A 54,490-nucleotide genomic window follows, 5' to 3' on the forward strand; every position below is an offset into this window, starting at 1 on the left:
ATTTATTAAATTAGTATACTCCTGAGAAGTTGTTACATAATATCGCTGAGCACCGGTTTTAGTTTCCACTGCACGGAAAAAATGCTTTTTCCCATGAAAATTAGTATATGAATATGGCATTTACTGACAACTAAAATGCACTCCTATTGAAATTGAGTAATTTATAATTCTTCTCAACTTTTAAAGTTGAGAATTTAAAGCAAGTAACCAGATTTTTATAAGCTTAAATCAGGAATTCTATTAACTGCCTCTACTTTCTTTTTGTCAATAATCTTCGCATAAACCTGAGTTGTTTTCAGGTTTTTATGCCCGAGTAATTTAGAAACCGTATAAATGTCTGTATCCATAGTCAATTGAAGAGTAGCAAAAGTATGTCTGGCACAATGAAAAGTTATTTGTTTAGTAATTCCTGCCTGTAACATCCATCGTTGTATTTTGATAGAGGTTCCTCCATTATACTTTAATCCATCAAAAATAGGAGTTTCAGCTTCGCCTTTTGTTCCTAACAATTCTCTGGCTTGATCAGAAATAGGCAGGGTTTCCACTCCTTTAGTTTTCTTTTGTGTAAATTGTAAATACCATCCCTGCTCATTAGAATGTTGAAGTTCTTTCCATTTCATTTTTAAGATATCCGATTTTCGTAAGCCAGTCAGGCAGCTAAAAATAAATGCTTTTTTCAGAATAGGATAGGAACAGGAGGTTTGGGAAGCTTTTTTTAATTCTTCAAGAGTCAGAAATTCTCGCTCTGTTTCTTCCTGTTGGATATGCTCTATATTATCACAGGGATTATGATCGATTAGTTTATCCTTATAGGCTCTTTTTAAAGCAGATCTGAATTTACTAAAATAAATGTGAGCTGTATTTGTTGATAGTGCATTACCATGATCAGAAATTTTTGCAGATTGAAGAAATTCTTTAAAACTTTCTACCCATTCTTTATCAATATCCTTGATTCTGATTTGCTGATTGCCAGTATAGGCTATTAGATATTTTAAGGTGCCGTTCCATACCCCATGAGCTCCTTTTTGGTTAATCTTCTTGTTAGTAAGCTCTCTAAAAAAGCTATAAAACTTCGTTCGGAACTCGTATCTTTATCTTTTATGAGATGAGAAAAATCATGATCTTCGTGCTGGAGTTGTAATAAGCGTTTGGAACGAATGCTTTCGGCCAGCAAAGAAATCTTTTTATTATGCTCTTTTTCTGATTTTGATTTGGGATTAGGGTAAAGGTATAATTTTAAGGCTTCTTTTTTACGCGTCTGTTTGGCTTTAGGTAAGTAATAATCTAAAAATAAACTTTGTCTCCCATCTTTTAATGTCTGCTTTCGTAAGGTTACATTCATAATATTCGTTTTTGTGCTTTTTGATTTCAAGAGTACAATTACGGCACAATAATAAGCAAAAAAGTACAAAAAACGATTAGTTTACTCAAAAATAGAGAAATCTAAAACCTCTGTAAAATACTATAAATACTAATATTTATGAATTTATTTTGTTTTGTTTTGAATTATGAATTTTTTGAAAAAAGAAAATTATATTTTTTTATATTTTAGCGAATAAGAAACATCAAGTATAGCAGAGCTACGGTTTGTTTTCATTCTGAAACTAAGGCGAAAAAAAGGCATTTTATTCCAGTAAATTCAAATGATAACTGGTATTATATAATGAGTACAGCTCGTGCTCTATTATATTTTTGTTTTTACTTTTTGCCAATTTATATCAGCTTTGCTTTTTAGTGTTTCTGCACCTTCTTCTACCCATTTAGTCAATGTGTTTACTCCCCAGGAGTTGTAAAATAAGTATAATTTACCATCTCTTATTTCATAAGTCTTTGGATTAATACTTACTTTTTCTCCATTAACTCCTAGCGCATATGCACAATATCCTCCATATTGCGGGATGAATTTTTCAGGATTGGATTTAAATTTATTCAGATTTTCTTTTGTTGCAAATTTATACTTTACATTGTCATGAGTGGCAACATACATGCTTTTTCCTTTGATAGCTTCATTGTCAAAATAAGAAATCACATCATACCCTTCTGCGATAAAACCTTTATTGGTATTATAGTCTATTTTTTGTGCTGTTAATACACTTGTTAGTCCAAAAAATAATATAATTAACAACTTTTTCATTTATTCTAATCATTTTATTAGTGCTCAATTTCAGTCGTAAAAAAACATAAGATATTACATTCTTGCAAGTTATTACAAAGAAGAAATAGAAGATGGAAATTTAGTAAAAAAAATGTTGGTATCGTGAATACAAGAAGTTCAAAATAATTTACTTAATATGGATCAATTATCTTTTTATGGAGGCTGTTTTGAGAATAAAAGTTGACAAAAAAACAAGACCTGTTGAGAATAAATTCTAACAGGTCTTGCTAACTAACCAATCAATTATTGAAAAAAACTTATCGTTATATGTCTATTTTTTTAAGAGACTTATTTTTATTATTTCTTTGGGTATTAGGTCGTAAAAAAAAGGTAAACATTACAGGATTAACATAATTATATGATTTTAATGATTTGTTATAAATCCTTTCTTTTCTAGATACTGTTTTTGAGCGTAAAAGTTGCATAAAAAACAGGACCTGTTGAGAATAAATTCTAACAGGTCTTGCAACTAACCAATCAATTATTGAAAAAAACTTATCGTTACATGTCTATTTTTAAGAGACTTATTTTTATTATTTCTTTGGGTATTAGGTCGTAAAAAAAGGTAAACATTACAGTATTAACATAATTATATGATTTTAATAATTTGTTATAAATCCTTTCTTTTCTAGATACTGTTTTTGAGCGTAAAAGTTGACAAAAAAACAAGACCTGTTGAGAATAAATTCTAACAGGTCTTGCTAACTAACCAATCAATTATTGAAAAAAACTTATCGTTATATGTCTATTTTTAAAAGACTTATTTTTATTATTTCTTTGAGTATTAGGTCGAAAAAAAAGGTAAGCATTACAGTATTAACATAATTATATGGTTTTAATAATTTGTTATAAATCCTTTCTTTTCTAGATACTGTTTTTGAGCGTAAAAGTTGCATAAAAAACAAGACCTGTTGAGAATAAATTCTAACAGGTCTTGCTAACTAACCAATCAATTATTGAAAAAAACTTATCGTTATATGTCTATTTTTAAAAGACTTATTTTTATTATTTCTTTGAGTATTGGGTCGAAAAAAAAAGGTAAGCATTACAGTATTAACATAATTATATGATTTTAATAATTTGTTATAAATCCTTTCTTTTCTAGATACTGTTTTTGAGTGTAAAAGTTGCATAAAAAACAAGACCTGTTGAGAATAAATTCTAACAGGTCTTGCTAAACTAACCAATCAATTATTGAAAAAAACTTATCGTTATATGTCTATTTTTAAAAGACTTATTTTTATTGTTTCTTTGAGTATTAGGTCATAAAAAAAGGTAAACATTGCAGTATTAACATAATTATATGATTTTAATGATTTGTTATAAAACCTATCTTTTTCTAGATGTTATTTTTGAGCGTAAAAGTTGCATAAAAAACAAGACCTGTTGAGAATAAATTCCAAACAGGTCTTGCTAAACTAACCAATCAATTATTGAAAAAACTTTATATATGCTATCCTTGATGATAGCGAAATTTATTATGCTCTTGAGTATTAGGTCGTAAAAAAAGATAAACATTACAACATTGGTGTAATAAAAAGATGTTTCTAACAAAGGCGATGTGTTAGGTATTAAGCGATAATAACTAATTATTAATTAATGAGTACGTTATTTATTTGGTAGATTACATAGCTTATAATGCCATCAAATTACACCCTCTTATATCACTATGATCAAATCTACCGAGAATTTCAAAACTATCATCCTTGTGTAGTTTGCCTAAATCCTGCGTAGCTATAAAAGAACAAGAATTTATATTAGCAAGATCTATAATATTAATTCCTCCAGTCTTACTTTTTGGTAGTGTTGTTAATGCGTCTTCTGGATCTCGTATAGAAACTTTCATCCAGGGAGGACAGTAGAAAAGGCCATTTCCTTTAGAATATGCTTGTGAGAGTAATTCTGTCATTCCATATTCGCTGTGGATTTGTGAAACTCCAAATCCGTTTTTTAGAATTTGATGTAATTCTGAACGAATCATTTCTTTTCTTCTTCCTTTCATGCCTCCTGTTTCCATAACAATTACGTTATCGTTCAGTTTAATTTTATAGTTTTCTACTATATTTAATAATGCAAAGGAGACTCCGATGAGTAATACTTTCTTGCGTTCTTTGAGTAGCTGTTGTAAGGTATCTATTAATATTTCTATTTCATTGAGATAGAAACCACTTTTGGGTTGTTTACTTTCTTTAATGAGTGTTTCAGTCATATATATTAAAGAAGAACCTTCTCTTTCTAAATAAGAAGGTAATAAAGCTAATATGGTGTATTCGGTTATATTACCATAAAAAAAACGAAATCCATCTCTAAAACTTTTTTCATAGATATGGAGATCAGTTATATAGTGTTTGCTGGGGATACTTCCTGTGGTGCCACTACTGGTAAAAACTTGTTGGATACTGACAGGAGAACTAGTTATTTTGTTTTGTTTAAAAAATGAGATAGGTAAGTATGGAATGCTATCAGTATTTTTTATAGAAGTTTTGGTAACTCCCAGAAGATTACAGAAACGTTGATAGAAAGAATTGTTTATGTATTGATGTTCAAATACCTGTATTGCAAAATTTTCAAAATCCTGTTCATTTTTAATGGTAAAAATAGTTTCTGAAAGCATAGATTTTCGATCCGATCAATTTTATATAAGCAAAGGTATAAAAAACACGTTCTTTTTTAGTAAGTGTAATCTATATTATAATGGCTGGTGATATCGAAAAATATAAATAGCTATATGCTTTCTAATACATTAAATAAAAGGAAAAACGCTGAAGAAAAGTATTTCTAATTAATAATTACTTTTTTTGTGAATGTTTCTTCTCCTATTTTAACACGTAATATATATACCCCAGAGAGTAAGGAGGAAATGTCGAGTTCTGTTGTAGTCATTACTTTAAACATAATTTTTTCTCCTAATACATTAAAAACAGTTACTGTCTTAGATTTTCCAGAAATAGAGGTGATATAAAGTTTCGTTCCTTTTACAGGATTAGGATAAATATCGATTCCTTCGATAGGATCTTTGATGTCTGATTGCCCCTTTACTTCAGAAGGATGCAATAGTCCGAAGACACCTATAAACAATAGTGATAAGTAGATTTTTTTCATAAAGTTATTCATTTGGGATGATAAAAATACAATATTTAATTAATAATTGAGTTAAGGGACACTTGTTTTATATGTTAAATCTCAGTGAAAATTAGTTTTTTGAAAAAAAATATGGTTTTACCATTGCCCTTATCCGTGTAATTGATCGTTTTGTAATTCAAAAAAAAAAGTTGATATTTGTTGCATTATGAAGTTATAAAGAATTATAAAACTTTTCTCAGAAATATCGGAGTCGGTATTTAATGTCTAATAAAGGCTTTTTTTAGACAAACACGGTTATTTCATTTTTTTCAATACATAATTCTTTACAACCATGACACAAAATAACCTTACACTTACCAAACTATTTTCATATTTTAAAATAGCCGTTACTGGCAAAGAACAGGATTTCACTTCTGGTAGTATACGCAAAGCTATTTTTATGCTTTCAATCCCAATGATTCTGGAAATGATGATGGAGTCTATTTTTGCATTGGCAGATGCTTATTTCGTTTCTAGTCTCGGATCCAATGCAATTGCTACAGTAGGCTTAACAGAATCAGTGCTTACCTTAATTTATGCAATTGCAATTGGGCTCAGTATGGGAGTCACAGCAATTGTTGCGCGTAGAGTGGGCGAAAAAGATATTAATGGAGCATCCCAAGCAGCGGTACAAGCTATATTTTTAGGAATTTCTATAGCCATGATTATTAGTGCTCTCGGATTTTTTTTTCCTAAAGAAATTCTTACACTTATGGGAGCGGCGCCTGATTTGATCGCAGATGGATATAGATATACTCAAGTATTACTGGGAGGTAATATGACAATCATGTTATTATTTTTGATTAATGCTATTTTTCGTGGAGCTGGCGATGCTTCTGTCGCAATGAAGGTATTGATTGTCTCAAATGTCCTAAATATTATACTAGACCCTCTATTTATTTTTGGCTTTGGTCCAATTCCCGCCTTTGGAGTACAAGGAGCGGCAATAGCTACTACTATTGGTAGAGGAACTGCCGTTATTTTACAACTGGTCATTCTCTTTTATGGCTGGAGTAAAATAAAAATTGCGTTAAAGGATATTACTTTGCGAGTCGCTGTTATGATCAATTTAATCAAGGTATCTCTGGGAGGAATCGGTCAGTTCATTATAGGTACTTCTAGCTGGGTATTCTTAATGCGTATTATGGCAGAGTTTGGGAGTGAAGTATTAGCAGGATATACAATTGCAATCCGGGTATTGATGTTTACGCTAATGCCTTCCTGGGGCATGAGTAATGCTGCAGCTACATTGGTAGGTCAAAATCTGGGAGCAGGCAAACCCGATCGGGCAGAGCAATCCGTATGGAAAACGGGAAAGTACAATGCTTATTTTATGCTAGTAGTCTCGGTACTTTATCTGATTTTTGCAGAAGTAATTATTAAGGTTTTTAGTGATGAACCAGAAGTTGTAACTTACGGAGCGCTAAGCTTACGGGTAATTGCTGCAGGATATGTGTTTTATGCTTACGGGATGGTAATTATACAATCTTTTAACGGAGCAGGGGATACCAAGACTCCTACAGTTATTAACTTTTTTTGTTTTTGGATTTTCCAGCTTCCTTTTGCGTATTTAGCAGCCATCGTATTTGATTGGGGTGCCATGGGCGTATTTGTGGCAATTACCTTAGCGGAGGTTTTAATTGCTGCGATTGGCATCATCTGGTTTAGAAAAGGAAATTGGAAGGAAGTCAAAGTCTAGAAGAAGTACGGGAGCCCCTTTAAAGATTGCTTTTTCAGTAGTTTATTAAGTTTGGCACGGCAATTGTAATTAGTATATAAGACATACTAAAAATCACAAATATGAAAACTAATAGAAATATATTCGGCTTTAAGTTATTATCTTTTTTACACTTTATAAAAGAGCTTCCAGCTTCTTGTGCTTATGCAATTCATAGATAATATAGCTAGATAAAATAAACACCTATATAAGCGAGATGTTATCCATCTCGCTTTTTTATTGCTCATCCTGAGATACTACTATTTGTATCTTATACGATCTGAGAACTGGTACTATAATTTAAACAACAATTGGATTACTATTACTACTCAAAATTAGTTTACTCCTCTTTGATGTGTTTATAACGATTAAACCGTTATTTTTTTACTTTAAAAGCATACCAGGGGTAGGGTTATACCTATCCTGAAGCGTTATATATAAAAAAAACGTGTTATGATATTTTCAAAGAAATTTTTTAGAATAAGCCTACAATCTATTATTAGTTTTATAAAAGAGTTACCTACAGCTTCATCCAATGCAATACATAGATGATAGTGTAGTTGAGTTTGTTAATCGTAGAAGTAAAAAGCGAGGTGTTATCATCTCGCTTTTTTAGTTTTTGCATTAAAGAATAACAGTGCAAAAACACCCTCAACCGAAGGTGTTTTTTATACTATTTAACTATTCAAATTTAAGTTTGATTATTGTGACTAGTAGTCGAATCAAAGAATTTAGGATAAGATATTATTAATTAGTCAGAATAGCTATAATCTCTACAATTCGTAATGTTAATAGGTGCTGATTTTACGCATCCATTATAATATGCATCTACGGTGCCAATAGTATTATAATGATTTACTTGACCTTCTGGATCCCTGAGCCTAACCTTACAGGAATATTTACTTGTGCTAACTATTTCTATTTCACTAGTAGTAATTTCCCATCTTGTAGCTCCGTTTAGAGAACCAACACCAGTTAACCAAACATTATATTCAATAGGGTCACCGTGGCGATCAAATCCGCACTCTTGAAAAAAACCATTTAGAATTCCTGGGCATGAATCTTTGTCTTGATCTGGATTATGGGTTATCTGCTTTGTTTCTAGTTGTAGATCTGTGGAATCGTCATTTTTAGTACACGATATGGCTAAAATAGTTGCTAATAAAAAAATGATTTTTTTCATCATAAATAAGTTTTAAGTTTACTTATAATAAAATTACTGCTATTACAACCCTGAAAGGAAAAATTATCTTTAATAAATGATTACGAAATACTATGTATTCCTATAACTATTGAACGTTGATTATAATTTTCTCCTTTTTATCCAGTACATTTCTCAAATGAAATTACCTACTAAAATCATGGCTTTTTATTTGAGTATTTTAGGAAGTATACTGGGAATAAGTGAACAATGATCCTTTATTAAGATGCTCTTTGTTATTGTCCTAAGAGAGGAGTAAATTATTTGTTAACTAAAATTAGAAAACCGCCTCAAAAAATGAGACGGTCTTTTTTATTGTTAAGATTTTATATCTGATTAGTTTTTATAGAGAAGTTGCCCAGGAAAAATCAGCTGCTACCGCTGTAGAAGTACTATATGTTGTAGTCTCTAAAGCATCAGCACCATCTATTTGTAAATTAGAAGCAGGAGCACTATCTCTGAAATCAAATTGAGTATTGAAACCTGTTAAAGTAAGCCCATCAATAGTAGCTCCGGAATTATTTTTAATCTGAATTCCAGTCCCTCCAGTAGTTGATACTGCTGTGAAATTTTTTAATGTTGGATTACCATTTACTCCATCTGCTTCGATAGCAGTAGAAAAATCTGATATTGTAATGTTTACATACGCATTAGAAAGTGTTCCATTCCAACCTTCAGTCCAATCTACAGCATCATCCTCAAGATTCTCAGCATAAAAATTAGTTACATTTACAGTCCCTCCAAAAAATTCAACACCATCATCAGAGCCTCCGATAACTGCGACGTTGGTAATCGTTGTTTCATTACCTACAGCATACAGTGTTAAACCGTTAAACTGTGAATCTGCATTAATTTGAGCTCCGGTATTTTTTAGAATTAGGTAGTTGATGGTGCCAGAATTATCTGCATCATTGTTTCCTCCATAAATAAGACCACCTACTTCTGCGATAGCATCAACACCTTCAGTAGTGGTAGCATTACCACAAATAAGTAATCCGCCCCAGGCTTCACCATCGTTTGATTCCATTACAACAGGATTATCCATAGTTCCTTCTATGTTGATAGATGCCCCTTTTAATACGGCTATATAATTTGCGGTTCCTGATTCAGATACAATTTTAGTGCCAGCAGGAATAGTTAAAGTAGCATTATTACTGACTAAAACGGGTCCGCTTACCTCATATTCAATAGAAGCGTCAAGAGTAAGGTCACTAGAAATGTTTGCTGGAAGTTTAGTATCAGAACCACTTCCTGCATTTATTATCCAGGCAAACATACTAGCGTTTGTTGAAGAAGTACTAAATACGGCGTCATCAGCTATGTTCGAATCTGCACCATCAATTTGTAGATTAGAAGCAGGAGCACCATCAGCAAAGTCAATAGATTCAGAAAAACCAGTTAATGTTAAACCATTAATAGTCGTTCCCGAATTATTCTTAATTTGAATAGCTTTACCACCTGTTGATGAGATTGCAGTAAAATTGACAAGAGTTGGATTGTTATTAACACCATCTGCTTCGATAGCAGTAGAGAAATTTGAGATTGTATTGATTACATATCCGTTTGTCAGGGTTCCGCTCCAGCCTTCGGTCCAATCTACGGCATCATCCTCGTTATTTTCGAGATATATATTAGTAACAGACACGGTTCCACCAAAAAACTCAATACCATCGTCTGTACCATTGATGATACCAACATTATCGATCGTAGTTCCAGAGCCTACGGCATACAGCGTAAGACCATTGAATTGCGAGCTTGCAATGATTTGTGCACCAGCATCTCTGATGATTAAATAATCAATATTACCAGAACTGTCAGTGTCATTAGTCCCTCCATAGATAAGACCACCTACTTCTGCGCTTGCATCAGTCCCTTCTGTAGTAGTAGCATCACCACAAATAAGTAATCCACCCCAAGATCCTGCCTGACCGTTGGAACGCATAATTACCGGATTAGTAGCTGTCCCTTGAATATCAATATCACCCCCTTTTAGTACTGCAATATAATTATCTACACCAACTTCTGATACGATTTCGGTACCTGCAGGTATGGTAAGGGTAACTCCTGATGCAACATTTACAGCTCCCGTAATTTTATATTGAATACTAGCGTCTAATGTACGGTCTTCATTAATAATACCAGAAAGCTCCGTTTCATTACCTGTGCCAGGGCCAATTATGATATCGTCATCATCGCCGCAGGATATAAAAAGTAATCCTGTAACAAATACAAAGCTTAATAATTTACTTAAAGTTTTCATCATTGTTTATATTTAATTAAAAAAGTTTTAAAATTTATAATTAATACTCAAAGAGGTTTCTATCCCGGTAGAATACGATAATATGGCGCTATCAAATTGATTTCCACTTACCACTTCTTGAATAAATTGTGTTCTCTCAATAGTTGGATTTAATAAGTTTTTTGCTGTCAGCCCTATGTTCCAGTGGTTGTTTATTTCTTTATTAACAATAAAGTCTAATGCCACAAAACCTCGCTCTATAATTTCACCATTAAAAAAAACATCCGGTTGTTGTTGGTTTCGGGGAGCTCCTAATGCAAAGATTTTATCTGATGCATAATTCCCTGCGAGCGTAAGTTCGTATGGAGACTTATCACCTGAGTTAAAAGTTAATGATAGGTTAGTAATCCAATCAGATGCTCCTTCTAGTCCAATTTCAGTTCTATCGCCATATTTAAAAGTTTGCTCAAGAGTTCCATCGGCTCTAAAAACGTCTTTTAAATCTTGTACATGATCCAGATAAGAAATATTACCACTAAGTCTGAGGTTAGCATGTGATTCCCGTTTTTCTATAAGATATACTCTTCCTTCGAGTTCAAACCCTAGAATACGAGCTCGATCACCTGTATTAAAATATGAGAAAACACCTTCTCCTCCTCTCTGTAGACCACGATTTATAGGATCTTCTATTCTTTTGTAAAAAGTACTAAAGGATAGTAATTCATCATTTTCTGGAAAAAACTCTAACTTAAAATCTATATTGTAATTTTGAGATCTTTCTACGTTAGGGTTCCCTTGAAATACTTGTCCGACCTGAGAAACGTATTGGAAAGGAGCAATCTCTTTGAACTCTGGTAACGTTTGACCTACGCTTCCAGAAAGTCGAAATGCTAACTTGTTATTTACCTCATATTTTAAGTTAACATATGGATATATGTTATCGTACTCCTTGTTTGAGGCACCTATTCTTGCCTGTCCAGTTTGAGTGTTAACAAAATTTCCAACATCGAATTTGACATCAATTTGATCTTTTTGATAACGAAGACCAACCTGAGCCGTAAGTTGGTTAAATTTTCCAGTAAAATTAGCATGACCTGAATAAGAAAGAAGTTCAGCATCATAGACATCTAATGGTTGCGTATTGAGCTGTAGCAATCCATTATTAAAATTTTCTTGTGTGAAGATGTCATCTATTGCATCTATAGAGGTTGGATTGATATCAGCAGTATTTCCTTCTTCGACACCAAAAAATTGAGATAAAAAATCTCTGGTTTTATTTCTGAAATCTCCTCCAATATGTAAGACAAAAATATTTTCTTCGTCTGTATTTTGTTTAAGAATCCATTGGTCAGAAATTCTTGCATTAATTTCTTGATCTGTAATTTCTTGTACGGATTTTCTTTGTTGAAAACCACCTGTAAAACCAAGTTCGACAATACCATCCTCGTTCTCAGGTGTGTTAGGATCATCGTTAAGAATGTTTACCTCATTACGAATTCTATTCGGTTCGTTAGCAATCAGGTAATTAAACCCTGCAGCCCATTCTAATGTGTTCTTTTCAGAAATAGTATGCTCTCCGATAAGCTGTGTGACTGATAAAAGTGTGTTTTTTATATTTTGATCTCTGATGAACTGAGAGCCTTCTTCAATATTGTCTAATTCTTCAAAGATTTCTGTTGTACCTTCTCGTCCAGCTTCCAGAGTCTCTTCAAAAACTTTGTGAATAGCAAAAGTGTTGAAAGATAATTTATTACTACTGTTAATTTTGTACTGGCTATGTAACATCGCAGTTGAATTAACAGTTCGCAACCAGCGTCTTAGATCATTAGAAGGTACAAAATCCCGAAGATTTCCCTGATCATATTCTCTGAATAAACCTGCTCTGTATTCGTGGTCGATAGATTGACCACCACTAAAATAAATTTTGAAATTTCTTTGCTCACCTAATGTCCATCCGATATTAAAACCAAATCCATAATTGATGGGAGTAGAAATTTCTGTTGGATTCCAGGATTGTTCTGTCAAAGCATTGACAAGATTACCAGCATTGAACGCACGACTATAAATTCCTAAAGAAATAGCTTCGTTATTCGCGGTGGTTTTAAAGTTGTTAAAAATATCGTTATCACCAACATTAGAGTTTACACCACTGCTAACACTTACACCAATGTCTTTTGTTTTCGTAACTATTTTAGAGACAATATCAATATTTCCGGAAGCAAGATCAGCCGAATTCGTAGGAGAAAAGGTTTTGCTTATCGAAACATTTCCTATAAACCTTGATGGGAATAGCTCTAAATTAATATTTTTTTTATCTATGTTATCTGATGGTATTGGTAATCCATTAAGAGTTGTACTTAAATAACGATCCCCCAGACCACGTACATAGATATCACCGGATCCTTCTGTTTTAGAAACACCGGATATTTTTGTTGTTGCAGCCGAAGCATTTGAAACTCCAAGCCTTGTTAACTGTTCAGCTCCTATGCTTTCCTTAATTTGAACTGCATTCTTCTGTTCTAATAAAAGCGCTTCTTCTCTTTCTCTATTCGTTTGTACTTTGATTATTACCTCTTCTAATGCGGCAGCAGTAGCACCAAGTGCTGTGTCAATAACTGTTACTTTATCCGGCTCTACAATAATTTCTGCTATACGAAGTGTTTCATAGCCTGTAAAACTAAGTTCTAATGTGTAAGTTCCCGGGGCAACGTTGGGGATTTCATATTTTCCATCAAAGTCTGTTGATGTTCCCGTGGAGGTACCCACGATAAGAATGTTGGCAAAGGGTAATGGTTGGTTGTTGTTTTCCTTGTCTACTACTGTTCCGGCAATGGAGCCAGTTTCTTGTGCAAAATTTAATCCAAGATAAAACAGGGCAATAACTGTAAAAAGTTTTTTCATTTTGTAGTCATAATATCTGATACAAATAAATACGGTTTTACAGTAAAACATCTTACCCCAGCATTATGCTTAGTTTAAGGGATTGTAATTTTACCCATGTATTAAAAAAGTAGAATTTTACTATGTAGTGATCATTTTTCTAAGACGGTTTTTGTAATTGTGATGCTCTGGATACTATGCGGTTACCTTGTAGTTAACGTTTTTTTAACTTATGAAAGAAGGATGTTTTAGTATCAGTAGTACATTAAAATTCGGATTTTGGTAGTTTTAGAAAATATTATCAAAATATTAGGATATGGTTAAATCAGCTAGATTATTATTAATTGTCTTAACAGCTAGATATTCTTATGCTAAGGAAAGAATTAGTTTTTTAGAGTTTTTAGCGTAGTAACCTCAGTTTTATAAACCAATGCCCTTTCTGATGTAAAATTACCTATTAAAACTCACTCTTTTTTTGTTTATAGTTCCAAAATAAAAAGAAGCCGCAGGTATGACGATATCTTAATTTTCTTTTTTGTCTAAACAAGAAATTACTGCTTTTTATTTGAACATTTCTAAGAAGTAAGAAAATTGGATCTCTCTCTTTATGTTTTCATTTTTTAAATACTGGATCTGCTAAACTTTCTTGCATTGCGTATTTTGTGGGCTTATCCTGAAGGTTGTTCTAGTAAATTGAAATGGTATTATTTGCTAAAAAAAGAGAAGGCTGAAGAAAAACATCATTGTTTGTTGGATACAAATGAATTTCCAGCCTTCTACGAACACGTTTTTTTATATCTATTTGCTAACTTGTGTTCGATAAGGAAGCGAATGGATTTGGCTACTCTAATTTTTGATTAAAAACTCGATTACAAATAAATGCAGTTCTATTATATTGTGTTTTAACATAGTATTATACTTAGATTAAGAGAATGTAATTTTTTTCAGAATAAATAATAGTATTTATTCTGAAATACATTTTTTATGGAACGAACTTATTTCTCTAAATTCAAAGAATAAAAATTGTTAGCTAGCTTTCTATAAGCTGCAAGTGCTATGCTTAGAGTATGTTTAAAAAGAATACAAATTGAAAATCAATAGTTTGAGATTCTGAGGACACTTCAAATGATGAAAATATCGAGATGTTTTAATTATTTGAAGTAAGCTCACGGTTCTTAAAATATTTGTTTTCAGGAAGTAAGGTTTTTAAACAAGCTCTTATACGATTTGTGATTAAAAAATTCGTATAAATTCATTGAATTATTTTTTCTTTATGCAAGGCAAAAAAATCAAGCATAGCTATAGCTACGGTTTATTTTTTAAACGAAGTAGAAAGGAAAAAGAAACGATGAATATGCGAAATTTTTAGTTATAAATCGTATTATATAGGAAACTCCTTGATAGTCATTATCAAGGAGTTTTATAAAAAGTAGTAATACACCTGTTTTTCTTACAGACGAGTCCAACCAGCAGTCCAGGTATCGCCCTCCTGTAAAGCTCCTACATAATTAGCAGCGGTGAAGAATGTACCTAATGTAGAAGGATCAAAGTTATCTACTCCATCTTCTGCCACAGTATATCCGTAAGTTCCTGTAAAACCATTAATTCCGAATTCACTTGGGATTGTAGTTCCTATATTATTAAAAGGACTTCCTGAACCATCAAGAGTAAAATTATTAAATAATGAAAAATCTGCTAAATCAACTGTGGCAATATCTTCGTGATCTAAATCAAAAGAATTTACATTATCTATAATAGAATTTCTTACAATTATTTCATTATTGTTCAAGTTCATTAAAGTTTGGTCATCATCAACCTCAATTCCTTTTCCTGGGAAAGCTTTGATAATTGTGTTATATATAGATACCTTGGTACCTGCTCTAAACTCTATTCCTTTATTTTCGCCATCACCATCTTCTGCACCAATTAGAGTAATGTTGGATAAAGTTGGGTTAGAGAAAGGTGTAGCCCCTGGATTATCAGAAAAATTATCTGCTTCGATACCCTTGTCTCCAGCAACAGAAGTTTGTTGAGCTATCCAGAATTGCCCGTTTCCTACCCAGCCATCTGTCCAGTCAAAAGAATCATCTCCAGCACCGGTTACTACTGCATATTTTAGGTTGACAGTTCCTCCAAAAAATTCAATACCATCATCATTCCCATTAAAAGCTTGTATATACTCTATGGTAGTACCATTTCCTACGCCATATAAAGAAAGTCCATTGTATTCGGCATCATCATTAATTTTTCCACCTGTGTATTCTAAACGTACATACCGTAGGATTCCTGAGCTATCAGAAGGATCAGTTCCACCATATGTAAGATTTGCAACTTCTGTAGTGGCAGTAGTTTCTCTGTTAATAGGCGCTCTACCTGCTAATAGCAATCCACCCCAATCTCCTGGATTTGGTGTAGATTTATTAGATGTAAATACGATCGGTTGACTGGCAGTTCCTTCTGCCAGAATCGTTGCTCCCTGCTCTATAGCTAAATAAGAGAATACGCCACCAACATCACCAGCAATAATTCTGGTTCCTGCTTCTATAGTTAGTGTTACACCATCTACAACAGATACTCCTCCTCTTAGTTCATATGTTTCGCTGACAGATAAAGTTCTGTCTTCTGTAATTTTCCCTTCGAGAACAATTGCTCCCGATTCAACACCGGTTCCTCCTTGGTTGATGATTACATCACCAATATTATCTTCCTGGATGGTACACGCACCAAATAAGATTGCTGTACTCAAAACTATCCCTGTTAATAAATTTTTAGTTTTCATTTTTTATATTAATTGTGTTCGTATTTTTTTAAAGTTTAAATGTTACACCAAGACTCAGGTTGATACCATTATCAAAATCGTAGGTGGTGAATTCCTGATTTAAGTTTTCCTGGTCTTGAAATCTCGTTACAGAAGGATTTAATAGGTTTTTAGCTTTAAAACTGATCTCTATATTTTTTCCGATTTCATCTTTAAAATTAAAGTTCAGAGTGCCAAACCCTTTTTCAAAAATATCTCCTCTACCATTACTACCCGCTGCATAAATTCTATTTCCAAAAATATTAAAGTCTAATGCAGAAGTAATTTTATGATTCTTGATTTTCTTTGTATACGCTATATCTGCATTTATTAAAAATGGTGATGCCCCCTGTAATCTGCGTTCTTTATTCGTAGGCGCAATATTTACTCCGTTGATTTGAAGATTCTCATCTATTTCCACTTTAGAATACATTAGAGTAGTATTGATTCCAAAATTAAGATCATTCCAAGTGGTTTCTTCAACTTTGAAAAGGTTACCAAGATTTTTTCTGTACTCCAATTCCAGACCAAATACGGTAGCATTCGAAGTATTACCAAAAGATATAAAGTTTGAAGCAGAAGCTAATCCTATTTTTTCAATAGGCTTATCTATATATTTACCAAATATCGTTGCACTTACTAGCTCACCTGATTGTTCTGGGAAATATTCCCATTTGATATCTACATTATAATTATCAGAATTTTTAAGTTCTGGATTCCCCAGGGTGGATTCTGTTACGTCTTCGTCAAGAAAAGGAGCTACCTCAGTAAACTTTGGTAAAGTAACAGTTTTACTGGCGGCAAATCTTAAATTGGATTTTTCATTCAGTGCATATTTTAGACCAAGGCTTGGTAAAATAAATGTTTCATCCAATACACTGTTTCTAAAAGGACTTGTTTCCAGATCCTGTTGAAGTCTGAAGAATATATTTTGTTCAAATATTTCAGTTCTTAAACCACCATTGAAGATTAACTTTTCTCCTAAAGCATATTGTAAATTAGCATATCCTCCAAAGTTTGTAAAATCAGCTTCATATATTCGAGTAGAATTTAGGTTTTCTAATACAATGTATTGACCAGCAAGGAAGTTTTCTTCATTTAATAATGCGTCCGGATTGTTAAAATCTACAGTAAGGTTATTGAGGTTATTGAGATTATAGTTTAATTGATTTGCTTCAAACTCTCTATCTTTTGCCCTAAAAAAAGTACCGATAGTGACTTTATGTTTGAAACGATCCTCTTCATCTTTTCCAAAATTGATATCAAAATCTATTTTTCCGGAATAATCATTTTCGTTCAATTCTTGGTAGAAACGTTGATTATTTGCAAAATCCGGACTGGTTGCATCACCAAGAATTAGATTGCCATTAGATAATTCGGTAAAAATTAATTGACGTCTATCTGGTATGAGTCCTTGCGCTTTATTATAGGCAGCTCCCCAGTTTAGTTCATATTTGTTTTCTGTAAATCTATGTTCTCCTGTTAGTTGTTGCGTGAATAAGTTATTCTGCTCATACGTCCCTCTTCTGATCCTGATAAATACATCTGTATCTTCACTACTACGACCTCTCAGCTCTCTTAATTCATCTTGGGTGTCATTTACATATAAAGTAGTAGAAAGAATTTTATTATTACTATTCCATCGATACCCTAAACTATTAAGTATAGTCGTGTTTGTTTTATATTTATAGCGATCAACATTTTCAAAGAAACCAATTCCTACGACAGATTCCCCCTGTGAATTATAAGCAGCTTCTAAACCATTTAATGCTGTTTTGTGACCTTGGCTAAATGACCCTGTAAAAAGAACATCTAATTTCTGAGGACTGTCTTCCCCCAAGGTAAATGTTTTTCCGCCTGTAATACTAGCTCCTCCATCCGGAGCATTAAATCTCTTTTGAGGGTTAAAAGAAGTATCAAAAGGGAAGTAATCTATTTCTGTGCTATTATAATTATAGTTTGGGATATCCAGAAAGATAGGAACTCTTCTGGATCCATCGTCTAATCCCCATTGGTCATACTGACCTCCGTTGAGTAAAAAGAAATCGTTGCCAATAGCATTGGTATTTGCCCCAGAGCTAAAACCAACTTCTAAGAAACCTTTTCCAGGACGATCCTTCGTGTCGATATTAACACTTGCTCCTGCAAAATCCCCATAAATATCAGGAGAATATGTTTTGTAGATACCTAAATTTTCCACAATATCAGTTGGGAAGATTCCTAAATCAATCAACTTTAACTTAGGATTGAGCGAAGGAATCGGTAATCCATTAAGATATGCATTGTTATAGCGATCTCCTAAACCACGAACGTATAATTTATCACTTTGTCTGGAAATACCTGTTGCTTTTGTTAATCCTGTGGCAACATCACTTACTCCTTTTTTTGAAAGTTCTTGTGCTCCAATCTTTTGCTGTATTGTAACAGCATTTTTCTGTTCTAATAAAATAGCAGCTTCTGATTCTTTCTTAACCGTAGTTTTGATAACTACTTCATCTAATGCAGCTGCACTTGCGCCAATAGATGCGTTGACGGTTATAGTCTGATTGGCAGTAACTACCACTTCTTTTTCTAGCGTCTCATACCCTACAAAACTAAATTCTATAATATAGGTTCCTGGTTCTAAGTTCTCAATGGTGTATAACCCATCGAAATCCGTAGTGGTTCCTTTTGAAGTTCCTTTGATTAATACATTGGCAAAGGGTAAAGGCTGGTCATTTGCTTCTTTATCAAGCAAGGTACCAGCAATGGTTCCGGTTTCTTGTGCACTAATTATTCCAACAATAAATAGTGTACAGAGAATCACAATTTTTCTCATGTAACGTGTTCTAAATTTGGTGCAAATAACGACAGCTATTATTACCTGTGTGTTACTGATAAATTAAATAAGGGTAATGATAATGTTATATAATTGTTATGTAGCATAGTGAAGTACGATGCTTTAATAAAAGAGAATACATAGTATGTATAGCAAAACATGAAATAATTGAGACTACTTTAGTGTTGAATTAGCTCATAAGAAAAGAAAGTGTTTTTGTCCTGGACAAAAAACAAAAAATCGGTCTAGTCTTAGTCGCACTCAATCTTTTTTTGAAGTAGCAGGTGAAAGTATTCTATTTTATTAAGGGGATTTAGGTTAGAATTGTAGAAGGTTTTAAGGAGCCTTGTTTGATTGTTGTCTAATATTTTTGAAAAGTAACTTTTTTGTATTTCTATTTAGAAAAAACACGATTTGATGAGTTCTCTTCTATCAATGCTTATATAAAAGTAGTTTGCATTTTTTTCAATTCGCTATAAGAATCAAAAAAGTGTAAACTTCTTCATAAAAAAAAGCGTTTAGAATTTTCTAAACGCCTTATTATTTTTTCTTAGTAAATTCTAATTATCATCATAATTAACCACGACATCACTTTTATTAGACCACGTAGTTACAGAAGCAATAGTATTGTTAGTATAATTTACTTCGGATAATTCTTCGCCTTTCCAGAAAAACCATTTGCCGATTTTAACTCCGTATTCATATTGTCCCATGGCAATTTTCTTTCCGGTAGTATCATAAGATTTCCATTCACCGTGTAATTTACCATCTTTATAAAAACCTTGCTGACGAATTTCTCCATTATCATGAAAGTAAGTACCTTTTATCTCATCTCCTTGTTTCTCAAAAGTAGGCTTTACTTCCTGTGCCAGTGCTACACCCGAAAAAAGGAACACTGCTATTAATAATAAATTTCTCATAAATATATTTTTTATTTGGGGTGTTCTTAATAATTATATTACAAATGTAACATTAATTTTACTTTTAAACAACATTTAAGTAACATTAAATTAACATTGAAATTATAATTAATTGATTTTTAAGTAATTAAATTTATTATAAATATATTTTTGATGCATATTGTTGTGCCAGATATAATTACTCAAACGGTTATTTTATAAAATTTTATGCATTAGAAGTATCTTCTGCTATAAGCGTGTTTTAATAAAAACTGTTGTTTTATTCACTGCATTTCGCGTCACACCTTTTGTATAAAACAAGATTCACAAGGGTTTAAAAGATTAAGATAGGAGTAGCCAAACGATTTAGTTATCAATATTGTTTGTATGAGACTGTGCTGGCTTGTATTTATGAGAATACATACTTTGATTTTTTTATTGTTCATTAAAAGAGTAATTCTACTTGCTTTTTTGAGGAGGATCAACCAATAATTTGATGAAAAAGATAACATTTCAATAACATTTGAGAGGAATTTTAGTAACATTTTTGTGGCTTATTAAGATTGTAAAGAGAACATGGACGATATTTATATTTGGATGATTGCTGCGCTGGCACTTCTGGCTATTGCGGATTTAATAGTTGGTGTGAGTAATGATGCTGTTAATTTTCTTAATTCTGCTATAGGTTCTAAGGCGATATCATTTAGAACAATTATGATTGTGGCTAGTTTGGGGATTGCTGGAGGAGCTATTTTTTCTAGTGGATTGATGGAGGTAGCCAGAAAAGGTATTTTTGTTCCCGGAGAATTTTATTTTGATGAGATCATGATCATTTTTATGGCGGTAATGATCACCGATATCTTGCTGCTCGATTTCTTTAATACTCTAGGGATGCCCACATCTACTACTGTATCTATTGTTTTTGAGTTATTAGGAGCAGCAGTTTGTGTCGCTATAATTAAAATACAAGGAGATACGTCACTTTCTATAACAGATTTGGGTGATTATATTAATACTAAAAAAGCTGGAGAAATAATCGTTGGAATTCTTCTTTCTGTGGTCGTCGCTTTTTCTATAGGAGCTTTTGTGCAATTTGTTTCTCGATTAGTGTTATCATTTAATTTTAAGAAAAAAGCAAAATGGACGGGAGCTCTTTTTGGAGGAATTGCACTAACAGCTATTCTATATTTCATTTTTATTAAAGGAATCAAAGGAACAAAGTATGCCAATGAGATTGTAGGTATTTTTACAAAAGATTCTGGGGAGGCATTTTTGGATTGGGCAAATTTATATTTTGAAAGTTCTTATGAAACGTTGAAAGATATGATAAAAGCCAAAAAAGATCTTTTTATAATTGATAGAGATGCTGGTGTGATTTCGGTGACCTTAAGAGGTTTCTTAGAGACCAATGTTTTACCTATTATACTAGCCGGTTTTGCTGTATTATCACTGCTTTCCTATTTGATTATGTTTATATTCAAAGCAAATATTTATAAGATCATTATTATTGTAGGGACATTTGCTCTGGCTTTGGCATTTGCAGGAAATGATCTTGTTAACTTTATTGGTGTTCCGATTGCTGCCTGGGAAGGATATCAGATGTGGAGTACTTCTGGAGAAGCCGCCAATACATTTTTAATGACATCTCTAAGTACGAAGGCAGAAACGCCTACGCTACTTTTATTGCTTGCAGGAATTATTATGGTGTTAACGCTTTGGTTTTCTACCAAGGCAAGAAATGTAGTAAAGACCTCTATAGACCTATCAAGACAAGGAGATGGAGACGAAAAATTTCATCCTAATTTTTTATCTCGTGGTGTGGTTAGAGGAACTGTTTGGATTTCAGAGGTTTTGTCTTCAATCACTCCGGATTCATTTAGAGTATTTGCAGATAAACAATTTAAAGAAGTTACCATACCAGTGACTATGCGCAAAGAAGATATGCCTGCATTCGATATGGTAAGGGCTGCCGTAAATCTTATGGTGGCAGGAGTATTGATTTCTATTGCGACTTCTATGAAATTACCACTATCAACTACCTATGTAACTTTTATGGTAGCCATGGGGACTTCGTTAGCGGATAGAGCCTGGGGTACAGAAAGTGCAGTATACCGGGTGGCAGGAGTATTAAATGTAATCGGAGGATGGTTTTTTACAGCAATAAGCGCATTTCTTGCTGCCGCATTTATCGCTTTTCTAATTAATATAAATCAACCTATCATGACAGGAGTTTTATTATTAGTGGCGGTCGTATTATTAGTAAGAAATACCATTAAGTATAGAAACAAAACCAGAGCTTTTAAGGAAGAAGATAGTCTGAAAAAGTCTGAAAGTAGTTCTATACAAGGAGTAATAGAAGAGAGTGCAGATAATATTAAATCATTTGTCAATAGAGGGAATAAAATTTATATAAGTACAATAGATAGTCTGGCAAAATATGACTTAGCCGCTCTTAAGAAAAATAGAAAAGGAATAGCAAAACTAGAAAAAGAGGTAGAAGACCTGCGCGATAGCATCTTTTATTTTATAAAGAATTTAGATGAATCCAGTGTAGGAGCAAGTAATTTCTATATTTCTATATTAGGATACTTGGAAGATATCACTCAATCACTTGATTATATATCTAAAGCGAGTCATAAGCATGTGAATAATAATCATAAAAGACTTCGATTTAATCAGATAAAAGACCTTAAAGAAATTGAAGAACATCTCAATGAATTCTTTGGTAGCATAAAAAAGATATTCAATACTAGAGAATTTAATACGCTTAATGCTATCATTGAAGAAAAACAGGAATTATTTACTATTGTTAATGATAAGATTAACAAGCAAGTTGCAAGAACTAGAACAGAAGAAAGTAGTCCGAAAAATACAACACTTTACTTTGGATTGTTAATGGAAACTAAAGATCTGATTACTGCAGCGATGAATTTATTAACTACCTACAGAAATCATCAGGATTAATATCAGGCTATTCTTATTGCGTTAAGTAATTGTTATGTTTTTGAAATTTTTATGTTAGTTTATTGTTTCCCGTTTAAATAGATATGTATACCTCACTTTATCATAGTATATTTACCAAGAAGTGATATAACTTTATAAGAAATGAATAAAAAAGATATTACAATTCTACTTGTAGATGATGAGCCGGATATTTTAGAAATCGTGGGATATAATCTTACAGTAGAAGGTTATAATGTATTAACAGCAGAAAACGGTATAGAAGCTGTGAAGATTGCTAAGAAGAAAAAGCCACAATTAATTATTCTGGATGTAATGATGCCAGAAATGGATGGTATAGAAGCGTGTGAGCAATTACGTAAAATACCTGATTTACAAAATACCATTATTACATTTTTAACAGCCCGTGGAGAAGATTATTCGCAAGTAGCTGGATTTGATGCCGGAGCTGATGACTATATCACAAAACCAATTCGACCCAAAGTATTAGTAAGTAAAGTCAAGGCATTATTGAGAAGGCTGAAGGAAGATGATTCATCTGATAATGTGGTAAAGATTGGTAATCTTGTGATTAACAGGGATGAGTATAAGATAGTTAAAGATAAAAAAGAAATTATATTACCCAGAAAAGAGTTTGAATTGTTATCTTTATTAGCCTCAAAACCTGGAAAAGTCTTTAAAAGAGAAGATATATTAGATAAGGTTTGGGGTAATGAAGTAATTGTAGGAGGTCGTACCATTGATGTGCATATCCGAAAACTAAGAGAAAAAATAGGAGACGATAGTTTTAAAACCATCAAAGGAGTAGGCTATAAGTTTGTTATATAATGGCAGAAAATTTTAAAAGATCGTATAAGTTTGCTTACTTATCATCTTTATATATAACTTTACTACTAACGCTCGTATTGGGCGTTTTTTTATACATTCAATCACAACTAAGTTTTTTGCCTGTAATAGGGTTTCTTGTTCTGTGCTATATTACAAGTTTTCTAATTATCCAATATAGAGTACAAAAATTCATTTATCGCAGAGTACGCAGGATTTATGACGATATAGAGATGTTAGATGTAGAAACCGTGGGAGATAGCCCGGTAACTACTGATATGCGAACTTTGATCAAAGAGGTAGAGAAGTTTGCACAAAAAAGAAAAACTGAGATAGAGACCTTAAAAGTGAGAGAAGATTATCGTAAAGAATTTATGGGTAATATCTCTCATGAATTAAAGACTCCTTTATTTACAGTTCAGGGATATATTCTTACACTATTGGATGGAGCGATGAATGACCCAAAAATTCTTGATAAATACCTTAATCGTGCTAATAAAGGTGTAGAACGTCTTATTTATATTGTAAAAGATTTAGATATGATTACCAAATTAGAGGTAGGAGATCTGAATCTCAATTATACTAGTTTTGATATAGTAGAACTAGTTCAAAGTGTTTTTGATCTATATGAAATGAGAGCTTCAAAAAAAAACATAGCGCTGACTTTTGATATGAATTATCAAGAACCTGTTATGGTTCACGCAGATAAAGAAAGGATTCAACAGGTGTTGTCAAACCTAATTGTGAATTCAATTAAATATGGTAAAGAAGATGGTACTACCGAGGTAAGTATAGAAAACTTGATACGTAACAAAGTAATTGTTAGGGTAACTGATAACGGAGAAGGTATTGCACAAGCACATATCCCCAGATTATTCGAGCGTTTTTATCGCGTAGACAAAAGTGGATCTCGCAAGGAAGGAGGCTCGGGTCTTGGGTTGGCGATTGTCAAGCATATCATAGAAGCACACCACGAGCGCATCTATGTAGAGAGTGACTATCGCATAGGTAGTGAATTCTCATTTACTATGGAAAAAGTGAAAAAGTTCCCTGTAGTCGATGTCGGTGCTAAAACTGCTTAAACCTTTATAAGAATTAATGTCATATAGTTTTTTTAAAGTAAATTCATTTTGTTTACAGCTGGGAACAAGTTTGTTTATCGTAAGACGTTCTGCCAAATACTCTTGCTCAAATTGACCTGGCGTAGGAATGAAGAATGCTTTTTTCTTAAGCTTTGCCAGATCCATAACAGTTGTATATCCTGATCTGGATATAATTATTGTACTGCTATTAATTGTGTTTTGCAATACTGAACCAGTTAGATAATTATGGATGGTAATATTATTTTTTACATAGGTTTTATGAATATCTTCAATGACACCTCGTACAAAAACTATTTTTTTATCACTTCGTTCAAATTCCTGAAGTAGTTTTTCTTCAAGCATTGTTCGTTGTGGTTCAGGACCAGATAATAATACCATAATATCATATTGCTTGGGGAGGTTCTGATAATTAAATCTACTTAAAGGACCTAAATAAGTAACAGGAATACTGCTCTTTTTAGGATGCCCAAGTTCTCCACTAAGATTAGGATCATCTGCCATATCAGGCACCCAACAAACATCAAACTTTTTTATATACTTATTATGAAGTTTTGTGCTTATCGAAGTTGTTTTTCCACTAAGTACAGTTAATTGATGTGTTATAAATACTGAAGGCACATTTTTATGTCGTACTCCTAATCTATTGTCAGAGATGATGCCATAAAATTCATCAGATTCCAGAATTCTTTTTGTAGCCTTTTTTTCTGCAGTGATGGCATGCGCAATTTTGGGACTGTTGAGTAATATCTTTAATTTAAAGTTACTTCCTTTTTTGGCATATTCAATATTATACGATGGTAACTCCTCAGTTTTCAGATCAGGAAACTCTTTTTTTAATAAAGAAAGGGCAACTCCATCTGATGCAATAACCGGTTCAAAACCTTCATCTTTTAAAGCATTGATTATAGGGATACAGCGGGTTGCGTGACCTAATCCCCAATTTAATGGCGCAATAAGTACTTTTTTACTCAAAATCAATTAATTTTAATAGACTAACAATCTAAAGGTAGCTTGTCTTTATTTTAAAATTAATAGTATTCTAGTAAGTATATATTTCCTTAATTTTACCAAAAAATTATCTTTTGATCGATAAAATTTAACATGTAAGTTTAGCATCATAAATGTAGCTAATAAGGTTTCTTGTGAAAAAGATTTATAAACTAAGAAAGTAAATAGGTGGGAAGTAAGAATAAATTAAAACGTTTTAACGAGAATAAAACTTTTCATAATGTAGTAGAACCAACCCGAGATGAAGTATTGAGTAATGCTCTGGGGTATAAAGGAAAGTGGAAAGAAAAGTTTTTTAAAAACGAAAACCCTATCGTATTAGAGTTGGGCTGTGGAAAAGGAGAATATACAGTAGGCTTAGCAAAAAAATACACGAATAAAAATTTTATAGGAATTGATATTAAAGGAGCTCGTTTTTGGCGTGGAGCTAAGACTGCGATAGAAGATGGGATGAATAATGTAGGTTTTATAAGAACTCAAATAGAATTAGTTGATCATATATTCGATAAGAATGAGGTTGATGAGATTTGGATTACTTTTCCGGATCCGCAAATTAAGTACAAGCGCACAAAACACAGAATGACGAATCATGATTTTTTACAACGTTATAAAAAGATTCTTAAATCAGATGGGTTAATGCATCTCAAGACCGACAGTGAATTTATGCATGGATACACCTTGGGATTACTGCATGGAGAAGGGCACGAAGTAGTATATGCTAATCATAATGTATACCATCAGGAAGGATCTCCGGAAGTAGTTACGACTATTCAAACTTTTTATGAAAAACAATATTTAGAAAAAAATAAACCCATAACTTACATTCAGTTCAAAATTACCTAATTGTCGTCATCGATTTGGAAACTACTAAACTTTTTTTAGTTACTTTTTTTGCATCATTAATAGGAGTGATCCCTCCTGGATTGGTTAATATGACTGTAGCCAGAACTTGCCTTGAGAGGGGTAAAAAGAATGGTGTTTTAGTTGCAGTGGGTGCATCGGTAGTTGTTTTAATTCAGGCACTTATTGCAATATTACTGGCTAAATATATTTTTTTTAATCCATTTGTCAGAAATATTCTGCTTCGGTCAGGAGCGGTTATCTTTCTATTAATGGCTATTTATTTTTTTATAAAAGCAAAGCAAAGAAGAACCAAGATAAAAGTATATAGAAATACAGATACTCGCAGCTTTTTTAAAGGAGCTATGATGTCTGTAATAAATGTCTTGCCAATTCCTTATTTCTGTACGATTGCAGCTGCTATGAGTGTGAGTGGTAAAATAGAATATGATGCGCCCAGAATTATAGCATTTACAATTGCTGCAGGTCTGGGAACTTTTGTTACTTTATATTTTTATGTATTGTCATTTTTGAAGATAGAAAAGAAAACGGCATCAATTACTAAGTATTCTAATTATTTTATGGGAATATTGATGTTGGTTTTGGTAATCATAACATTAGCAAGAATTATTTATACATGGGATGAAGGACAATAGTAGAGATCAAAATTTTTTTGACAGAGTTTACGAAGTGGCAAAATTGATTCCGTATGGGAGGGTAACCTCTTATGGTGCTATTGCCAAATATCTTGGGGCAGCCAGAAGTGCTCGTATGGTTGGTTGGGCAATGAATGCCTCAGGAAAGCAAGAAGATATTCCTGCGCATCGCGTAGTAAACAGAAAAGGAGTTTTGACAGGGAAACACCATTTTCAGGGAACTAATCTGATGCAACAATTATTAGAGAATGAAGGTATTGAGGTTATCGATAATCAAATACAAGATCTGGATACATTATTCTGGGATCCTATGAAGGAGTTATAAAATTGTTTGGTATATAATTTAAAAAGAAACTCCAATCCCGGCAGAAAATGTTGAAAAATCAATACTTCCTATTTTTAAATGTTCATATCCTCCGGTTATTTTAAACCGATTCATATGGTAGTTTAATAATAGGTTAAATTTATTCACAGACCTTGTATTAATAAAGGTCTGATTAAAATTAGATTCCAGACTTAATGGTTTTGCAAAGAAAAATTCAGCTCCCAAACCATAGGTAAATCCTAGTTCGTCTACTTCTCCAGCAATAAAAGCAGCACCTACTCCCCAATATGCCGAAAACTTTTCGGTACGTACACGATGATATTTGGCGAGAAGTGTAAATAAGGAAAGAGAATTATCCCCAAAAAATGTAGTATCTTCCCATAATTGTAAATAGTCAGCTTCTATTCCCGCCCTCTTTAAAAACCGTAAGTCAGCATTAAGGTGGTTTCCGTATAATTTACTGTTTTCTACAATAGTCCGACTTGTAAGCGTTGTCCTGAATATATTAGTGTCCTCTCCCCAGTTATAAGAATAGTTACCTTTTTTAGAATTGTAATATGGATATTTGGTAATAGAAGCATTGCTTGCCCGTCTTTCATATTCTGCAGGTGTTTCAGTCATGCCGTAATAAGTAGTATATAATAATACTTCTGCAAAAACTACAGCCAATTCAGTTAGGATGCCATACTCATCTCCAGAAGAATAATCAGAATTTCTTGATTGAGATGTATAACTATGTCCGTTACTATTTTTGCTTAAGCTCTTTTCAGCTTTTTGTAACTTACTTTGGCTAAAATTTTGATTAGATAGTATAAGAAAGAGGGATAGAATAAAAATGATTCTTTTCATATGGATAATATAATTGATGATAAAAATCTTAAATTATCATAAATCATGCCGTTTTGATAAAGTCATGATATCTATAATAGTAATATTACTATAAATCATTTCAATTTATAGGCTTTATAATCTTAACTTTTCAAAGTATCTTTGCAATTATATATAGGTCTTTACGACTTACTATCAGGAAAAGCAAAACAAACATGAAGTTAGAGAAAACGGATATATTAAAGGCACTTGAGACTATTACAGTTGCGGGAGAAGGAAAAAATATGATAGAAAGTGGAGCTGTGAAAAATGTAATTACTTTTGGAGATGAGGTAATTGTTGATTTAGAGTTGTCTACACCCGCATTACATATCAAAAAGAGAGCAGAAGTTGATGTAATGAAAGCTATTCAAGATAAAGTATATGAAAAGGCAAAAGTAAAGGTGAATATTAAAGTAGAAACACCAGCTGCTCAACCGCAAAAAAATGTGATTAAAGGCAAAGTAATTCCTGGGATAAAAAATATTATTGCTGTTGCCTCAGGTAAAGGAGGTGTTGGTAAATCTACGGTGACTTCTAATCTGGCGGTAACTCTGGCCAAAATGGGTTTTAAAGTAGGACTGTTGGATGCAGATATCTATGGTCCTTCTGTTCCGATTATGTTTGATGTAGAGAGAGAAAGACCACTCTCGGTAAAAGTAGGGGACAAGTCTAAAATGAAACCTATAGAGAATTATGGAGTAAAAATATTATCCATTGGATTTTTCACACAACCGAATCAAGCGGTAGTATGGAGAGGACCCATGGCAGCAAAAGCATTAAACCAAATGATATTTGATGCCGCTTGGGGCGAATTAGATTTTATGCTAATTGATCTACCTCCGGGAACAGGAGATATCCACTTGTCTATTATGCAATCATTACCTATTACAGGCGCAGTGGTTGTTAGTACTCCACAAAATGTAGCATTGGCAGACGCTAGAAAAGGAGTTGCCATGTTCCAGCAGGATAGTATTAATGTACCTGTGTTAGGGATTATAGAAAATATGGCTTATTTTACTCCAGAAGAGCTTCCTAATAATAAATATTATATCTTTGGTAAAGAAGGTGCTAAATATCTGGCAGAAGATATTGATGTTCCGTTTCTGGGAGAAATACCATTGGTGCAAAGTATCCGGGAAGCAGGAGATGTGGGTCGTCCAGCTGCATTACAGACAGCTACTCCTATAGAAAAAGCATTTGAAGAATTAACAAGAAATGTAGTGCAGGAAGTAGTGAGTAGAAATGAAAATCTACCTCCTACTGAAGCAATAAAAATAACAACAATGGCAGGTTGTTCTGCTATAAAAAAATAAAAAATGACTTCTGAAGAATTAAGAGTTAATGTAGAAAAAGCCCTAGATGAAATACGCCCTTTTTTAGAAAGTGATGGAGGGAATATTTCATTAATAGGAATTGAGGATGATAAAAGAGTCAAAGTTCAGCTCGAAGGAGCTTGTGTTGGTTGTAGTGTAAATCAAATGACGCTAAAATCTGGAGTAGAAATGACCATTAAAAAATATGCACCTCAGATAGAAGAAGTACTTAATATCGAATAAAATAGTTCTGATATTTTCAAAAAACCCATATGCTCAGGAAGATTTTTTTTGAGCATATGGGTTTTTTAATCCAAAGAAAGGGTGTAAAACTGGAATTTTTAAAATAATCCAGTGATAGAGTATCCAACTTCCTCCAAAAGTACCTAGAACCATCAAAACAAATTTAGGAAGAAATCCCCAATTTAGATTCATGATATAATATCCTATGGCTATAGTTATCGTTTGGTGCAGAATATAAAAAGGGTATACTGCCCTATTACAATAAATGAGTATTTTACTTTTTGTATTCAGATATTTTGAACTATACCCTAAAATAACCAGAATCCAGGACCATAGATTGGTTACCTTAATGAAGGCTTCAGAGAAATGAATAAGTACATTATCTTTTTGTAGTATCCATATAAAAAGTTGAATTGAAAAGGAAATAATTCCTACATATAAAGCTTTGGTTTTTATTAAACTAAGACTAATCCAGAACTCCCTACCAGTAGCAATAAGTACAAAACCGAATAAAAAGAAAGTGAGACAATTTATAAAATTGAACCAATCATCGATGAGTGCGTGAGTCACCGGGAAAAAAGGTTCAATCAAAGCCTCAATAAGATATAGTGGTAGTATAAAAAAATATAATTTTTGAGGCTTTTGTATCTGTAAGCGTATCCAATGTATACATTTAGAAGATTTCTTTCTTAATCGTATTAATACTGGAGAAAGCACCATTGAAAATATGAATAAATAAGGTAGAAACCAGAGATGGTGCCACCCAAAATTTCCTTCTGGATAGATGCCTGCAAAAGCTTCACTTTTAAAATAAGTAAAATAAGATCCTATAAAATTATTGTAAGCTAATCGTTCAAAATATACCTGAGGAGGTACAATAAATAACATTCCAAATAGTAAAGGAAGTAATAATCTTTTAATACGTTCCAGATTGAATTGCCAAAGGTTTCGATAAGAAAACGCATAGTATGTACTCATACCAGATATGACAAAGAGAATAGGCAAACGCCATTGATTGAGAAAAAGCATCGGCCATTGGAGCCAAGTATAGATAATATTGTTTTTGAGATGCCATCCCCAGGAAACAAAAAACATTCCTACGTGGTACAAGATGAGTAGCCCAAATACAATGACACGTAACCAATCCAGGTCATAACGACGAATTTTTTTCTGCATGATTTTTTTAGAATTTATACGATTTATAACTAAAAATTTCGCATATTCATCGTTTCTTTTTCCTTTCTACTTCGTTTAAAAAATAAACCGTAGCTATAGCTATGCTTGATTTTTTTGCCTTGCATAAAGAAAAAATAATTCAATGAATTTATACGAATTTTTTAATCACAAATCGTATTATATCAATTCTCAGATGATATTACCTACTGAATTTTTTTTTGTTCCTATGCTTCAAAATAAAATATATCGATAGCGCTGCTATACGTAAATTTTCTTTCTAATCTGAATCAAAAATAATTCAATTCAGGTGACAGTAATATCATCTGAGCACTGGCGTTATTTTTCATCAAAATTGGAATATTTTAGCAAGAATTAGTGTATAAAAAGACTGTAGAAATGTCTAGAATTATAATTCTAGACGCTTTAAAATACGAAGTGTCTTATTTATGGAGTTTTATAAATGCGCCAGGTGATACTGCTACGTGTTTTTTAAATGCGTTATAGAAAGTAGCTTTTGATTTAAAGCCTACAGAGTGGGCAATAGCCTCTATAGTCAAGTGTTTATATTCCTTATCCAAAAGCCTTTTTTTCGAAATTTCAATTCTATATTGATTGATAAAATCATTAAAATTTTGATGTGTACTAGCATTAATAGTCTGAGAAATATAATTAGGATGTGTATTCAGTGCTTTTGCCAAATCTTTTAGTGATGCCGATTCTTGTAGATAGTATTGTTTGGTTTCTACATAGGTTTCTATCTCTTCAATAAAAATAGGATTGTCTTTAATTTTTGAAGTCTCATATTTATCGGCTAGCCAGGAATTTTCAAAAAACCTGGATTCTGATAGAAGAACAAAACTGGTGATACAAACTAGTATGGTATGAAATATAAAAATGTAATGATCTCCACCATCATTGTCAAAATTTACAAATACAATAAATACAAGTATAAAAAAAGCGAGAAATCCAAGAGCCGTATTTTTAGAAAAATTAAACTTGTTGAGCCTTATATTTTCTGCATTGACAACCTTCTTTTTTGCCTGATGTTTTGCAATAAGACGAATAGACAGAATGATATAAAAAATAAAACTGCCTAAAATTAACCACCGCAATTCATCTTTAATCCAATGATAGCTATAATCAAAGTCATCAGGAAGTTGAATGCTGCTTATTTTGGGATGATATGCTCCCAAATAGGCATTGATTTTAACAGATTTAGGTTGAAAATAGAATTTTAATTGCGATATGAAGTAAGCTATTGGGATTACTATATGAATCCAATGCTTTTTAATAGTAATGGCTGTTTGTTCTAATAAGGATTGAACGAATAGATATATTGACGGGGCTAGTAGTAATACTAAAGGTTCGGTGCTATCATTTAGATGCGGGATGTATTTTATAAGACCGGTATAACATAAGAAAATATCCATAGCAATAATGGATTGGATCAGTAACGACCAGCCATACACTTTAAAAGCATTACTTTTTTTGGATGCTCTTATCAGAATAACAAGACTTAATAATACTCCCAGAAAAATGCCTAAAGATATACCATAAGACACCAAATTATGGCGTATAGGAATCTGATCAATTACCTGTTGTATACTTTGCATAGCGTTGATATCGTTATTCTGTACTAAACTCAGTTAATTTTTGTGGACCTTCCAGAGGAACTCTGATAATTCTTAAGGTACCATCTCCAGTAGTGGCAATTTGCCATTTGATCAAAGTAATGCTTCCATTTTCAATTTCTATACCTGTAATGGATCTTGGGTGCACACAACTCCCGTCATTAAATAAAGCTAGTTCGCCAGGCTCCGGAAATCGTGGGCGATGGGTATGACCTATAATAGTCAGTTGATTGTTATGAGTGGCAATCCATTTTTTGATTCTGCGTTCCACCTTAATGGTCTCTTTATAGTTCTTTGCCGGACTTGTTGGGTCTGCAATACCAACCACTTGTAATGGTTTCCATAGAACTCTCACTAAAAACCGATTAATCCGCCATCCCACATAATTCATAAAATCTGCCTGATGTCCATGGAGCAGGAAAATATCCTGATGATTCTCTCTATGTCTGAGAATGATAGCTTCCTCATACCGTATATCAGGAAAAAGAGGAACATCTGTATCTGTTTTTGGATCAAAATAAGTGCTTAAATGTTTTTTTACATATGCAGGATCTCGATACACCATATCATGATTACCCCAGATCATCTCTAGTCTGTTTTCTATATAAAATTTCTGAAGTAATTGATATACATTTTTATGTGCTTTCAAGATAGTTTCAAAATGAAGATTTTCCCAAAGTTCATCTCCATCCCCAATTTCGCAATAGGTAAATCCCTGATCGTAATAATATTTTATTGCGTGATAATATATGTTGCGATTATTAGCAAAATCATCAGCAAAACTATTATCCCCTCTGTGGCAATCACTAAATAATATAAACTTAGAGGTATCGTCAAAGGGAATGACTTTAGCATTTTTGTAGGCACGATCCAGACGTGATTGTGAAGACATAGTATACGCAAGCTTTTTTGTAAATATACAATACTATCCGTTTGTATGTAGATGTGATATACTAAATTAAATAGTGAAGACAATCTTGTGAAAATATCTGAAAATTAAAAAAAGTAATTTTTATTGTAATTTGATTACTCTGTTACTTCTATGGGGATATCAAAATAAATAGTTCTGATATCCGTAATAAGCGAATCTTTAATTTTTAAAGCCTCAAGCTCTTCATCACTTAATCGCTCATATAGATTGGGTAAGCGTTTTGTAAGGGATTTAATCTCATTAAAATACCCTCGTATCGTATCTTTGCCTGTTTTTTTGGTTTTAGCATAATACAGTTTCGTAATGATCTGTGCTATCTATCTGGTTTTTTCTTTATAATCCTTATCAGCATATTTTAGAATATAGATTTTTTGTGTAAAATCGTTTTCTTTAGAAGATTGTTTAATCTCCCACGTAATAAAACCTGTTTTTTGCCCGCTCTCAAATGTGTAATGCTTTTTTTGTTTTACACTTCGAAATAAAAATAAAAAATTTTAATAGGTAATTTCATTTGAGAATAGAATTGGTATTATACGATTTACAACTAAAAATTTCGCATATTCATCGTTTCTTTTTCCTTTCTACTTCGTTTAAAAAATAAACCGTAGCTATAGCTATGCTTGATTTTTTTGCCTTGCATAAAGAAAAAATAATTCAATGAATTTATACGAATTTTTTAATCACAAATCGTATTACATTATTTATGATCGATCACTGGGGATTAAATATCCTGCTTTTTACCTCGTCTATATAGCTTCTTCCGATAGGATAACGCATCGCAGCAATCTCAATACTATTCCCTTCTATTGTTTCTACCTTATCGATGGATATCGTAAAGGATCTATGGATGCGTATAAACCTATCTGCTGGTAACTCTTCGGTAAAACCACTTAATGTCTGATGGATAACATATTTGTCTGACAGCGTATTTATCCTGATATAATCTCGAAGACTTTCTATAGATAGAATTTCATCCAGATACAATTTTTTAATTTTCTTTTTATTAATTTTTACAAAAAGATAGGATCTTTCACCAGCTGAGTTTTGATTTACTTTTTGTTCCTCTCCTTTTATTCTAAAAGCCTTATTGACAGCCATGATAAACCGATGAAAGGATATTGGTTTTACCAAATAATCCAGTACTTCTAACTCGTAACTTTTTACAGCAAATTCTTCATGCGCTGTAGTGATTATAGTAAGTGGTTTTTTGGTAAGACTTTTTAGAAGGTTCAGACCATCCAGCAATGGCATATTGATATCTAGAAAAAGTAAATCTATCTGATCATTGTTTACAATATAATCAATGCTTTCTACACCATTATTAAATGAATTTAAAAGAACCAAGCCCTTGGTCTGAGAAATAAAACTCTCAATTACATTTACAGCTAATGGCTCATCATCAATTATTACACATTTTAAATTCATTATACCTTAATTTTTAAGTTAACAATATACAGACCATTTGTTGTATTAATATCTAGCTTGTATTCGTCTGGTTGATATCCTAGTTTTAATCTCTTTTTGACATTTCCTATCCCAATACCTCCAGAAATAGGGGCAATTTGCTGAGTATTTGTAATGGCAGGTAATGGATTAGAAATTTTAAAGTAAAGAAATTCATCGATAATAGTAAAATCAATTTGTATTTCTACGACACCAATATTCTTGTTAGCTCCGTGTTTAAAAGAGTTTTCTATAAACGAAAGCAATAGCATAGGAGCAATTTTTTTATCTTCTATCTCTCCAGAGATGGTAATATTGATTTTTAATAAATCCCCATATCGTATACGTTCCAGATCAAGATAATTTTGGAGACAGATAATCTCTTTGGAAAGATGCTGCCTTTTGTGGTGGGTCTCATGGAGAAGGTATCTCATGAGCTCGGATAACTTTAGTATTGTTTTTGGAGTTTTATCAGATTTTGCTACTGAGAGCGAATAAATATTATTAAGTGTATTAAAAAAGAAATGTGGAGATATTTGGGTTCGTAAAAATCGCAATTCTGTTTCTAGTTGTAATTTTTCTACTTCGATTAATTTTTTGTGTTCTTTTAGCCAGTCCAGAGTTACCTTAATAGCTGCTACAAAAGTCATAACATACAACTCTCCCAACATCATTTCTATAGAGTAATTGAGAGTTAATTCATTGGTTACCTCCGGACCTTCTGGCCATACATTATGACTCACCATAAAATAGGTAAGGTAGAATTTTGCCAGAAGCATCATAAAAAGAGCAACCATTACCAGGATGATATATATGATGTATTTACGCTTGTAAATAAACTTTGGCATTAAGTAATAGATATTAAAATAGCTTAGAATCATATGAATTACAAATCCAAGGGCAGTAGTTTTAAAAGCGTACACGTAATCATTAAAATAACTACCCCACCTAAATGTCGTAAATAAGAAATAGACCAGCCAGAAAATAATATGATGCTTTAGGGTGATGGTGTAATTAGTATCTTTAGTAATATGTATTGTATTTCTAATTGCGTGTAGCATACTTTATTTTTTTTGGTGTTTAACCGAGTTGCCTTGTCATTGGTCTAAAATTATTCTTTTACATATAATATTTGTAAATATTTATGATATTGTTGTTGCAGTGATTTTAACTTTTTTTTTGACCATAAAAGATCATATATAACCAATAAGAAAAAGTGTAAACCACTGGATTTGGTTCAACAATAATATAAAAATTACTATGAAGGTATTTTACAATAGCATATTTCTAGGTGTTTTGGTGTTTATCATTTTTTCTTGTAATAAAGTAAACGATAATCATCTAAAAGTAAAGAAAAATAATGTAACAAAATTTGTAGACCCTTTTATAGGTACAGGAGGTCACGGTCATACATACCCCGGAGCAACAGTACCGTTTGGAATGGTACAGGTAAGTCCTGATAACGGTATTTCAGATTGGGATTGGTGTTCGGGATATCATTATTCTGATTCTATAACCGTTGGTTTTAGTCACCTGCATCTCAGTGGTACTGGGATTGGGGATCTCACTGATATCAGACTAATGCCCATCAATAAAAAAGTAGATTTATCTGTTCCGATGATATCTAGGGATGATATCCCTTATAGCTCTAAATATACGCATATCAATGAAAATGCAACGCCAGGCTATTATAGTGTATTATTAGAAGATCATGGGATTCAAGTAGAAGTGACTGCGGATATCAGAACTGCTTTTCATCGATATGTCTATGAAAAAGGAGATATGCAATCTTTGATTTTGGATCTGGGATATACAACCAACTGGGATAAAACAGTACAGTCAAAAATAATGGTAGAAGATAAGTTTACTGTTTCAGGCTATAGATACAGTACTGGATGGGCCAAAAATCAAAAAGTATTTTTTGTAGCCCAGTTTTCAAAATCTATACGTGGATATGATCTTTATAAAGATTCCAAGATCATAAAAAATGAAAAAAGCGCAGAAGGTATACATACAGCTTCGCAATTTTTTTTTAATAAAGGAACAAAAGATCAATTAGAGGTCAACGTGGGCGTTTCTTCTGTGAGTATCGAAAATGCAAAAGAAAATATTTCAGATTATAAAAATAATTTTGAATTTGATAAAGTAAAAGAAAATGCGACTAAATCCTGGGAAAAATCACTTTCTTCCATAAAGGTTGAAACAAAAAGGGATACGCTAAAAACCATTTTTTATACGGCTTTGTACCATACACAGATAGCTCCTGTCACCTATAGTGATGTTAATGGAGCGTTTAGAAAAGAAAATGATAGTATTGTCATTGCCAAAGGGTATACCGCATATTCTACACTGTCACTGTGGGATACCTTTAGATCTGAACATCCCTTGCTCATATTTTTGGCACCAGATAAAGTTTCAGATATTATCCATTCTATGATAGCATATTACCAGGAGACAAAGGTGTTGCCGGTTTGGACTCTATATGCAAATGAAACGAATACGATGACAGGGTATCACTCGGTTTCTGTCATTGCAGAAGCGTATCTAAAAGGGATCAAAGGTTTTGATATAGAAGTAGCATATGAAGCTATGAAACAAACAATGATGCAAGATGATCGAGGGTTGAAGTTGTATAAAGAATATGGATATATACCGTATAATCTGTTAGACGAATCCGTGACTATTACCTTAGAGTATGCATATAACGATTGGTGTATTGCCCAAGTAGCCATGGCATTAGGGAAAGAAGAAGACTATACGTATTTTATAAAACGCTCAGAAGCATATAAGCATCTTTTTGATCCTGAAACTGGTTTTATGAGAGGTAAAGCTAAGGATGGAAAGAGCTGGCATATGCCTTTTGATCCTAAGTTTTCTGCTCATAGGGTGCATGCGGATTATACAGAAGGAAATGCCTGGCAACATAGTTGGTTTGTACCACACAATGTAGAAGGACTCATCAAATTATATGGAGGTGAAACTACATTCGTAACAAAACTAGAACAGTTATTTACTGAAGATTCTGAAATTACAGGAGATAATATCTCTGCGGATATATCAGGGTTAATAGGGCAATATGCCCATGGGAATGAACCGAGCCACCATATAGCATATATGTTCAATAAAGCAAAGGCTCCCTGGAAAACCCAGTATTGGGTAAATAAAATAGTAAAAACACAATATAATACTTCTCCTAATGGATTAAGCGGGAATGAAGATTGTGGGCAGATGTCTGCCTGGTATATCTTTAGTTCGTTGGGGATTTATCCTATGAATCCAGCATCTGGAGAATACCAGATAGGAAGCCCCCTTTTTGAAAAGGCAACGATTCAGTTACCCAATAATGTCCTTTTTAATATAGAAGCAGAAAATGTTTCAGATAAAAACATATATATCCAGTCTGCAACATTAAATAAAAAAGAATTGAATCGAACCTATATTACACATCAGGAATTATTAAAAGGAGGGACATTACATTTTATAATGGGAGCAGCTCCTAATAAGAGTTGGGGTGTAGCACAATAACAAATACTTAATGAACTTAGCGACCATTGATATTATAATCATTCTATGTTATCTTATTAGTATTCTTTTTTTTGGATTTTATGTTGCCAGACGAGCATCAAAAGATATGAAATCTTATTTTCTGGGAAGTAACGAAATTCCCTGGTATTACCTTGGTTTGTCTAATGCTTCTGGGATGTTTGATATATCGGGTACGATGTGGGCAGTGACTGCGATGTTTGTATATGGGGTCAAAAGCGCTTGGCTACCCTGGTTATGGCCTGTATGGAATCAGGTTTTTATGATGGTTTTTTTAGCCGCATGGTTACGGAGATCCAAGGTAATGACCGGAGCGCAATGGATTACCTATAGATTTGGGACAGATCTGGGAGCACGTTTGTCTCATATTATCGTAACGGTGTTTGCCATTATAAGTACATTGGGGTTTATTGCCTATTTTTTTGAAGGAATTGGAAAATTTGCAATTATCTTTTTCCCCTGGGATTTATCTTTTGGTATAGGGTCTGTAACGATTTCTTCTCAGCAAGCATATGCACTCATCATTATCATCATTACCACCATATATACATTAAAAGGAGGTATGTATAGCGTAGTAGGTACAGAAGTAATACAGTTTGTAATCATGACAATTTCTTGCTTTGTAATCGGATATATAGCATATACTTCAGTAACAGCAGCGCAAATAACCAAGGCTGTTCCTCAAAATTGGGAAAACTTATTCTTTGGTATGGAAATGGATTTAGATTGGACAGGTTATATAGATAGTGTGAATACAAAAATAGAAGAAGATGGATTTTCACTCTTTGGTTTTTTGTTTATGATGATGATTTTCAAAGGTATTTTTGCTAGTTTGGCAGGTCCTGTTCCCAGTTATGATATGCAACGGGTATTGTCTACAAAAAACGAAGTAGCTGCATCAAAAATGAGTGCTTTGACCATTGTTGTATTATCTATACCTCGTTATTTAATGATTACAGGATTTGCAGTTTTAGGGTTGGTGTATCTCGGTCCGGAACTACAAGCAGAAACCGGAATAGATTTTGAAACCATATTACCATTAGCAATTCAGCGTTTTGTGCCTGTAGGTCTAAAAGGGTTGTTGCTTGCAGGATTATTAGCTGCATTTATGGGAACCTTTGCCGCCTTTATAAATGCAACACCCGCTTATCTGGTAAATGATATTTATAAAAAGTATATAAAACCAGAAGCGAGTAATAGGACCTATATGCGATTCAGTTATCTGTCCTCTGTACTTATTGTAGGGATAGGATTATTATTTGGCTTTTTTGCGTCGTCAATAAATACCCTTACGGTGTGGTTAACGTCGGCATTGTATGGCGGATATGCTGCAGCAAATGTGCTGAAATGGATTTGGTGGCGGTTTAATTCTTATGGGTATTTTGGCGGGATGTTGGCAGGTTTAATTGCAGCCAGTATTGTTCCTGGTTTTTTCCCGGAAACATCAGTGATCTATCTATTCCCAATAATATTGCTCATTTCCTTTACAGGATGCTTTTTAGGAGTATATTTAAGGAAACCAGATGATATGGAAGTCTTGAAAAATTTCTATAAAACAACAAGGCCTTGGGGTTTTTGGAAACCAATATATGATGAGTTAAAAAAAGAAGATCCTGAAATGCTAAAAAATAAAGATTTTTGGAAAGATACTTTTAATTGTATAATAGGTATTATTTGGCAAATGACTTTTGTGTTGATTCCTGTATACTTGCTAATTAAAGAATATATGCAGTTAAGCATCGTAGTTATTGTAATGATAGTAACATCCATAGTTTTAAAACAAACATGGTATAATAAGATAAAAAAAGGAGTAAGGTAAAAATCAAGATATGGAATTTAGTAAAAAAGATTTTTAAAAATCAATTAACCAAATACTTTATTTATGAAAACACACAAACGTATGTATCGACAATTATTACTATTTTTATTACTAGTTGTTAGTAGCCCTTTATTAAGTCAGGAATCAGCAATATATGCGGGAGGACCGATTTATAATAATAGGAACTCTTCTATTAATGAATTGCGAAACTCAGGATTTACTACTGTTATCGTATGGACTATTCATATAGAATCTAATGGAGATTTAGGGTTTAATGGAGAATTTCCTCTAGTTCAAAATGGAGTGTATGTAGGCGATCAATCATATCCAAATTTCCCTTCGGATATAGCCTTGCTAAAAACAGCTCCTACTTCTATCAATAGGATTGAATTTGGGCTTGCTGCGGCAGGATCAGGAACTTTTGCTGCAGTTCAGAATTTTTATAACTCAGAAGGATTTGGACCCGGGACTACATTATATAAAAATTTTGATGCGCTCAAAGCTGCTATTCCTGGTATTGATGCTTTTAATAATGACGATGAAACTACATACCACGCACCATCAGCCGTAGCATTTACAAAAATGCTGGCAGGGCTAGGGTTTAAAAATGCAATAGTACCGTATCGCAATAGCAGTTTTTGGCGCACTTTGGTCAATGAGGTGAATGCTGCATATCCGGGAAATATAGATAGAAATTATTTGCAATGTTATGCAGGAGGTAGTAGAAATAATCCTTGTTCATCTACCTGGGATTTTGGGATACCGGTTTTTCCTGGTTTATGGGGAGGGTCAGGACAATCTAGTGTATCCAGTGTAGAAAGCAGGATGAATTCCTGGCAGAATAACTGTGGGATCACAGGAGGTTTTATGTGGATTTATGATGATTTTGATAATAGCCCATCTGTAGCAGCATATGCTGGGGCGATTAATAACGCCCTTTCTCCAGGGAGTGTTCCGGGAGTTGCTAGCATACCTAATCCTTCTAATGGAACATCAAATATAAATATAAACACTGCACTCAACTGGTCAGCAGGAGCAGGAGCCAGTTCTCATAATGTATATTTCGGAACAAGTTCTTCATTAGGATCAGCAGATTTTAAAGGAAATCAGTCTAATACTACTTTTATTCCAGAAACCTTAGATACAGCTACTACTTATTATTGGAGGATAGATGAGCTTAATTCTTTAGGAACGACTACAGGCTTAGTTTGGAGTTTCACTACGGATGCATCAACTTCTGTAGATCATACAGACCCTGTGGGTACTGGAACTATTACAGCCCGGGCACAAATCAATGCTGTAGAAAGCGCAAATAGAGCTTTTGATAATTTATATGCAAGTGGTATACAAAATATCAATTGGAGTAAGTGGTTAGATAATGGAGGAGTTCCCAGTATCTCTAATCCCAGTTGGATTCAGATTGAGTTACCTGCGGCAGTTATCGTAAACAAAATTGCCATTACCAGTGCGAATGATGTACCTGATAGAGACCCACAGGATTTTGCAATTCAAGGGTCTAATGATGGTGTTAATTGGACAATAATAAACAGTTGGTCAGGACAAAACTGGGCGAATCGTTTTGAACGTAAAGAATTGAGTTTTATAAACACGAATTTCTTTACATTCTACCGCATCAATATGACTAAGAATAGAGGTAATATAAATATGACACAGTTATGTGAGATCGAACTTTTTGGTCCGGCAGGAAGCTCTAATCATCCATCAGGTTGCACAGATTGCATAGGTTTTAATACAATTACACTGGATTCATATTCGAATCAGGATATAGATGGGACTCATGCTATTCAAGATAATGGGGGCACCGCTCATTTGATAAATAATACCTGGAAGCGTTCAATAAATGCGTATACAATAACCGCAAATACCGTGATAGAGTTTGAGTTCAGAAGTACTAATGAAGGAGAAATTCATGGAATTGGATTTGACGAAGACAATTCGATAAGTAGTAATAGAATTTTTAAACTGCACGGTACCCAAAACTGGGGTATCCGGGCGTATGATAATTATAATAATATTGGAAATTATAAAACCTATACCATACCCGTTGGAAATTCATATACAGGAAATGCTATGAATCTGGTTCTTGTTAACGATAATGATGGCGGCAATGGTAATAATAGTTTTTTCAAAAACATAAGAATATATGAAACTTCAAGAACAGCAATTACCCCAGAACCTTATTATAATGAGATTGTTAATGAATTCGATGATGAATCAATAAAGAAGTTAGATAAAAGTACTCTGAAAGTGTATCCAAATCCTTTTACTGCGCAAGTGATATTGAGACTGCCAGAAAACCATCAATTTAGTAAAGCAGGAATTTATGCTATTTCGGGACAGTTACTAATAGAGAAAAATATTGATTCAAAGAATAATATTATAAATTTTAATACACTGGAAGAATTGAATAAAGGTGTATTTATTATAAAAATAGAAAGCAGCACAGACACTATTTTATATAAATTAATTAAAGAATAAGCTATAAGTATGCTACTGTTTAATAACCTACGTGTTGAATAGTAGCATTGCATAACTAAAAAAATAAAAGTGTGAAAAGCAAAATTCCGTGGCAGGATAAACCTAAAGAATCTAATGATGTGATCTGGAGGTATACTAAGAACCCAATAATACAAAGAGATGCAATACCAACAGCTAATAGTATTTTTAATAGTGCTGTTGTTCCCTTTAATGATGGGTTTGCTGGTGTTTTCAGGTGTGATAATAAAGCGGTACAGATGAATATTTTTGTAGGTTTTAGTGCAGATGGAATTGATTGGAAAATAAATCATGAACCTATTATCATGCAAGAAGGAAATACGGAGATGATTACTTCTGAGTATAAGTATGATCCTCGCGTAACTTTTATTGAAGATCGATATTGGATTACCTGGTGTAATGGATATTTTGGACCAACAATAGGTATAGCGTATACATTTGATTTTATTGAATTTTTTCAATGCGAAAATGCATTTTTGCCTTTCAATAGGAATGGAGTTTTATTTCCAGAAAAGATCCAGGGTAACTATGCAATGTTAAGTAGACCCAGTGATAATGGACATACTCCTTTTGGAGATATTTTTATAAGCTATAGCCCAGATATGAAATATTGGGGAGCACATAGAAATGTAATGCAGGTAACTCCTTTTGAAGAGAGTGCCTGGCAATGTACAAAAATAGGTGCAGGATCAGTACCTTTTCTTACAGAAGAAGGCTGGTTGATGTTTTATCACGGAGTGATTAATACCTGCAATGGATTTAGATATGCTATGGGAGCAGCAATTTTGGATACGCAGTGTCCTGAGATCGTAAAATATAGAACAAAACCATATCTTTTATCTCCTTCGGTTTTTTATGAGCAGGTAGGAGATGTTCCTAATGTAATATTTCCTTGTGCGACTCTACAGGATATAGCACAAGATAAAACAGCAATTTATTATGGAGCAGCAGATACAGTAGTTGCCTTAGCATTTGGGAGAATAAGCGAAATTATTAAGTTTACTAAAGAAAATACGATATAAGATGACCAGTATTAGTTTTGAGTATTCCAGATCAGGTAAACAAATAAAAATGTTTTGTGCCTTGTGTGTCCTTTTTATAGGACTAGTTTGCGATGCTCAAACTATACCAGAATCATATATAGCATATTATACTACAGAACCTATTACAATTGATGGAGTGCCATCAGAAGAGGCTTGGAAAAAAGTAAGACCAACAACTCCATTTATAGATATAGAAGGAAAAAAAATACCTAAGTATGAAACCTCTGTAAAAATATTGTGGAATGATACCTATGTTTATTTTTTTGCAGAACTCGAAGAACCACACGTATGGGGGAATCTAAAACAGAGAGATACAATTATTTATCAAAATAATGATTTTGAAATTTTTATAGATCCTGATAATGATACACAGAATTATTATGAGTTTGAGATCAACGCTTTAAATACACTTTGGGATTTATTTCTTACAAAACCGTACAGAGAAGGAACTCCGGTACTTAATGATTGGGATGCAAATGGGTTTCAATCTTCGGTAAAAGTACACGGCACATTAAATAACCCGAAGGATGCGGATAAGGGCTGGTCTATCGAAATAGCAATTCCTTTTAAAGTTTTCAGAACATCTTATTTTGATCAAAATATTCCTAAGGATACATTCTGGAGAGTAAATTTTTCAAGAGTACACTGGGATTTTAAACTTGAGAATAATAGATATTACCGAAAAAAGGATGATAAAGGAAACATCAAACCTGAATACAATTGGGTGTGGTCTCCAATAGGAGTAATTAATATGCACCGACCAGAAGACTGGGGATATGTATACTTCTCTTCAAAAAAAGCAGGAGAAAAAGATGAATTCAAAATACCAGAAGATGAAAAAGTAAAAGATATTCTGTATCAATTGTATCGACAGCAAAAAGAATATTATAAAAAAAATAATCAGTGGGCTACGAGTTTTTCAGAATTATCAAACGCAGATGGTTATGTAGAAAACAATAAACTGATACGAACGATAGAAAATCATCAAACTGGTTTTAATATTAGTGCGATTAGCCCTTACACAAAACGGTTGTTTGTTATAAAAGAAGATGGTAAAATTATTCAAAAAACAGATTGAATTAAGTATGAGAATGATTAAAAGTATAGTACTGTGCATTAGCTGTTTTGTTGTGAGTTGTACATCAAAAGAAAAGGAGGTAAAGAAGGCAAGTGAAGTTATAACCGAAATACCTGCAGCACCATTTAAATACTGGACCTGGATAACAGCAGATACTACAAGATCAAAAGAAGAATATAAGGCTGAGTTTAAAAAATATAGAGTAAATGGGATAGATGCAGTATTGATTAACACACTGGCGAATCCTGAAGTTCTAAAAAAACTAACCCCTTTGGCGACAAAAGAAGGGTTAGAAGTCCATGCCTGGATGTTTACTATGAATAGACCAGATGATGCTATTGCCTTACAACATCCAGAGTGGTATGCTGTAAGCAAAGAAGGAAATTCATGTTTTGACACGCGACCTTATATAGATTATTACCAATGGTTATGTCCAACAAGAAAAGAATCCCGAGATCATATTTTGAGATTAGTCGAAAATTTGGCAAAGGTTGAAGGAATAACAAGTGTACATCTGGATTATATACGATATTCAGATATATTTTTACCTATAGGATTATTACCAAAATATAACCTGAAGCAAGATACAGAATTACCAGAGTTTGATTTTTGTTACTGTGATGTCTGTATACGCACATTTCAGAAAATACATCATAAAAACCCTAAAGAGAGTGTGAATACTGCTGTCGATATAGAATGGAAACAATTTAGGCTTACACAGATAAAAAAAGTAGTAGATGAAGCCTATGAGATAGTACATAGATACAATAAAAAATTGACGGCTGCTGTATTTCCGTATCCGGAAATGGCAGATCATATGGTAAGACAGCGCTGGGATAAATGGAATTTAGATGAGGTGTTGCCTATGATATATCACAATTTTTATAATGAAGAAGTTGATTGGATTGGTTTTGCTACCAGACAAGGAGTAAAAGATCTTATAGGAAAACAAACCAAATTGCATACAGGTATTTATTTGCCGCCGATGAGTACAGGAGATGTTACCAAAGCAATACAATTAGCAAAGGATAATGGAGCGGCAGGAATCTCATTTTATGATGGAAATGCAATTACAGAAGAACAATTTGAAGCGATAAAAACTTCTAAGAAATGATAGTACTATACTCTGAGAGATGAATTAAAGATTAGATGGATACATGAACTATAAAATAAGTTATTTACATATTATTTTACTGTTTCTTCTTTGGTCTTGTAAAAAAGAATCAAAACAAAATAATGATTTAATAGAAGAAATATCGATGACTACCTATGTAAATCCATTTATTGGGACAGATGGTCCGGGGAATACTTATCCCGGAGCTACACTCCCTTTTGGGATGGTGCAATTAAGCCCGGATATAGGAATACCTGGATGGGATAGGATAGCAGGGTATTATTATAAAGACTCTATTATTAGTGGATTTTCTCATACACATCTTACCGGTACCGGAGCGGGAGATTTATACGATATTTTGGTAATGCCTACAAACAGTAAATTTTCAAAAAAAATAAAAAATAATAACTACAAACCCTTTTCGACATATACTCATGATAGAGAAAATGCTTCTCCGGGATACTATACGGTAGATTTATTAGATTATAATATCAAAGCAGAATTAACCACAACAAATAGAGTAGGAATACATAGATATACATTTCCTAAAGATTCTGCTACAGCGATTCATGTAGATCTGGGTTATGCCATAAATTGGGATAAGGCTACAGACACTTATATAGAAAAAGTGAATGATTCTACCATACAGGGATACCGGATGTCGACAGGATGGGCAAAGGATCAGCGTATATATTTTGTAATGCAGTTTTCAAAACCATATCAAAAATATTCAGTATTTAAGAACGATACAATCACTACGTTACCTGTACAAGGAGCGGATACTAAAATAATACTCCAGTATGATACAGAAGAAGGAGAACAAATAGTGATAAAGACAGGGATTTCTACTGCTGGTTTTGAGGGAGCTAAGCAATCCTTGCTGAAAGAAACTTCAGATTTTAATTTTGATAAGTATCAGAAGAAAGCGCAACAAGTATGGGAAAAAGAATTACAAAAAATAAAGATTGTCACAGCTGATAAAAATAAGAAGCATATCTTTTACACCATGATGTATCAATCCATGTTAGCACCTACACTATTAAGTGACGCTAACGGAGATTATAAGGGAGCCAACGACACGATTACAAAAGCCAGAGGGTTTAATCGGTACGATACTTTTTCTTTATGGGATACTTTTAGAGCAGCACATCCACTCCATACTATTATTCAAAAAGAACGCGTATCCGATATGATACAATCACTATTAGCACATTATATAGAAACAGGAATACTACCGGTATGGTCTATGCAGGGTAATGAAACCAATATGATGATAGGGTATCACGCCGTCCCGGTAATTGTAGATGCATATTTTAAAGGTTTTGAGTTTGATACAGAATTGGCTTTTAATGCTTGTATAAAAAGTGCGATGGTCGATGATAGACAAATAGATATTTATAAGAAACTAGGATACGTCCCAACAGGAGAAGATCATGAAAACTGGTCCGTATCAAAGACGATGGAGTATGCTTATGACGATTGGTGTATTGCCATGTTTGCAAAAGACCTGGGGAAAGAAGAAGTGTATACCTATTTTCTAAAACGCTCTGAAAACTGGAAGAACCTCTATAATGATAAAAGATCATGGCTGCAGCCAAAAGATATTGAAGGGAATTTTGTAGAACCTTTTGTCCCAAAGGAATATACACCCTATTTCTGCGAAAGTAATGCTTGGCAGTATTATTGGTTTGTTCCTCAGGATATTGATGGATTGATTAAAAAAACCGGAGGTGAAGAACGGTTTTCAGAAAAATTAGACTCCATGTTTTCTTATAGGTCTACTTCTGGAGATAAGCTACCTATATTTAGTACAGGTATGATAGGACAATATGTACATGGTAATGAGCCGAGTCACCACATTGCTTACTTATATAACTATGTACAAAAACCCTCAAAAACACAAGAACTTACCAGACGTATTCTCGAAGAACAATATAAAAATGAACCTAATGGTCATTGTGGCAATGAGGATTGTGGGCAAATGTCATCCTGGTATATTTTTAGTGCCCTGGGGTTTTATCCAGTAAATCCTGCACAAGGAGTGTACATGTTGACGTCTCCATTATTTGAGAAATCAGAACTACAGATATCCGATACGACTACGCTTAGTATCAAAGCAAATAACCTTTCTGATAAAAACATATATATACAAAAAGTCATGCTTAATGATAAAGAAGTAAAAAGACCATTTATTACCCATCAGGAAATTATAAAAGGAGGAACTCTAGAATTTGATATGAGTGACTTACCCAATGACACTATTTTTTCGGAAGGAACATTACCTAAAATAAACAGCATATACAAATGAATAAAAATACAATTCAATATCAATTTCTGACCGTATTTTTGGCATTGACCTTTTTTGGTTGTACAACCAAAAAGAACACGAAAGAAGAGACCGTGGCGATTATAAAAAAGAAAGGCGTAGCAGTAGTTATAAAACCCATTGTTATTTCTACCTGGAATCACGGGATTCCTGCTAATGAGGAGGCCTGGAAGATATTAGATGCAGGAGGAAAAGCACTTGATGCAGTAGAAAAAGGTGTTAGAACGGCAGAAGCAAATCCCGAAATCCAGACTGTAGGACTAGGTGGCTTTCCTGATAGAGAAGGTAATGTCACCCTTGATGCCTGTATTATGGATCATCAGAGTAATTGTGGATCCGTGTCTTTTTTACAGCATATTAAACATCCCATCTCTGTAGCCAGAAAAGTGATGGAAGAAACTCCACATATCATGCTTACCGGAGAAGGAGCCTTGCAATTTGCATTAGAACAGGGATTTAAGAAAGAAGAATTACTTACACCGGCATCTAAAAAAGCCTATGAAGAATGGTTACAAAAAACAGACTATAAGCCAGTTATCAATATAGAAAATCATGATACAATTAGTATGTTGGCATTGGATGAAGACGGGAATCTATCAGGTGCTTGCACAACCAGTGGAGCAGCCTGGAAAATGCATGGTAGGGTTGGAGATTCTCCTATAATCGGATCGGGGTTGTTTTTGGATAATGAGATAGGAGCAGCAGCTGCAACAGGATTAGGTGAAGCGGTGATCAGAACAGCTGGCAGTGCAATGGTTGTAGAATTAATGCGACAAGGCAAATCACCATATCAAGCTTGTAAAGAGGTAGTAGAACGGATCTATAAAGTACATAAAAACCATTCGGATTTAGCATATCTGCAAGTTGGATTTATAGCATTAAATAAAAATGGAGAGTATGGTTCGTATTGCCTGCGTCCTGGTTTTAATTTTGCTATAAAAAGTAAAGAAGTAAATAATAAACTGATAGATGCTGATTTCAAAATAAAATAAGATGACTAACGCTCGATGTATTACAATATTTTTTGGTTACCTTTTTTTGATGTGCTCCTGTAATCAAGAACCAGAAATAATTAAAACAGTAAACGAGTCTAAAAAAGAGACAGAAATAAGTTTAACCGATTATGTCAACCCTTTGATGGGTACTGATTCTGCATTTGATTTATCAAACGGAAATACTTATCCGGCAATTGCTACTCCATGGGGGATGAATTTCTGGACACCAATGACCTCTAAAATGGGAGATGGATGGACCTATAAGTATGATGAAAATACAATAAGAGGTATTAAGCAAACGCACCAACCGAGCCCCTGGATCAATGATTATGCTGCTTTTTCGCTAATGGCTGTTACCGGAAAGCTCAAATATAAAGAAGAAGAGAGAGCTTCCTGGTTTTCTCATAAGGCAGAAACTGTAAAACCACATTATTATAGCGTATACCTTGCGGATTATGATGTGACAGCCGAGGTGGCTCCTACAGAACGCGCTGCTCATTTTAGGTTTACTTTTCCTGAGAAAGAAGAATCGTTTATCCTACTAGATGCTTTTTTTAAAGGTTCTATGGTAAAAATTATTCCGGAAGAACGAAAAATAATTGGGTACTGTAGAAATAATAGCGGAGGAGTACCAGATAATTTTCATAACTATTTTGTAGCAGAATTTGATAAAGATTTCAACGTAAGTCACACTTGGGGAAATGACTGGAAATTTCTAGAGAATTCAAAAGAAAATAAAGGAGAGCATGTAGGTGCAATTATTGGGTTTAACACAAAAAAAGGAGAAGCTGTACACGTAAAAGTAGCCTCTTCTTTTATCAGTCCGGAGCAAGCACAGGTAAACCTCAATCGGGAAATAGGAGAAGATACATTTGATGAAACCCTGACAAAAGCCAAGAATACTTGGGAAAAAGAACTGAATAAAATCCAGATAGAAAGCGATAACACAGAGCAAATAAAAACGTTTTATTCTTGTCTTTATAGAGTATTACTTTTCCCCAGAAAGTTTTACGAATTCAATAAAAAAAATGAAGTAATACATTATAGTCCATATAATGGGGAAGTATTGCTAGGGTATATGTTTACAGACAATGGTTTTTGGGATACATTCAGAGCCGTATTTCCTTTTTTTAATATGATGTATCCAGAATTGAACGGACATATAATGCAGGGATTGGCAAATACCTATAAAGAATCCGGGTGGCTTCCTGAATGGGCAAGTCCCGGACATCGCGATTGTATGATAGGATCAAACTCTGCACCTATTATTGTAGATGCATTTTTAAAAGGCGTTCCAGACATAGATACAGAAACGTTATTCGAAGCGATTATTAAAAACACAACCACAACATCAGGAAGACCGTTGTCTAATGGTAATGAAATACGTTCTGTAGGTAGAGAAGGTCTCGACTATTATAATAAATTGGGATATGTGCCTTATGATGTGAAGATTAACGAAAACGCTGCGAGAACACTCGAGTATGCATATGCTGATTTTACGATTGCAAAGATGGCAGAAAAGCTAGGGAAAAATGATATTGCAAAAAAGTTCTACAAGCGATCCCTAAATTATAAAAACCTATATGATCCATCCACGCAATTAATGCGCGGAAAAAACAAAGATGGAAGTTTCCAGACTCCTTTTAATCCTTTAAAATGGGGAGATGCCTTTACAGAAGGGAATAGTCTGCATTATACTTGGTCTGTTTTTCATGATATTGAAGGCTTGATTCAACTTATGGGAGGGACATCACAGTTCGAAAAGCAACTGGATCGCGTATTTACAATGCCACCAGATTTTGATGCTTCGTACTATGGATTTACCATCCACGAGATTCGAGAAATGCAAATCGTTAATATGGGTAATTATGCACACGGTAATCAGCCTATCCAGCATATGATTTACTTATATAATTATGCGAATGCAGCACACAAAACTCAGGAGAAGGTCAGAGAAGTAATGGATAAACTATATACTGCCACACCAGATGGATATTGTGGAGACGAAGATAACGGACAAACATCTGCCTGGTATGTGTTCAGTGCTTTAGGATTTTATCCGGTAACACCTGGAGTTGATCAATATGTGATTGGAAGTCCATTGTTTAAGAAAGCAATCATTACATTAGAGAACGGAAATAAGTTTACGATCAATGCTCCGGATAATACCAAAGAAAATGTGTATATACAATCCGCGATATTGAACGGAGCTGCTTATGATAAGACATATCTAAATTTTAAAACGATTCAGAATGGAGGAGAATTACATTTTAACCTGAGTAATATCCCTAATAAAAATTGGGCAGCTACAGAAGACGCAGTACCGTATTCATTGAGCAAAGAATAATCGTATATAAGAGGCGCATCATAGGGTTCTAAATCGATGAGGTCTTAATTAATAAAATTAGAAAATATGCCTTTTACTATTTTCAGAAGCAACTGTTGTTTACAACTAATTCTATGCTTTATAGTATTTTCATGTTCTGAAACTAAAAATAAAAAAGAGAACGTACCAGAAAAAATAGTACGGGACAGTAACATAAAAGACTATACGTACTATGTAAATCCATTTATAGGAACCTCCAATTTTGGAGCAACAAATCCAGGTTCTATAGCTGTACGTGGCATGGTAAGTGTATCCCCATTTAATGTAGCAGGAAAGCAAAATTTACCATTAGAAAAAGACAGTCGCTGGCTGTCTACACCATATATTTATGAAAATAAATTCTTAACAGGATTCAGTCATATTAATCTAAGTGGAGTAGGGTGTCCGGATTTGGGAGTTATTTTGGCAATGCCAACAACAGGAGTAATAGAAACGGATCATTCACGATATGGGTCAACATATGCCGATGAAGTATCAAAAGTTGGGTATTATTCAACTATGTTGGATAAGTACCAGATAAAGGTAGAAACAACTGCTAGCACCAGAGTAGGGATAAGTACGTATTCTTTTCCAGAAGGAGATGCTAATATTCTCCTTAATTTGGGATTAGGGCTGACCAATGAACAAGGTGGAATTATAAAAGTAATTTCTCCTACAGAAATAGAAGGAACTCGAACCGTAGGATCCTTTTGTTACTATAAACCAGAAGAAACGTATCCAGTATATTTTGTTGCAAAATTCTCAAAACCTGCAGATGAATTTGGTATCTGGGAGAAGCCAAAAAAATACAAAGGTGTAGAAGCTGAATGGATGAAACACTATAATGGGAAGTTTAGAATCAAAAAAGAATATACAAAAGAAGTTATAGGTGATAGTATTGGTGCATATATGAGATACCATTTTAAGACTCCCACACAAGTAGAAATGAAAATAGGAGTGTCTTATGTAAGTATAGCAAATGCTCGTGAGAATCTGGAAAAAGAAACCGCCAATAAATCGTTTGATCAAATACAAAAGGAAACTAAAGAAAACTGGAATCAATATTTATCAAGAATACAAGTAGAAGGTGGTAAAGAGGAGGATAGAGTAAAATTCTATACAGCCTTATATCACACCTTGATACATCCAAATGTGCTAAATGATGTAAATGGAGAATACCCAAAAATGAAAACACGGGAAACCCTAAAAACAAGTGATACGCGGTACACCGTTTTCTCACTATGGGATACCTATAGGAATTTACATCAGCTAATGACCTTGGTCTATCCAAAACAGCAATCTGATATGATTAAAAGTATGTTGCAGATTTATGATGAAACCGGATGGCTTCCTAAGTGGGAGTTAAATGCAACAGAAACCACAACCATGGTTGGAGATCCTGCGGGAATAGTTATAACAGATAGTTATCTCAAAGGGATACGAGATTTTGATATTAGAAAAGCCTATGAAGCTATGATCAAAAGTGCTGATCAACTTGATAATAATCCACTGCGTCCTGGAATAAAAGAGTATATAGAAAAAGGATACCTCACTACAAAGACAACTCCTAGTGGAGCTGTATCTACCACACAGGAATATAATATTAGTGATTTTTCTATTGCGCAATTAGCAAAAGAACTAGGAAAAGAGTCAGATTATCAGCGTTTTATAAAAAGATCAATATCATATCGAAAACTCTTTGATACAGAATTTAACTTACTAAGACCTAAGAATGAAGATGGAAATTGGTTAACTCCATATAACCCGAATACAGGTGCAAATTTTGTAAAGAACCCTGGTTTTATAGAGGGGAATGCCTGGCAATATACATTTATGGTGCCACACGACATCAAAGGCCTAAAAGAGCTTATGGGGGGCGATCAGCCTTTTAGAGATCAATTACAGAAAGTATTTGATACTAAACAATATGACATGGCGAATGAGCCTGATATGGGATATCCTTTTCTATTTAATTATATCAAAGGAGAAGAATGGAAAACCCAAAAAACAGTAGATGATTTATTAGCAACATATTATAAAAACTCACCAGATGGATTGCCGGGCAATGATGACACAGGTACTATGTCTGCCTGGGCAATATTTTCTATGATTGGGATCTATCCATTGTCACCGGGAGCGCCAGTATATACGTTTAGTAAACCTAAGTTCAAAAAAATAATAATTCATCTGGATCCTGATTATTATCAGAATGACAAATTAGTAATTACGACTGATCAGACGAATACTACAAAATTTATTGATGCAGTAAAAATCAATGATGAAGTGTATGACAGTTTTTTTATTACTCATGAACAATTAATACAGTCAAAAAAAATAAGTTTTTATTTAAAATAACTCATCCGGCTTTACCCTATATGTACTTAATGATAAATACGCCAGCCAGACTGGTTATAATACGATTTACGAATAAAAATTTCGCATCTAATGACATTCTTTTTCTACTATATTTTCTTCATAAAATGAAACAATAGCTATGGCTATTCTTTAATTTGATTCATCAATCTAGCGAAAAATC

37 protein-coding genes are annotated in these 54,490 nt (G+C 33.4%); 19 read left to right on the plus strand and 18 right to left on the minus strand.

What is annotated here, in order from left to right; all coding sequences use genetic code 11:
• Positions 1–215 precede the first annotated feature (215 nt).
• The 5 genes from F0000_RS17395 to F0000_RS17410 all read right to left on the minus strand — a co-directional run bounded on the left by F0000_RS17395 (position 216) and on the right by F0000_RS17410 (position 5,257).
• Positions 216–1,034, minus strand: a complete 819-nt coding sequence (locus tag F0000_RS17395; protein ID WP_255452789.1) for a site-specific integrase — start codon at positions 1,032–1,034, stop codon at positions 216–218.
• Positions 992–1,342: an Arm DNA-binding domain-containing protein gene (locus F0000_RS28325; RefSeq protein WP_255452784.1), complete on the minus strand. Its 351-nt coding sequence runs from the start codon at positions 1,340–1,342 to the stop codon at positions 992–994. Before F0000_RS28325 ends, F0000_RS17395 begins: the two co-directional genes overlap by 43 nt.
• Positions 1,343–1,684: 342 nt before the next feature.
• Complete coding sequence (locus F0000_RS17400; RefSeq protein ID WP_149626008.1) at positions 1,685–2,134, minus strand: YHS domain-containing (seleno)protein; 450 nt, start codon at positions 2,132–2,134, stop codon at positions 1,685–1,687.
• Positions 2,135–3,788: 1,654 nt separating this feature from the next.
• Positions 3,789–4,769, minus strand: a complete 981-nt coding sequence (locus F0000_RS17405; protein WP_149626009.1) for an acyl transferase — start codon at positions 4,767–4,769, stop codon at positions 3,789–3,791.
• 164 nt (positions 4,770–4,933) lie between these two features.
• Entirely contained in the window at positions 4,934–5,257 is a 324-nt protein-coding gene (locus F0000_RS17410; protein ID WP_188112164.1) for a T9SS type A sorting domain-containing protein, read from the minus strand.
• Positions 5,258–5,570: 313 nt separating this feature from the next.
• Here F0000_RS17410 and F0000_RS17415 point away from each other — a divergent pair, with 313 nt between their 5' ends.
• On the plus strand, positions 5,571–6,977 hold the full coding sequence (locus F0000_RS17415) for an MATE family efflux transporter (protein WP_149626011.1): 1,407 nt from the start codon (positions 5,571–5,573) through the stop codon (positions 6,975–6,977).
• A gap of 769 nt (positions 6,978–7,746) precedes the next feature.
• Here F0000_RS17415 and F0000_RS17420 read toward each other — a convergent pair.
• The 6 genes from F0000_RS17420 to F0000_RS17445 all read right to left on the minus strand — a co-directional run bounded on the left by F0000_RS17420 (position 7,747) and on the right by F0000_RS17445 (position 19,850).
• A complete protein-coding gene (locus F0000_RS17420; protein WP_149626012.1) occupies positions 7,747–8,178 on the minus strand; it encodes a hypothetical protein in 432 nt (143 codons plus the stop codon).
• Between the two features lie 361 nt (positions 8,179–8,539).
• A complete protein-coding gene (locus F0000_RS17425) occupies positions 8,540–10,456 on the minus strand; it encodes a hypothetical protein (RefSeq protein WP_149626013.1) in 1,917 nt (638 codons plus the stop codon).
• A gap of 27 nt (positions 10,457–10,483) precedes the next feature.
• Positions 10,484–13,336, minus strand: coding sequence for a TonB-dependent receptor (locus tag F0000_RS17430; RefSeq protein ID WP_149626014.1), 2,853 nt, complete (start codon positions 13,334–13,336; stop codon positions 10,484–10,486).
• A gap of 1,429 nt (positions 13,337–14,765) precedes the next feature.
• The gene (locus tag F0000_RS17435) at positions 14,766–16,094 is read right to left on the minus strand and encodes a hypothetical protein (RefSeq protein ID WP_149626015.1); all 1,329 of its coding nucleotides are present in this window, start codon (positions 16,092–16,094) and stop codon (positions 14,766–14,768) included.
• 28 nt (positions 16,095–16,122) lie between these two features.
• The gene (locus F0000_RS17440) at positions 16,123–18,930 is read right to left on the minus strand and encodes a TonB-dependent receptor (RefSeq protein ID WP_149626016.1); all 2,808 of its coding nucleotides are present in this window, start codon (positions 18,928–18,930) and stop codon (positions 16,123–16,125) included.
• Between the two features lie 560 nt (positions 18,931–19,490).
• Entirely contained in the window at positions 19,491–19,850 is a 360-nt protein-coding gene (locus F0000_RS17445) for a toxin-antitoxin system YwqK family antitoxin (RefSeq protein ID WP_149626017.1), read from the minus strand.
• Between the two features lie 555 nt (positions 19,851–20,405).
• Here F0000_RS17445 and F0000_RS17450 point away from each other — a divergent pair.
• The 3 genes from F0000_RS17450 to F0000_RS17460 all read left to right on the plus strand — a co-directional run bounded on the left by F0000_RS17450 (position 20,406) and on the right by F0000_RS17460 (position 24,697).
• Positions 20,406–22,793 carry an inorganic phosphate transporter gene (locus F0000_RS17450; protein WP_255452786.1) on the plus strand — a complete coding sequence of 796 codons (2,388 nt, stop codon included), beginning with the start codon at positions 20,406–20,408 and terminating at the stop codon, positions 22,791–22,793.
• A 141-nt stretch (positions 22,794–22,934) separates the two neighbouring features.
• Positions 22,935–23,618 (plus strand): response regulator transcription factor, encoded by a 684-nt coding sequence (locus tag F0000_RS17455; RefSeq protein WP_149626018.1) that lies wholly within the window; start codon positions 22,935–22,937, stop codon positions 23,616–23,618.
• Positions 23,618–24,697: a cell wall metabolism sensor histidine kinase WalK gene (locus tag F0000_RS17460; protein ID WP_149626019.1), complete on the plus strand. Its 1,080-nt coding sequence runs from the start codon at positions 23,618–23,620 to the stop codon at positions 24,695–24,697. The genes F0000_RS17455 and F0000_RS17460 overlap by 1 nt, the downstream gene beginning before the upstream one ends.
• Here F0000_RS17460 and F0000_RS17465 read toward each other — a convergent pair.
• Positions 24,635–25,690: a glycosyltransferase gene (locus F0000_RS17465; protein WP_149626020.1), complete on the minus strand. Its 1,056-nt coding sequence runs from the start codon at positions 25,688–25,690 to the stop codon at positions 24,635–24,637. The two genes, F0000_RS17460 and F0000_RS17465, sit on opposite strands and share 63 nt — an antisense overlap.
• Before the next feature lie 204 nt (positions 25,691–25,894).
• Here F0000_RS17465 and trmB point away from each other — a divergent pair, with 204 nt between their 5' ends.
• From trmB to F0000_RS17480, 3 genes are read left to right on the plus strand one after another with little or no spacing between them, the layout of a single operon-like run.
• Entirely contained in the window at positions 25,895–26,569 is a 675-nt protein-coding gene (trmB, locus tag F0000_RS17470; RefSeq protein WP_149626021.1) for a tRNA (guanosine(46)-N7)-methyltransferase TrmB, read from the plus strand.
• Positions 26,570–26,583: 14 nt separating this feature from the next.
• Positions 26,584–27,222, plus strand: a complete 639-nt coding sequence (locus F0000_RS17475; protein WP_149626022.1) for a LysE family translocator — start codon at positions 26,584–26,586, stop codon at positions 27,220–27,222.
• Positions 27,209–27,547, plus strand: a complete 339-nt coding sequence (locus F0000_RS17480; protein ID WP_149626023.1) for an MGMT family protein — start codon at positions 27,209–27,211, stop codon at positions 27,545–27,547. Before F0000_RS17475 ends, F0000_RS17480 begins: the two co-directional genes overlap by 14 nt.
• A gap of 18 nt (positions 27,548–27,565) precedes the next feature.
• Here the strand turns inward: F0000_RS17480 and F0000_RS17485 are convergent, their stop codons facing one another.
• On the minus strand, positions 27,566–28,396 hold the full coding sequence (locus F0000_RS17485) for a porin family protein (protein WP_149626024.1): 831 nt from the start codon (positions 28,394–28,396) through the stop codon (positions 27,566–27,568).
• A gap of 194 nt (positions 28,397–28,590) precedes the next feature.
• On the opposite strand from F0000_RS17485, the gene F0000_RS17490 reads away from it, so the two are divergent.
• The gene (locus tag F0000_RS17490) at positions 28,591–29,730 is read left to right on the plus strand and encodes an Mrp/NBP35 family ATP-binding protein (RefSeq protein ID WP_149626025.1); all 1,140 of its coding nucleotides are present in this window, start codon (positions 28,591–28,593) and stop codon (positions 29,728–29,730) included.
• Positions 29,731–29,733: 3 nt separating this feature from the next.
• A complete protein-coding gene (locus F0000_RS17495; RefSeq protein ID WP_149626026.1) occupies positions 29,734–29,973 on the plus strand; it encodes a NifU family protein in 240 nt (79 codons plus the stop codon).
• Between the two features lie 33 nt (positions 29,974–30,006).
• Here the strand turns inward: F0000_RS17495 and F0000_RS17500 are convergent, their stop codons facing one another.
• From F0000_RS17500 to F0000_RS17520, 5 genes are all read right to left on the minus strand, one after another.
• Positions 30,007–31,149 carry an acyltransferase family protein gene (locus tag F0000_RS17500; RefSeq protein WP_223148916.1) on the minus strand — a complete coding sequence of 381 codons (1,143 nt, stop codon included), beginning with the start codon at positions 31,147–31,149 and terminating at the stop codon, positions 30,007–30,009.
• 440 nt (positions 31,150–31,589) lie between these two features.
• Positions 31,590–32,762, minus strand: coding sequence for an AraC family transcriptional regulator (locus F0000_RS17505; protein ID WP_149626027.1), 1,173 nt, complete (start codon positions 32,760–32,762; stop codon positions 31,590–31,592).
• A gap of 13 nt (positions 32,763–32,775) precedes the next feature.
• Positions 32,776–33,672, minus strand: a complete 897-nt coding sequence (locus tag F0000_RS17510) for a metallophosphoesterase family protein (RefSeq protein WP_149626028.1) — start codon at positions 33,670–33,672, stop codon at positions 32,776–32,778.
• Between the two features lie 750 nt (positions 33,673–34,422).
• Positions 34,423–35,136, minus strand: coding sequence for a LytTR family DNA-binding domain-containing protein (locus F0000_RS17515; RefSeq protein ID WP_149626029.1), 714 nt, complete (start codon positions 35,134–35,136; stop codon positions 34,423–34,425).
• Positions 35,136–36,215, minus strand: coding sequence for a sensor histidine kinase (locus F0000_RS17520; protein ID WP_149626030.1), 1,080 nt, complete (start codon positions 36,213–36,215; stop codon positions 35,136–35,138). Before F0000_RS17520 ends, F0000_RS17515 begins: the two co-directional genes overlap by 1 nt.
• A gap of 199 nt (positions 36,216–36,414) precedes the next feature.
• On the opposite strand from F0000_RS17520, the gene F0000_RS17525 reads away from it, so the two are divergent.
• The 10 genes from F0000_RS17525 to F0000_RS17570 all read left to right on the plus strand — a co-directional run bounded on the left by F0000_RS17525 (position 36,415) and on the right by F0000_RS17570 (position 54,309).
• Entirely contained in the window at positions 36,415–38,679 is a 2,265-nt protein-coding gene (locus tag F0000_RS17525; protein ID WP_149626031.1) for a GH92 family glycosyl hydrolase, read from the plus strand.
• 10 nt (positions 38,680–38,689) lie between these two features.
• On the plus strand, positions 38,690–40,516 hold the full coding sequence (locus F0000_RS17530; protein WP_149626032.1) for a sodium:solute symporter family protein: 1,827 nt from the start codon (positions 38,690–38,692) through the stop codon (positions 40,514–40,516).
• Positions 40,517–40,579: 63 nt separating this feature from the next.
• Complete coding sequence (locus tag F0000_RS17535; protein ID WP_149626033.1) at positions 40,580–43,015, plus strand: T9SS type A sorting domain-containing protein; 2,436 nt, start codon at positions 40,580–40,582, stop codon at positions 43,013–43,015.
• Positions 43,016–43,086: 71 nt separating this feature from the next.
• On the plus strand, positions 43,087–44,055 hold the full coding sequence (locus F0000_RS17540) for a glycoside hydrolase family 130 protein (protein WP_149626034.1): 969 nt from the start codon (positions 43,087–43,089) through the stop codon (positions 44,053–44,055).
• Between the two features lies 1 nt (position 44,056).
• Positions 44,057–45,154, plus strand: a complete 1,098-nt coding sequence (locus F0000_RS17545) for a carbohydrate-binding family 9-like protein (RefSeq protein ID WP_255452787.1) — start codon at positions 44,057–44,059, stop codon at positions 45,152–45,154.
• 7 nt (positions 45,155–45,161) lie between these two features.
• Positions 45,162–46,268 (plus strand): family 10 glycosylhydrolase, encoded by a 1,107-nt coding sequence (locus F0000_RS17550; protein ID WP_149626035.1) that lies wholly within the window; start codon positions 45,162–45,164, stop codon positions 46,266–46,268.
• Between the two features lie 43 nt (positions 46,269–46,311).
• On the plus strand, positions 46,312–48,576 hold the full coding sequence (locus F0000_RS17555; protein ID WP_149626036.1) for a GH92 family glycosyl hydrolase: 2,265 nt from the start codon (positions 46,312–46,314) through the stop codon (positions 48,574–48,576).
• A complete protein-coding gene (locus tag F0000_RS17560; RefSeq protein ID WP_149626037.1) occupies positions 48,573–49,586 on the plus strand; it encodes an isoaspartyl peptidase/L-asparaginase family protein in 1,014 nt (337 codons plus the stop codon). The genes F0000_RS17555 and F0000_RS17560 overlap by 4 nt, the downstream gene beginning before the upstream one ends.
• Before the next feature lies 1 nt (position 49,587).
• The gene (locus F0000_RS17565; RefSeq protein WP_223148917.1) at positions 49,588–51,936 is read left to right on the plus strand and encodes a GH92 family glycosyl hydrolase; all 2,349 of its coding nucleotides are present in this window, start codon (positions 49,588–49,590) and stop codon (positions 51,934–51,936) included.
• 66 nt (positions 51,937–52,002) lie between these two features.
• Positions 52,003–54,309, plus strand: coding sequence for a GH92 family glycosyl hydrolase (locus F0000_RS17570; protein WP_149626038.1), 2,307 nt, complete (start codon positions 52,003–52,005; stop codon positions 54,307–54,309).
• Positions 54,310–54,490 lie beyond the last annotated feature (181 nt).

Source organism: Aquimarina sp. RZ0, from assembly GCF_008370685.1.
In the GTDB taxonomy this organism is placed as follows: domain Bacteria; phylum Bacteroidota; class Bacteroidia; order Flavobacteriales; family Flavobacteriaceae; genus Aquimarina.

Excerpts from the sequence above, each read along its gene's own strand:
- F0000_RS17445 (WP_149626017.1), bottom strand. The coding sequence starts at position 19,850 with ATGAGAAATTTATTATTAATAGCAGTGTTCCTTTTTTCGGGTGTAGCA.
- F0000_RS17515 (WP_149626029.1), bottom strand. The coding sequence starts at position 35,136 with ATGAATTTAAAATGTGTAATAATTGATGATGAGCCATTAGCTGTAAAT.
- F0000_RS17420 (WP_149626012.1), bottom strand. The coding sequence starts at position 8,178 with ATGAAAAAAATCATTTTTTTATTAGCAACTATTTTAGCCATATCGTGT.
- F0000_RS17525 (WP_149626031.1), top strand. The coding sequence starts at position 36,415 with ATGAAGGTATTTTACAATAGCATATTTCTAGGTGTTTTGGTGTTTATC.
- F0000_RS17560 (WP_149626037.1), top strand. The coding sequence starts at position 48,573 with ATGAATAAAAATACAATTCAATATCAATTTCTGACCGTATTTTTGGCA.
- F0000_RS17450 (WP_255452786.1), top strand. The coding sequence starts at position 20,406 with ATGGACGATATTTATATTTGGATGATTGCTGCGCTGGCACTTCTGGCT.
- F0000_RS17425 (WP_149626013.1), bottom strand. The coding sequence starts at position 10,456 with ATGAAAACTTTAAGTAAATTATTAAGCTTTGTATTTGTTACAGGATTA.
- F0000_RS17410 (WP_188112164.1), bottom strand. The coding sequence starts at position 5,257 with ATGAAAAAAATCTACTTATCACTATTGTTTATAGGTGTCTTCGGACTA.
- F0000_RS17430 (WP_149626014.1), bottom strand. The coding sequence starts at position 13,336 with ATGAAAAAACTTTTTACAGTTATTGCCCTGTTTTATCTTGGATTAAAT.
- F0000_RS17530 (WP_149626032.1), top strand. The coding sequence starts at position 38,690 with ATGAACTTAGCGACCATTGATATTATAATCATTCTATGTTATCTTATT.
- F0000_RS17415 (WP_149626011.1), top strand. The coding sequence starts at position 5,571 with ATGACACAAAATAACCTTACACTTACCAAACTATTTTCATATTTTAAA.
- F0000_RS28325 (WP_255452784.1), bottom strand. The coding sequence starts at position 1,342 with ATGAATGTAACCTTACGAAAGCAGACATTAAAAGATGGGAGACAAAGT.
- F0000_RS17500 (WP_223148916.1), bottom strand. The coding sequence starts at position 31,149 with ATGCAGAAAAAAATTCGTCGTTATGACCTGGATTGGTTACGTGTCATT.
- F0000_RS17505 (WP_149626027.1), bottom strand. The coding sequence starts at position 32,762 with ATGCAAAGTATACAACAGGTAATTGATCAGATTCCTATACGCCATAAT.
- F0000_RS17490 (WP_149626025.1), top strand. The coding sequence starts at position 28,591 with ATGAAGTTAGAGAAAACGGATATATTAAAGGCACTTGAGACTATTACA.
- F0000_RS17565 (WP_223148917.1), top strand. The coding sequence starts at position 49,588 with ATGACTAACGCTCGATGTATTACAATATTTTTTGGTTACCTTTTTTTG.
- F0000_RS17460 (WP_149626019.1), top strand. The coding sequence starts at position 23,618 with ATGGCAGAAAATTTTAAAAGATCGTATAAGTTTGCTTACTTATCATCT.
- F0000_RS17555 (WP_149626036.1), top strand. The coding sequence starts at position 46,312 with ATGAACTATAAAATAAGTTATTTACATATTATTTTACTGTTTCTTCTT.
- F0000_RS17510 (WP_149626028.1), bottom strand. The coding sequence starts at position 33,672 with ATGTCTTCACAATCACGTCTGGATCGTGCCTACAAAAATGCTAAAGTC.
- F0000_RS17485 (WP_149626024.1), bottom strand. The coding sequence starts at position 28,396 with ATGAAAAGAATCATTTTTATTCTATCCCTCTTTCTTATACTATCTAAT.
- F0000_RS17520 (WP_149626030.1), bottom strand. The coding sequence starts at position 36,215 with ATGCTACACGCAATTAGAAATACAATACATATTACTAAAGATACTAAT.
- F0000_RS17535 (WP_149626033.1), top strand. The coding sequence starts at position 40,580 with ATGAAAACACACAAACGTATGTATCGACAATTATTACTATTTTTATTA.
- F0000_RS17480 (WP_149626023.1), top strand. The coding sequence starts at position 27,209 with ATGAAGGACAATAGTAGAGATCAAAATTTTTTTGACAGAGTTTACGAA.
- F0000_RS17455 (WP_149626018.1), top strand. The coding sequence starts at position 22,935 with ATGAATAAAAAAGATATTACAATTCTACTTGTAGATGATGAGCCGGAT.
- F0000_RS17400 (WP_149626008.1), bottom strand. The coding sequence starts at position 2,134 with ATGAAAAAGTTGTTAATTATATTATTTTTTGGACTAACAAGTGTATTA.
- F0000_RS17545 (WP_255452787.1), top strand. The coding sequence starts at position 44,057 with ATGACCAGTATTAGTTTTGAGTATTCCAGATCAGGTAAACAAATAAAA.
- F0000_RS17550 (WP_149626035.1), top strand. The coding sequence starts at position 45,162 with ATGAGAATGATTAAAAGTATAGTACTGTGCATTAGCTGTTTTGTTGTG.
- F0000_RS17495 (WP_149626026.1), top strand. The coding sequence starts at position 29,734 with ATGACTTCTGAAGAATTAAGAGTTAATGTAGAAAAAGCCCTAGATGAA.
- F0000_RS17405 (WP_149626009.1), bottom strand. The coding sequence starts at position 4,769 with ATGCTTTCAGAAACTATTTTTACCATTAAAAATGAACAGGATTTTGAA.
- F0000_RS17440 (WP_149626016.1), bottom strand. The coding sequence starts at position 18,930 with ATGAGAAAAATTGTGATTCTCTGTACACTATTTATTGTTGGAATAATT.
- F0000_RS17435 (WP_149626015.1), bottom strand. The coding sequence starts at position 16,094 with ATGAAAACTAAAAATTTATTAACAGGGATAGTTTTGAGTACAGCAATC.
- F0000_RS17570 (WP_149626038.1), top strand. The coding sequence starts at position 52,003 with ATGCCTTTTACTATTTTCAGAAGCAACTGTTGTTTACAACTAATTCTA.